At 63.8% G+C, this 56,276-nt stretch carries 54 protein-coding genes and 1 pseudogene (1 of these 55 only partly in view); 30 read left to right on the forward strand and 25 right to left on the reverse strand.

Going from position 1 to position 56,276, the window contains the following annotated elements:
• Positions 1–102: 102 nt before the first annotated feature.
• Positions 103–540: a PaaI family thioesterase gene (locus V6M87_RS06770; RefSeq protein WP_332875836.1), complete on the reverse strand. Its 438-nt coding sequence runs from the start codon at positions 538–540 to the stop codon at positions 103–105.
• Positions 541–728: 188 nt separating this feature from the next.
• On the opposite strand from V6M87_RS06770, the gene V6M87_RS06775 reads away from it, so the two are divergent.
• Positions 729–2,534, forward strand: a complete 1,806-nt coding sequence (locus tag V6M87_RS06775; RefSeq protein WP_332875837.1) for a putative bifunctional diguanylate cyclase/phosphodiesterase — start codon at positions 729–731, stop codon at positions 2,532–2,534.
• On the opposite strand, the gene V6M87_RS06780 is transcribed toward V6M87_RS06775, so the two are convergent.
• Complete coding sequence (locus V6M87_RS06780; protein WP_332875838.1) at positions 2,503–3,327, reverse strand: AraC family transcriptional regulator; 825 nt, start codon at positions 3,325–3,327, stop codon at positions 2,503–2,505. The genes V6M87_RS06775 and V6M87_RS06780 overlap by 32 nt on opposite strands.
• A gap of 69 nt (positions 3,328–3,396) precedes the next feature.
• Between V6M87_RS06780 and V6M87_RS06785 the strand changes: the two genes are divergently transcribed.
• On the forward strand, positions 3,397–3,753 hold the full coding sequence (locus V6M87_RS06785; RefSeq protein WP_332875839.1) for a cupin domain-containing protein: 357 nt from the start codon (positions 3,397–3,399) through the stop codon (positions 3,751–3,753).
• Here the strand turns inward: V6M87_RS06785 and V6M87_RS06790 are convergent.
• Positions 3,746–4,555 carry an MBL fold metallo-hydrolase gene (locus V6M87_RS06790; protein ID WP_332875840.1) on the reverse strand — a complete coding sequence of 270 codons (810 nt, stop codon included), beginning with the start codon at positions 4,553–4,555 and terminating at the stop codon, positions 3,746–3,748. The two genes, V6M87_RS06785 and V6M87_RS06790, sit on opposite strands and share 8 nt — an antisense overlap.
• 64 nt (positions 4,556–4,619) lie before the next feature.
• Here V6M87_RS06790 and V6M87_RS06795 point away from each other — a divergent pair, with 64 nt between their 5' ends.
• Positions 4,620–5,609 (forward strand): GlxA family transcriptional regulator, encoded by a 990-nt coding sequence (locus V6M87_RS06795; RefSeq protein WP_332875841.1) that lies wholly within the window; start codon positions 4,620–4,622, stop codon positions 5,607–5,609.
• On the opposite strand, the gene V6M87_RS06800 is transcribed toward V6M87_RS06795, so the two are convergent.
• The gene (locus V6M87_RS06800; RefSeq protein ID WP_332875842.1) at positions 5,590–7,554 is read right to left on the reverse strand and encodes a helicase-related protein; all 1,965 of its coding nucleotides are present in this window, start codon (positions 7,552–7,554) and stop codon (positions 5,590–5,592) included. The two genes, V6M87_RS06795 and V6M87_RS06800, sit on opposite strands and share 20 nt — an antisense overlap.
• Positions 7,555–7,649: 95 nt before the next feature.
• Between V6M87_RS06800 and V6M87_RS06805 the strand changes: the two genes are divergently transcribed.
• On the forward strand, positions 7,650–8,354 hold the full coding sequence (locus V6M87_RS06805) for an aspartate/glutamate racemase family protein (protein ID WP_332875843.1): 705 nt from the start codon (positions 7,650–7,652) through the stop codon (positions 8,352–8,354).
• A gap of 77 nt (positions 8,355–8,431) precedes the next feature.
• On the opposite strand, the gene lipA is transcribed toward V6M87_RS06805, so the two are convergent.
• From lipA to yfcF, 3 genes are read right to left on the reverse strand one after another with little or no spacing between them, the layout of a single operon-like run.
• Complete coding sequence (lipA, locus tag V6M87_RS06810) at positions 8,432–9,433, reverse strand: lipoyl synthase (protein WP_332875844.1); 1,002 nt, start codon at positions 9,431–9,433, stop codon at positions 8,432–8,434.
• Positions 9,434–9,438: 5 nt separating this feature from the next.
• A complete protein-coding gene (gene lipB / locus V6M87_RS06815) occupies positions 9,439–10,134 on the reverse strand; it encodes a lipoyl(octanoyl) transferase LipB (RefSeq protein WP_332875845.1) in 696 nt (231 codons plus the stop codon).
• Positions 10,135–10,148: 14 nt separating this feature from the next.
• Positions 10,149–10,769: a glutathione transferase gene (yfcF, locus tag V6M87_RS06820; RefSeq protein WP_332875846.1), complete on the reverse strand. Its 621-nt coding sequence runs from the start codon at positions 10,767–10,769 to the stop codon at positions 10,149–10,151.
• 121 nt (positions 10,770–10,890) lie between these two features.
• Here yfcF and gcvA point away from each other — a divergent pair, with 121 nt between their 5' ends.
• The gene (gcvA, locus tag V6M87_RS06825; RefSeq protein WP_332875847.1) at positions 10,891–11,805 is read left to right on the forward strand and encodes a transcriptional regulator GcvA; all 915 of its coding nucleotides are present in this window, start codon (positions 10,891–10,893) and stop codon (positions 11,803–11,805) included.
• Here gcvA and V6M87_RS06830 read toward each other — a convergent pair.
• The 5 genes from V6M87_RS06830 to V6M87_RS06850 all read right to left on the reverse strand — a co-directional run bounded on the left by V6M87_RS06830 (position 11,789) and on the right by V6M87_RS06850 (position 15,434).
• On the reverse strand, positions 11,789–12,055 hold the full coding sequence (locus V6M87_RS06830) for a DUF493 family protein (RefSeq protein ID WP_332875848.1): 267 nt from the start codon (positions 12,053–12,055) through the stop codon (positions 11,789–11,791). The two genes, gcvA and V6M87_RS06830, sit on opposite strands and share 17 nt — an antisense overlap.
• Positions 12,056–12,150: 95 nt before the next feature.
• On the reverse strand, positions 12,151–14,067 hold the full coding sequence (locus tag V6M87_RS06835; protein ID WP_332875849.1) for a DUF6600 domain-containing protein: 1,917 nt from the start codon (positions 14,065–14,067) through the stop codon (positions 12,151–12,153).
• 87 nt (positions 14,068–14,154) lie between these two features.
• Positions 14,155–14,790 carry a LysE family transporter gene (locus tag V6M87_RS06840; RefSeq protein ID WP_332875850.1) on the reverse strand — a complete coding sequence of 212 codons (636 nt, stop codon included), beginning with the start codon at positions 14,788–14,790 and terminating at the stop codon, positions 14,155–14,157.
• A gap of 96 nt (positions 14,791–14,886) precedes the next feature.
• Positions 14,887–15,174 carry an HU family DNA-binding protein gene (locus V6M87_RS06845; protein ID WP_332875851.1) on the reverse strand — a complete coding sequence of 96 codons (288 nt, stop codon included), beginning with the start codon at positions 15,172–15,174 and terminating at the stop codon, positions 14,887–14,889.
• Positions 15,175–15,251: 77 nt separating this feature from the next.
• A complete protein-coding gene (locus V6M87_RS06850) occupies positions 15,252–15,434 on the reverse strand; it encodes a BrnA antitoxin family protein (RefSeq protein ID WP_442920559.1) in 183 nt (60 codons plus the stop codon).
• A gap of 178 nt (positions 15,435–15,612) precedes the next feature.
• Between V6M87_RS06850 and V6M87_RS06855 the strand changes: the two genes are divergently transcribed.
• From V6M87_RS06855 to V6M87_RS06865, 3 genes are all read left to right on the forward strand, one after another.
• Positions 15,613–16,554 carry a DUF808 domain-containing protein gene (locus tag V6M87_RS06855; RefSeq protein WP_332875853.1) on the forward strand — a complete coding sequence of 314 codons (942 nt, stop codon included), beginning with the start codon at positions 15,613–15,615 and terminating at the stop codon, positions 16,552–16,554.
• Positions 16,555–16,828: 274 nt separating this feature from the next.
• Positions 16,829–19,321 carry a TonB-dependent receptor plug domain-containing protein gene (locus V6M87_RS06860; protein WP_332875854.1) on the forward strand — a complete coding sequence of 831 codons (2,493 nt, stop codon included), beginning with the start codon at positions 16,829–16,831 and terminating at the stop codon, positions 19,319–19,321.
• A gap of 130 nt (positions 19,322–19,451) precedes the next feature.
• Positions 19,452–19,712 carry a hypothetical protein gene (locus tag V6M87_RS06865; RefSeq protein ID WP_332875855.1) on the forward strand — a complete coding sequence of 87 codons (261 nt, stop codon included), beginning with the start codon at positions 19,452–19,454 and terminating at the stop codon, positions 19,710–19,712.
• 14 nt (positions 19,713–19,726) lie between these two features.
• Here V6M87_RS06865 and V6M87_RS06870 read toward each other — a convergent pair whose 3' ends face one another.
• The 3 genes from V6M87_RS06870 to V6M87_RS06880 form a co-directional block, all read right to left on the reverse strand.
• Complete coding sequence (locus V6M87_RS06870; protein WP_332875856.1) at positions 19,727–20,146, reverse strand: DUF4019 domain-containing protein; 420 nt, start codon at positions 20,144–20,146, stop codon at positions 19,727–19,729.
• A gap of 58 nt (positions 20,147–20,204) precedes the next feature.
• Entirely contained in the window at positions 20,205–20,990 is a 786-nt protein-coding gene (locus tag V6M87_RS06875) for a glutaminyl-peptide cyclotransferase (RefSeq protein ID WP_332875857.1), read from the reverse strand.
• 89 nt (positions 20,991–21,079) lie between these two features.
• Positions 21,080–21,811, reverse strand: coding sequence for a siderophore-interacting protein (locus V6M87_RS06880; RefSeq protein WP_332875858.1), 732 nt, complete (start codon positions 21,809–21,811; stop codon positions 21,080–21,082).
• A 33-nt stretch (positions 21,812–21,844) separates the two neighbouring features.
• Between V6M87_RS06880 and V6M87_RS06885 the strand changes: the two genes are divergently transcribed.
• Both V6M87_RS06885 and V6M87_RS06890 read left to right on the forward strand, forming a co-directional pair.
• Positions 21,845–22,315, forward strand: coding sequence for a MarR family winged helix-turn-helix transcriptional regulator (locus V6M87_RS06885; protein WP_332875859.1), 471 nt, complete (start codon positions 21,845–21,847; stop codon positions 22,313–22,315).
• 361 nt (positions 22,316–22,676) lie between these two features.
• The gene (locus V6M87_RS06890) at positions 22,677–24,449 is read left to right on the forward strand and encodes a sensor histidine kinase (RefSeq protein WP_332875860.1); all 1,773 of its coding nucleotides are present in this window, start codon (positions 22,677–22,679) and stop codon (positions 24,447–24,449) included.
• Between the two features lie 35 nt (positions 24,450–24,484).
• Here V6M87_RS06890 and V6M87_RS06895 read toward each other — a convergent pair whose 3' ends face one another.
• The 4 genes from V6M87_RS06895 to V6M87_RS06910 all read right to left on the reverse strand — a co-directional run bounded on the left by V6M87_RS06895 (position 24,485) and on the right by V6M87_RS06910 (position 28,609).
• Positions 24,485–25,870: a heavy metal sensor histidine kinase gene (locus V6M87_RS06895; protein ID WP_332875861.1), complete on the reverse strand. Its 1,386-nt coding sequence runs from the start codon at positions 25,868–25,870 to the stop codon at positions 24,485–24,487.
• Complete coding sequence (locus tag V6M87_RS06900) at positions 25,867–26,541, reverse strand: heavy metal response regulator transcription factor (protein ID WP_332876068.1); 675 nt, start codon at positions 26,539–26,541, stop codon at positions 25,867–25,869. The genes V6M87_RS06895 and V6M87_RS06900 overlap by 4 nt, the downstream gene beginning before the upstream one ends.
• Before the next feature lie 114 nt (positions 26,542–26,655).
• Positions 26,656–26,967, reverse strand: a complete 312-nt coding sequence (locus V6M87_RS06905; protein ID WP_332875862.1) for a CzcE family metal-binding protein — start codon at positions 26,965–26,967, stop codon at positions 26,656–26,658.
• A 298-nt stretch (positions 26,968–27,265) separates the two neighbouring features.
• Positions 27,266–28,609, reverse strand: a complete 1,344-nt coding sequence (locus V6M87_RS06910; protein WP_332875863.1) for an MFS transporter — start codon at positions 28,607–28,609, stop codon at positions 27,266–27,268.
• 333 nt (positions 28,610–28,942) lie between these two features.
• Here V6M87_RS06910 and V6M87_RS27230 point away from each other — a divergent pair.
• Positions 28,943–29,041 (forward strand): annotated as a pseudogene (locus tag V6M87_RS27230) (type II toxin-antitoxin system Phd/YefM family antitoxin); the annotation flags it as partial.
• 130 nt (positions 29,042–29,171) lie between these two features.
• Here the strand turns inward: V6M87_RS27230 and V6M87_RS06920 are convergent.
• Positions 29,172–30,656, reverse strand: a complete 1,485-nt coding sequence (locus V6M87_RS06920) for a carotenoid oxygenase family protein (protein ID WP_332875864.1) — start codon at positions 30,654–30,656, stop codon at positions 29,172–29,174.
• The gene (locus V6M87_RS06925; RefSeq protein WP_332875865.1) at positions 30,653–31,069 is read right to left on the reverse strand and encodes a DUF2141 domain-containing protein; all 417 of its coding nucleotides are present in this window, start codon (positions 31,067–31,069) and stop codon (positions 30,653–30,655) included. The genes V6M87_RS06920 and V6M87_RS06925 overlap by 4 nt, the downstream gene beginning before the upstream one ends.
• Before the next feature lie 259 nt (positions 31,070–31,328).
• On the opposite strand from V6M87_RS06925, the gene V6M87_RS06930 reads away from it, so the two are divergent.
• From V6M87_RS06930 to V6M87_RS06975, 10 genes are all read left to right on the forward strand, one after another.
• The gene (locus V6M87_RS06930; RefSeq protein WP_332875866.1) at positions 31,329–36,404 is read left to right on the forward strand and encodes an alpha-2-macroglobulin family protein; all 5,076 of its coding nucleotides are present in this window, start codon (positions 31,329–31,331) and stop codon (positions 36,402–36,404) included.
• 16 nt (positions 36,405–36,420) lie between these two features.
• Positions 36,421–38,724: a penicillin-binding protein 1C gene (gene pbpC / locus V6M87_RS06935; protein ID WP_332875867.1), complete on the forward strand. Its 2,304-nt coding sequence runs from the start codon at positions 36,421–36,423 to the stop codon at positions 38,722–38,724.
• Positions 38,725–38,848: 124 nt separating this feature from the next.
• Positions 38,849–39,490, forward strand: coding sequence for a thermostable hemolysin (locus V6M87_RS06940; RefSeq protein ID WP_332875868.1), 642 nt, complete (start codon positions 38,849–38,851; stop codon positions 39,488–39,490).
• Positions 39,441–40,907, forward strand: a complete 1,467-nt coding sequence (locus V6M87_RS06945) for an AMP-binding protein (protein ID WP_332875869.1) — start codon at positions 39,441–39,443, stop codon at positions 40,905–40,907. Before V6M87_RS06940 ends, V6M87_RS06945 begins: the two co-directional genes overlap by 50 nt.
• A complete protein-coding gene (locus V6M87_RS06950) occupies positions 40,904–41,578 on the forward strand; it encodes a TenA family transcriptional regulator (RefSeq protein ID WP_332875870.1) in 675 nt (224 codons plus the stop codon). Before V6M87_RS06945 ends, V6M87_RS06950 begins: the two co-directional genes overlap by 4 nt.
• Positions 41,575–42,357: an SDR family oxidoreductase gene (locus tag V6M87_RS06955; protein ID WP_332875871.1), complete on the forward strand. Its 783-nt coding sequence runs from the start codon at positions 41,575–41,577 to the stop codon at positions 42,355–42,357. The genes V6M87_RS06950 and V6M87_RS06955 overlap by 4 nt, the downstream gene beginning before the upstream one ends.
• Before the next feature lie 28 nt (positions 42,358–42,385).
• Entirely contained in the window at positions 42,386–43,027 is a 642-nt protein-coding gene (locus tag V6M87_RS06960) for a hypothetical protein (protein WP_332875872.1), read from the forward strand.
• A gap of 25 nt (positions 43,028–43,052) precedes the next feature.
• Positions 43,053–43,718 carry a response regulator transcription factor gene (locus V6M87_RS06965; RefSeq protein WP_332875873.1) on the forward strand — a complete coding sequence of 222 codons (666 nt, stop codon included), beginning with the start codon at positions 43,053–43,055 and terminating at the stop codon, positions 43,716–43,718.
• Positions 43,715–45,106: a sensor histidine kinase gene (locus V6M87_RS06970; RefSeq protein WP_332875874.1), complete on the forward strand. Its 1,392-nt coding sequence runs from the start codon at positions 43,715–43,717 to the stop codon at positions 45,104–45,106. The genes V6M87_RS06965 and V6M87_RS06970 overlap by 4 nt, the downstream gene beginning before the upstream one ends.
• 29 nt (positions 45,107–45,135) lie before the next feature.
• Positions 45,136–45,465: a hypothetical protein gene (locus V6M87_RS06975; RefSeq protein WP_332875875.1), complete on the forward strand. Its 330-nt coding sequence runs from the start codon at positions 45,136–45,138 to the stop codon at positions 45,463–45,465.
• Between the two features lie 402 nt (positions 45,466–45,867).
• On the opposite strand, the gene glmS is transcribed toward V6M87_RS06975, so the two are convergent.
• Positions 45,868–47,697 (reverse strand): glutamine--fructose-6-phosphate transaminase (isomerizing), encoded by a 1,830-nt coding sequence (gene glmS, locus V6M87_RS06980; protein WP_332875876.1) that lies wholly within the window; start codon positions 47,695–47,697, stop codon positions 45,868–45,870.
• Positions 47,698–47,857: 160 nt separating this feature from the next.
• Here glmS and V6M87_RS06985 point away from each other — a divergent pair, with 160 nt between their 5' ends.
• The gene (locus V6M87_RS06985; RefSeq protein WP_332875877.1) at positions 47,858–48,331 is read left to right on the forward strand and encodes an Lrp/AsnC family transcriptional regulator; all 474 of its coding nucleotides are present in this window, start codon (positions 47,858–47,860) and stop codon (positions 48,329–48,331) included.
• Here V6M87_RS06985 and glmU read toward each other — a convergent pair whose 3' ends face one another.
• Complete coding sequence (gene glmU / locus V6M87_RS06990; RefSeq protein WP_332875878.1) at positions 48,332–49,708, reverse strand: bifunctional UDP-N-acetylglucosamine diphosphorylase/glucosamine-1-phosphate N-acetyltransferase GlmU; 1,377 nt, start codon at positions 49,706–49,708, stop codon at positions 48,332–48,334.
• Between the two features lie 23 nt (positions 49,709–49,731).
• Here glmU and V6M87_RS06995 point away from each other — a divergent pair, with 23 nt between their 5' ends.
• The 6 genes from V6M87_RS06995 (at position 49,732) to V6M87_RS07020 (ending at position 53,525) form a co-directional block, all read left to right on the forward strand.
• Positions 49,732–50,628 (forward strand): DUF6279 family lipoprotein, encoded by an 897-nt coding sequence (locus V6M87_RS06995; protein WP_332875879.1) that lies wholly within the window; start codon positions 49,732–49,734, stop codon positions 50,626–50,628.
• Positions 50,629–50,691: 63 nt separating this feature from the next.
• On the forward strand, positions 50,692–51,345 hold the full coding sequence (gene rsmD, locus V6M87_RS07000; protein ID WP_332875880.1) for a 16S rRNA (guanine(966)-N(2))-methyltransferase RsmD: 654 nt from the start codon (positions 50,692–50,694) through the stop codon (positions 51,343–51,345).
• 119 nt (positions 51,346–51,464) lie between these two features.
• Positions 51,465–51,962 carry a pantetheine-phosphate adenylyltransferase gene (gene coaD, locus V6M87_RS07005; protein ID WP_332875881.1) on the forward strand — a complete coding sequence of 166 codons (498 nt, stop codon included), beginning with the start codon at positions 51,465–51,467 and terminating at the stop codon, positions 51,960–51,962.
• Positions 51,963–51,975: 13 nt separating this feature from the next.
• Positions 51,976–52,230: a YfhL family 4Fe-4S dicluster ferredoxin gene (locus tag V6M87_RS07010; RefSeq protein WP_332875882.1), complete on the forward strand. Its 255-nt coding sequence runs from the start codon at positions 51,976–51,978 to the stop codon at positions 52,228–52,230.
• A 58-nt stretch (positions 52,231–52,288) separates the two neighbouring features.
• A complete protein-coding gene (locus V6M87_RS07015; RefSeq protein WP_332875883.1) occupies positions 52,289–52,846 on the forward strand; it encodes a DUF1003 domain-containing protein in 558 nt (185 codons plus the stop codon).
• A gap of 79 nt (positions 52,847–52,925) precedes the next feature.
• On the forward strand, positions 52,926–53,525 hold the full coding sequence (locus V6M87_RS07020; RefSeq protein ID WP_332875884.1) for a chalcone isomerase family protein: 600 nt from the start codon (positions 52,926–52,928) through the stop codon (positions 53,523–53,525).
• An 18-nt stretch (positions 53,526–53,543) separates the two neighbouring features.
• On the opposite strand, the gene V6M87_RS07025 is transcribed toward V6M87_RS07020, so the two are convergent.
• Positions 53,544–53,774 (reverse strand): hypothetical protein, encoded by a 231-nt coding sequence (locus V6M87_RS07025; protein WP_332875885.1) that lies wholly within the window; start codon positions 53,772–53,774, stop codon positions 53,544–53,546.
• 152 nt (positions 53,775–53,926) lie between these two features.
• Between V6M87_RS07025 and V6M87_RS07030 the strand changes: the two genes are divergently transcribed.
• Positions 53,927–54,922: a LysR family transcriptional regulator gene (locus tag V6M87_RS07030; RefSeq protein ID WP_332875886.1), complete on the forward strand. Its 996-nt coding sequence runs from the start codon at positions 53,927–53,929 to the stop codon at positions 54,920–54,922.
• On the opposite strand, the gene V6M87_RS07035 is transcribed toward V6M87_RS07030, so the two are convergent.
• Positions 54,923–55,378 (reverse strand): Lrp/AsnC ligand binding domain-containing protein, encoded by a 456-nt coding sequence (locus V6M87_RS07035; RefSeq protein WP_332875887.1) that lies wholly within the window; start codon positions 55,376–55,378, stop codon positions 54,923–54,925.
• A 186-nt stretch (positions 55,379–55,564) separates the two neighbouring features.
• On the opposite strand from V6M87_RS07035, the gene putA reads away from it, so the two are divergent.
• Positions 55,565–56,276: the beginning of a trifunctional transcriptional regulator/proline dehydrogenase/L-glutamate gamma-semialdehyde dehydrogenase gene (putA, locus tag V6M87_RS07040; protein WP_332875888.1), read on the forward strand. It continues 2,933 nt past the right edge of the window; the window shows 712 of its 3,645 coding nt (coding positions 1–712); its start codon is at positions 55,565–55,567; its stop codon lies off the right edge, out of view.

Here is a 56,276-nt window from a genome sequence, read left to right on the forward strand (position 1 = left end):
GCATGGCAAGTGTGGGCAAGGCGAGAGGAGGACGCATGGCTAGCCATGCTACGACGAGCAACGCAGTCCACGCTTGTCAGGCGCGCCAGCAGCGACTCCGCACTACTGGGATAGGCACCTAGGATACAGAATCATCTGGGTGCAGCGAAACAGCGCAATCGTCTTGCCGCTGCCCTGATCCGTCACCACCACATCCCACACCTGCGTCGTACGTCCCATGTGCACTGGTTTACCGATCGCTTCGATCACGCCTTCGCGCGCCGTGCCGAAGTGATTCGATTTCAGTTCGATGGTGGTAAAACTGCTGGCGCCCTGCGGCAGGTTGATCATGCACGACACCCCCGCCACCGTATCGGCCAGCGAAATCACGCTGCCCGCATGCAGGAAGCCATTTGGCGCCAGTAACTCGCCTTTGACCGGCAATTGCGCCACCAGTTCGGTGCCGTCGATGCGGGTAAATTCCACGCCCAGGTAACCGGGCAGGAAGGGCGCGGCCAGCTGGTTGATTTGCGCCGGCGTGTAGGTCTTTTTCTCGTTCAAATTCGTCTCCTGGTAAATCGTCCATCATACAAGTTCGTGGCGCACGCGGTGACGGGCCGACCACAGTGGCATGTTGCGCAGGTATTTCATGCAAAGCGCGCTTCCCCGCTGGCTTTGTGTGAAAAATCACACTATGATCAATTCATAGGAATTTGATTCACTCAGACAATACTTTTGATCGAGAAGCGATGACAATTCAGCATGCCAGCAGGACTGCCCCCCTGGATGGTCCATCCGACGCCATGGCGGCGATCATCTACTCGAATATGGAAGAGCTGGTGTATCACCTGGCGGTGGAAGGGGTCGGGCGCTATCGGTTCAAGTTCGTCAATCCCGCTTTTCACCGCGCCAGCGGGCTGGCGCCCGAGCAGGTGCTGCAACAGCTGCTCGACCAGGTCGTTCCCGCTGGCGCGTTCGACCGTATCCGACGCCACTACGAGCAAGCCATCCACAGCCGCGCCACGGTGCGCTGGGAAGAGCCGACGCCGTATTTTTCCGGACTAAAAATCGGCGCCGTGTCGGTCACGCCGATCTTCGATGCACAAGGGCGCTGCACCGACCTGGTCGGCACCATGCACGATATCAGCGAACTGCGCCGCAAGCAGGATGAAGTGCAGGCGAACAACCTCGCCTTGCGCAAGCTGAGCGAACAGCTCGAGCGACGCGCCTACTACGACATGCTGACGGGCTTGCCCAACCGCGCCCTGTTCCGCGAACGGCTCGATGCCGCGCTGGCCCGCTACCGCCCTGCCAGCAGCGGCATTGCGCTCATGTTCGTCAACATCTGCCGGTTTAAGGAAATCAACGATTTGCTGGGACATCGCACCGGCGACCAGGTGCTGACGCAGGTGGCGCAGCGCCTGCAACACGCGCTGCAAGCGGGCGATACGCTGGCCCGCCTGGGTGGCGACGAGTTCGCCATCATCGTTGGCGCCGACGCCGATTTGCTGGCGCTGGAACGCCTGGCGCGCAAGCTCCAGCGCGCGCTGTCAGCGCCGTATCGCGTGGGGGCCGACCGCGTGGTGCTGTCGACCAACGCCGGCGTGGCGATCTATCCACAACAGGCGCGCGGCAGCGAAGAACTGATGCGCCACGCCGACCAGGCCCTGCGCAACGCCAAGCGCGCCGGCCTGAACCAGGTGCGCTTTTATGAACAAGCGATGCAGGCGGCCGCGCTGGCGCGCCTGGCGCTGATTGCCGATCTGCAACGCGCCGTCACCGACAACAAGCTCGAACTGTACTTCCAGCCCATCGTCGACATGCCCAGCGGGCGCATCGTCAAGGCCGAGGCGCTGGTGCGCTGGCACCGCGACCAGGTTGGCCTCATCATGCCGCTCGAATTCATTTCCATTGCCGAAGAAACCGGCATCATCCACGAACTGGGCAACTGGGTCTTTGGCAACGCCGCCGACTGGTGCCGCCGCTGGACCGGCATGCTCGGCACCGCCTTCCCGATCTGCATCAACAAGTCGCCCGTGCAGTTTCGCCAGCAGCTGCAATCGATGGACTGGATCGGCTACCTCGACCAGATTGGCTTGCCGCACGATGCGATCACGGTGGAGATCACCGAAGGCGTGCTGCTGGATCTGTCGCAAGCGGTGCTCGACAAGCTGCACCGCTTGCACGCTGGCGGCATCAAGATGTCGATCGACGATTTCGGCACCGGGTATTCCTCGATGAGTTATCTGAAACAGCTGGATATCGATTTTCTGAAGATCGACCGCTCGTTCGTGGCCGAGGTGTTGCAGGACCGGACCACGCGCATCATTGCCGAAACCATCGTCTACATGGCCCATAAGCTCGACATGCAGGTTGTGGCGGAAGGGGTGGAAACCCAGGCGCAGCACGACTGGCTACTGGCGCAAGGGTGTGATTTCGGGCAGGGCTACCATTATTCGGCGCCGGTGCCGGCGGGCGAGTTCGAGGCGATGCTGATGGCGCAGGCGGAAGGCAATCCCGCTCTCAACGCCATGCAGCCGGTGACACACCAATAGCGCCCTTGAACCTTCTGGCGAAATGGCTCTGGTCGGCGAAGCCGCACACGCTCGCCACTTCGGCCAGCGGCATCCCGCCGCGCAGCAGGATTTTGGCATGGGCGATGCGCAGCGCGTTCACATACACATGCGGCGGCGTATGAAATGCGTTGGTGAACGCCCGGGTCAGGTGCGCGCGCGACAGGCCCGCCACGTTTGCCAGCTCCGTCACGGTCAAGGCGCGCTGGAAATGCGCCTGGATGTACGCCTTTACACGCTGCAGGCTGGTCACGCCTGGGTCCCGCGGCGGCGCCAGGCGCACCTGTTCGCCGTGGCGCGCCAGCAGCGTCCCGACAAAGCCGCGCAGCAGCACCTCGGCACGCAGGGCGTCGTGCGGCGTGCCCAGCAAGGCCAGCGTCATCTGCGTGAACCCCGCCGCCAGGGCAGGATCGACCACGTGCGGCCGCGCGAAATAGGGCACGCCGGCCAGCCCGGCATCCGGATCGAGGCAACTGCGCAGGAACGCCTGGTCGAGCGACCAGGTGGCATAGCGAAAACCGTCGGCACTGCCGCGCTGGCCGTCATGGTCTTCATCGGGATTGAACAGGACGATGTCGCCCGCCCGGCTGTCGTGGCGCTGCCCCTTGCAGCGAAAGCGCTGGATGCCCTGCGCGGTCACGCCGATGGTGAAGCAGTCGTGGCTGTGCCGTTCGAAGGCGTGGTCGGTGAACGCCGCCCGCATCAAGGTGACGCCTTCTGCCAACGGCGCAAACTGCACCAGGTTGCCGGGCGATAGGGTCGATGCGTGGGCCATGCAACAATTGTACTAGACCGGCTGCGCGGCCTGGCGGCACCATGCCATTTTCCCTGACCTGGAACCGCCATGCATGCTGCCATCGACCTCGCCGCAAAACTCGCCACCTTCAAAGAAGCCTGGCAACCCCGTACCGTCAGCCTGTTCAACGGCCACGATGTGATGGTCGCCAGGCTGCGCGGGGAATATCACTGGCATGTCCACCCCGAGTCCGACGACTTTTTTCTCGTGCTCGCCGGTGCGCTGGAGATCGATCTCGAGGACGGCGCGATGGTGACCCTCGCGCCCGGCCAGTTGTACGTCGTGCCGCGTGGCGTGCGCCATCGGCCGCGTGCCATCGGGGAGGCACACATCCTGTTGATTGAACCGACCGGTACACCGAACAGCGGCGATCCGGCCACCGCGGCCCCACGCCGCGTCATCTAAGATCGACCATCTCGCCATCCTCCGGCACGACCATCCGGTACGCCAGCCCCGCCGTGAGCGCGGCCTGGCGCAGGTCCAGGCGCCGCACCGGGCAGTGGCTCAGCGCTTCCATGTGATTCGCGATCACCCGCCCGGTGGCGATCTGCGCGAACGCGATCGTCTCATGCACGCCCATGATGATGTCGCCGCCCAAATCGAAGTGTGCGCCGCCGGCCGGTACCACGCACACATCCGGCTGGTGCTGCCGCACAAACCCGCGCACCGCGTCCGTCAGGATCGTGTCGCCCGACAGGTACAAGCTCGGTTCGCCCGGCAGCGCGACAAAATAGCCAACGCCGTGTTCCATCAAGGCCCCGACCAGACCAAGGCCATGGGTGCAGGGCACCGTTTGGATCGTCCCGCCCAGGAATGGCTGTGGCGTCGCGTGACCGGCAAGGAGCGGCTGCACGTTCAGGCCGCGCTGGCGCAGGTAAGCCGCATCGTGCGGCGTGCAGATCACGCCAATCTGCCGCTCGCGCAACCAATGCTTGCCGGCGCGGTCGAGGTGATCGAAATGCCCTTTCTGGCAGTGGGTAATCAGGCAGTGCGTCACCTGTGCCAACGCCGCGGCAGCGTTGGCGGGCAGGTCGACGGTCGGGTTGCGCAACCGCTTGCGGGCAAACAGGCGCAGCGGCGGCAGTGCGTTCATCGGCGCCAGCATGGGATCGACCAGGATGTGGTACTGGCCGACATGCACAATCAGGGTGGCGTTGCGTAACTGGGTAATGCGCATGGTCGGACTCCGGTGGATGCGATGGACCATGATGGCGCCATTGCGACCATCACGAAATTGGCGATCTCGCCCTTATTCATGGCAATATCGCCAGATGAGTTCAAAACGGATCAATATCCTGGCCTACGATGGCTGCATGGGAATGGAAGTGTTCGGCCTGTGCGACACCCTGCGGCTCGCCAACCGTGTCGCGCTGGCGCTGCGCGGCGCGACGGCCGCGCCGCTGTTCGACGTGCGCGTAACGAGCCTGGCCGGCGGCATGGTGGTCGCGGCCGGCGGGCTGTCGATCGGCACTCGCAAGTACCGCGCTTCACACGACCTGCTGGTCATTCCCGGCATGGACATCGGTGACCGTGACGGCTGTACCCGGCCGCATGCGCAGTTGGCCGCCGAGGTCAAGGCGATCGCGCGCGCGTTCGCGCGCGGCGCGCCGGTGGTCGCGCTGTGCGTTGGCGCCTTCCTGCTGGCCGAAGCAGGTTTGCTGGACGGTCGCCGCGCCACCACCTCATGGATGTTCGCCGCCGACCTCGCCCGCCGCTTTCCGCTGGCGCGGGTCGATCCGGCCGCGATGCTGGTCGAAGACAGCGGCGTGACCACCACCGGCGCGTTCAGCGCCACCTTCGACCTGGCCATGCACCTGGTGCGCCAGACGGCGTCACCGAAGGAAGCACGGGCGCTGGCGCGCATGGCGCTTCTGGACCGGCGCGCCAATCAGGCGCCCTACATCGACACCAGCATGACGGCGCGACCGTCCGGGCGCTTTTCCGACAGCGTGCAAAGCTGGCTGAGCGAGCGGCTGGCAGCGCCCTACAAGCTGGCCGAACTGAGTGCAGCGTTTCACGTCAGCAGCCGCACGATGTTGCGACGGCTGCATGCGGAAACCGGACAGTCGCCGCTCGCCTACCTGCAGGGGGAACGCATCAACCTGGCCAAGCGCCTGCTCGAAGCCGGGCCGACCAGCGTGGCGCAGATTGCCGAACGGGTAGGTTACGGCGATGTCGCGACCTTTTCCACGCTGTTCAAGCGGCTTACCGGGCAGTCACCGGCGCAATATCGGCGCAGCTTCAGTAGCGGCCCCGTTTGAGGCCGCTCTTCGCCCCCGCCTGTTTTTTGCGCGCAGCCGCGTTCTGCGCCTGCAGCAGAGAGTCGACCCGCTCGGACGCGGCCCGCGCCCCTTCCTGCGCCGCCTCGATACTCGGGAAAAACGCCGGCTGCCGGTAACTGAGCCAGGCATACGCCGAATAGCGCCGGCAGGTGTCCTCCACGTCCTGCAGGCCCTGCCACAGCACCTTCTCCGGATGGTGCTCCAGCGTGCAGATCTTGCGCTTGGCCAGAGAATTGGCCCAGTGTTCCCAGGCCGCCTGCAGCGACGGCACCTTGGTCGAAATCGGCACCAGCGACAACATGAATTTTTCGGCCACCGTCAGGTCGAGCGTATCGAGCCAGATCGCGCGCTCGTTCTGCTCCTCGGTGATGCGCGGATAGAAGAAGCCGTCCGGCACATCGATATTGTGGATAAACCGTTTTAATAGTTTTACTAATGAGGTCTCGCGCGTGACGTTGGCGATACGATGCAGGTGCTCGATCGACGGCGCCACGGCGAAGCCGGAACTGTTCAAGGGCGCCGCCTTTTCGCGCAGCAGCGCGCGCATCACTTCGTGCGTGTCATCGTCGTAGCCGGCCACAAACCCTTCTTCATGGACGCCGTAGCGCCCTGCCCGTCCGGCAATCTGGCGCGCCAGCGCCGCCGAAATCTCTTCTTCCTCGTAGCCGTTGTACTTGACGGCGGTGGTCATCACGATGCGCTGGATCGGCATGTTCAGGCCCATCGCCAGCGCATCGGTCCCGACCACGATGTCGGCGCGGCCGTCGCGAAAGCGCTCGGCCTGGGCGCGTCGCACTTCGGGCGACAGGTTGCCGTAGACGGTCGCCACCGACAAGCCCAGCTCCGTGATCATGTCGCGCCACTTGAGCACTTCGCGGCGCGAAAAGCAGATCACGGCGTCGCCGCGGCGCAGGTTGCGGATTTTGCGCACGGCGGTCGTTTCCATCGCCAGCGGCGCCATCCGTTTCAGGATGTGCACCTCGAGCGGCACATCGAGGCGCGCAGCCAGCGCTTCGATGGCGCGGCGCGCTTCCGGCGCACCTACCAGATAGACGATGTTGGCCGGCGCGCCGCACACGGCGGCGGTCCAGGCCGAACCGCGGTCGCGGTCGGACAGCATCTGAATTTCGTCGATGACGGCTACCTCGACCGGCGTGCGGTGGTCCAGCATCTCCACCGTGCTGGCCGTGTGCGTGCTGTTTTCCGCCATTCTGCGCTCTTCGCCCGTCACCAGGCTCACCGCGAGCGCTTTGCCGTGCGGGCGCGCTGCCTGCAGGCGCTCGTAGTTTTCCAGCGCCAGCAGGCGCAGCGGGGCCAGGTACACGCCGCTGGGGGCGGCCATCAGGTGCTCCATCGCGCGGTGCGTCTTGCCGGAGTTGGTGGGGCCGAGCAGCGCAATGAACTTGCGCTTGATGCGGCTGGCCACCTCGAATGAGGCCGGATACTCGGCCAGGTTGATGCTTTCCTTGGTGCGCGCGGCATGGCGCTCTTCCTGCTCGCGCTCGAACGCGTGCAGCAGGCGCTGGCCGATGCGGTGGAACACATATTCGGCCGGCTCCGACGTCTCGAATTCGGCCAGTGTGGCCAGGAAGGGCTGCGGATCGAGGCCATAATCGTCGGCCTCTTCGACCAGGTTGCGCACGAATGCCGCCACTTCGCTGGTCAACTCGGCAATATCGGCCGCAGTCGCACGCTCGGCGATGAGGGCCGCGCGGGCATCGGTATCGAAGCGGCGCCATTTGCTCGGCTTGGCCAGCACACCGCGCGCCGGCACCAGGCGAAACGGCACCGCCAGTTTGCCCACCTGGACACTGCCCGTAAAACGCAGCACCACGCGCCCTTCCAGCTTGGCCAGCTCCACGCCGCTGGCGGCCAATTGCTGCACCAGTGCGGCGTCCTCATCCTGATTCAAATTTAAGTCCATGACTGTATGTTACTTTTACTGTTACTGTTTCGTTCACACCACTATAGCGTGGATGCCAGCGCTAAAACAGGACTTCAACAAAACCGGGAGTGCACATGAAAACCATCGGCCTGATCGGCGGCATGAGCTGGGAATCGACGCTGCCGTACTACCGCCAGATCAACCAGACCATCAAGGAACAACTCGGTGGCCTGCACTCGGCGAAGATCATCCTGTACAGCGTCGACTTCCACGACGTCGAACGCTTGCAGCACGCCGGCGACTGGCAGGGCGCCGGCGCATTGCTCGCTGCGGCAGCACGCACGCTGGCAGCGGCCGGCGCCGATTTCCTGGTCGTCTGTACCAACACCATGCACAAGGTCGCACCGGCAATCGAGGCGGCCGTGACCATCCCCCTGTTCCACATCGCCGATCCGACCGCGCAAGCGATCCGGGCGGCGGAGCACAAGGTGGTGGGCCTGCTCGGCACGCGTTTTACCATGGAAGACGATTTTTACCGCGACCGGCTGCGCGAACGGCATGGTGTACACATGCTGGTGCCGCCGCAGGCGGACCGCGACCTGGTGCACCGCATCATCTACGAGGAATTATGCCTCGGCACGCTCGATCCGGCGTCGCGCCAGCAATACCGCCGCATCATGGCTGATCTGGTGGAGCAAGGCGCGCAGGCGATCATCCTGGGCTGCACTGAAATCACGCTGCTGGTGGGGCCGCAGGACACCACGGTGCCCGTGTTCGACACGACCCACATCCATGCGCGCGAGGCGGCCATGCACGCGCTGGACAAGCATGGCTTTTGAGCTGCGACCACCCTGGCTGCCAAAAAAAAAGGCCCGATCGTCAGCGACCGGGCCTTTTCTTAAACACGCTGCGTGAATCAGCCGTTGACGACCATCCCCGCGCCGCTGGCCTGCTCATCGGCGTGGTACGAGCTGCGCACCATGGCGCCGACGGCGGCGTGCACAAAACCCATCTCGTAAGCGGCTTCTTCGAATTTCTTGAACTGGTCCGGGTGCACGTAACGGCGCACCGGCAAGTGAGAGTTCGACGGCGCCAGGTACTGGCCGATGGTCAGCATCTCGACGTTATAGGTGCGCATGTCGCGCATCACTTGCAGGATTTCCTCGTCGGTTTCGCCCAGGCCGACCATGATGCCGGACTTGGTGACTGCCTGCGGATACAGCGCTTTAAAATCGCGCAGCAGTTCCAGCGAGTGGGTGTAGTCGGCGCCGGGACGGGCTTCCTTGTACAGGCGCGGCACCGTTTCCAGGTTGTGGTTCAGTACGTCCGGCAAACCGTCGGCAAACAGCGCCAGCGCCTTGGCCAGGCGGCCGCGGAAGTCGGGCACCAGCACTTCAATCTTGGTGCGCGGGGACAGTTCGCGGGTTTTCTGGATGCACTCGACGAAGTGGCCGGCGCCGCCGTCGCGCAAATCGTCGCGGTCGACCGAGGTGATCACCACATACGACAGGCGCAAATCGGCCACCGTTTTGGCCAGCTTGCCCGGCTCAGTTGTATCGAGCGGGTCAGGGCGGCCGTGGCCGACGTCGCAGAACGGGCAGCGCCGGGTGCACTTGTCGCCCATGATCATGAAGGTGGCCGTGCCCTTGCCGAAGCATTCGCCGATGTTCGGGCAGCTCGCTTCTTCACACACCGTCACCAGGTTGTTGGCGCGCAGGATGTCCTTGATTTCATAGAAACGGGACGATGCCGTGGCAGCCTTCACCCGGATCCAGTCCGGCTTTTTCAGGCGCTCGATCTGGGTGATCGGCACGATCTTGATCGGGATGCGCGACGTCTTGCTGGCGCCTTTTTGCTTTTCGCTGGCGTTGTACGCTGCTGCTGGGGCAATGCCGGTGTCTTGGAGGTCGGTGGTCATTTGGCTCATGCCCGTTCGGGCTCAATGGGTTGATTCGGTTCAGGTGCAAGCTGCTGCGCAAGGGCGTGCGCCAGGGCTTGCTGGACGCCGGCCAGGTCGGCCGTGACGCCAACGCTGCGCATGTCCACCGTCTGCAGCCCTGCGTAGCCGCACGGGTTAATCATGGAAAACGGCGACAAATCCATCGCCACATTCAGCGACACCCCGTGATAGGTGCAGCCGTTGGCTTTCACTTTCAGGCCGAGCGCGGCGATTTTTGCGCCCTGGTGCGGCCCCTCGGCCATATAGATACCCGGGGCACCGGCAATCCGTTCACCTGCGAGATTATACGCCGCCAGCACATCGATGACGGCCTGCTCGATTTTGGTGACAAACTGGCGCGCATACAGCTTGCCGCCCGGTTTGTTGCGGCGCAGGTCCATCAGCACGTAGATGACGACCTGTCCGGGGCCGTGGTAGGTCACTTCGCCGCCGCGGTCGGTCTGCACCACGGGGATGGCGTTGTCACCGACAAGGATATGCGCGCGGTCGGCGCCCAGGCCCAGGGTGAACACGGGCGGGTGCTCGACGATCCACAGTTCGTCGCGGGTATCAATCGTGCGCGCTGCGGTAAATTCGCGCATGGCGGCGAAGGTGCTGTCGTAGTCGGCAAGGCCGAGGTGGCGGATCAGCCCCGGCTCGGCTCTGGTAAGGGACGTCATCTCTCCATTATAAGTCAGGCCGGCGCATGCCGCCCCAGCCACTGCCTCACCGATGGACGTTCCCACTGGCGCGCGGCGTAGGCCGCCAGCGCCGGCGGCATCGGATCACCGGCCACGACGAGCCGCTGGAGCATCAGCGCCAGGTCGACATCGGCGATCGACCAGGCATCGAACAGGCAGGGACCGCGCACCAGTTGTCCGGCCACGTGGATCAGCTTGGCGGCGGCGGCCTGGCCGCCAGGACTCAGCGGCGCACTCGGTTTACCCAGGAACAGCGTTTCCGTGTCGCGCTCCACGCGCACCGCGAGCAGGTCGGTGCGCAACCACGCCTGCACTTGCCGCGCCCGCGCGCGCGCGTGGCGGTCGTGCGGGTACAAGGCGGGGTAGGCGGGCGCGGGAAAGCACTCCTCAAGATATTCCGTGATCGCGGTCGACTCGGTCAGCACGAACTCGCCATCGGCCAGCGCCGGCACGCGCGCGGTGAGGCTGCGCGCCGCATAGTCGCCGTGTTGCTGGCCGGCGGCCAGGTCGAGCGTGTCGACGCTGAACGGCACGCCCTTTTCAGTCAAGGCGACAAAAACGGACATGGCCCAGGGACTGGTAAACAGGCTATCGACGGTCAAAACGTGCGGCATGGTGGCTCCTGTTGTGAGATTTATTCACATGTTAGCGCTTGCGCTCTGCGGGGCTAAACGCTATATTTTCGCCGTTCTTGCTAATTTTATTCACAAAGTTATCCACACCCGTGCCAAGCCGATGAGCGCCCCGCGCCGCCCCCCCAATTTTTCTGCCCTGCGCGCATTCGAGGCGGCGGCCCGGCACGAGAATTTTTCGCGCGCGGCCGACGAGCTGCACCTGACCCATGGCGCGATCAGCCACCAGGTCAGGGCGCTGGAGCGGGAATTGGGGCGGCCGCTGTTCATCCGCAACGGGCGCCAGGTGACGGTGACCAGCGACGCGCTAAAATTTTCCCAGGCGCTGGCCCGGGCGTTCGACGAGATTGCGGCCGCGGCCGACGCAATGCGGGCCACCACGGTGGCGCAGCGTCTGACCGTGACGGCCATTCCCTCGTTCGCGGCGCGCTGGCTGGCGCCGCGCCTGGGCGGATTCATCGACTTGTATCCGGAGATCGAAGTCGTCTTGCAGTCGAGCGGGCAACTGCAGGACCTGGCGCGCGAAGGGATCGACGTCGGCATCCGTTTTGGCCGCGGCAACTATCCGGGCATGCTGGTGGAGCGCTTGATGGGCGACGTTTATTATCCGGTAGCAAGTCCCCACTATCGCGATGGCGCGCTGCCGGCCACGCCCCAGGACCTTGCGCAACACGTTCTGCTGCGTTCGGTGGAGCCATGGGCGCCCTGGCTGCAGGCGGCAGGTGTCGCGCTGGCGGAGCCAACGGGTGGGGTGATGTTCGAGGATTTGTCGCTGCTGATCCGCTCAGCGGCTGACGGCAACGGGGTGGGGCTGGTGCGGCACGTGGTGGCGATGCAGGAGATCGCCGCGGGAAAACTGGTGCGCCTGTTCGATATCGAGGTAGCGTCGCCCGATGAATATTATTTCGTGGTGCCACTGGCTGCGGCCGCCAGGCCGCACGTGGTGGCGTTTCGCGCCTGGCTGCTGGGAGAAATTGGCGCGTACCAGGCGGCGCAGGATCTTACAAGACGATCTTGACCATCGGGTGGCCGGACAGCGCCTGGTACAGCGCGTCGAGCTGTTCGCGGCTGGTGGCGCGCACCGTGACCGTCAGGCCGGTGTAATTGCCCTTGGCCGAAGGACGCGTTTCGAGGCGGCCGATATGGAAGGTCGGGTCGTGTTCGAGCACCACATCGACGATGGTGGCCTCGAAATCGATGTGGTTGGCGCCCATCACCTTGATAGGGAAGTCGCTCGGGTATTCGATGAGGGAATCTTTCGGGTCCATGGCAGCTCCTGGAAAAGAACGTATTGTAGCCAAGACTGGGAGAACGGCGCGGCCGGCTAAAAAAAAGCCGGCGCTTGCGACGCCGGCTTCTTGCCTTACCGTTCCTGCTGGGTGCGGCCGTCACCGCGGCCTTCACCGCCGCGCTCGGCCCGCGCTGGCGGCGGCGCGACGGCCGCTGGTGGCGCCGCACGCTGCGGTTGCGGCTGCGCTTGTTGCGGCGGTTGCGCCTGCTGGCGTGCGTCCCGCGCCGCGCCGCGCAGCATGCCGGCCATGCCACCACCGTCATTGCGCGGGGCCTGGGCCACCGGCGCCGGCTGCGGGGCCGCTTGCTGCACTGGCTGCTGGACCGGTTGCGCCTGCGGCGGCCGCTGCTGCTGCGGCTGTTGCGGCTGCGGCTGCTGGAACTGCGGACGGCCACCACGGTCGTCATTGCGGCCATTCCGATCGTCGTTGCGGCGGTCATGGTCGCGGTTCTCGAAGCGCTGCGGCAGATTCTGGTTCTGGATCGGCATGACTGGTGTCGGCGTCAGGATCGTCACCGGCTGGCGCGGCGGCGGCAGGTTCGGCATCACCGGCGCGCGCGGCGTATTCGTGCCCGGCAGTTGTGGCGGCGGCGTGGCGATCGTCACCGGCTCGCGCGGCTGCGGATTGAACTGGTTGTTCTGCGCCGGCGGCGTGCCGCGCACCTCGATGGCCGCGCCACGCACCGCGCCGCCCAGGCCACCCTCGTCACGGCGCCGGTTGTCGCCCCTGTATTCACCCCGACCCTCGAGACGGTTGATGGCCTGCGCTGGCCGCGGCGGCTGCATTGCCGCCAGCGCGCCCGCCTCCAGCACCGCGCCGCGCACGCCGCCCTGGCGCGGCACCACCACCTGGCCGCGCTGGCCGAACTGGCCCTGCGGCAGCACCGTCAGACCGCGCCGGCGCTGGTCTTCGTCGCGCCGGCTGTCAGGACCGCGCGGCCCGAAGTTCAGGCGGCTGATATGGTCTTGCGAGGCGCGGTAACCAGGCACGTAACGCTCGCGCGGCGACAGCGGATACCAGCCCTGCGACAGTTGCGGGCGGCCCCCGTAAGCGACATTCCCGCCGACCCAGCCGACCAGCGCCGGCGCCCACACCGGGCGGCCGTCATGGCGGCCCGGCGCCCACGACCAGCGCCGGTTGACCTGCACCCAGCGGCCGTAGTGAAACGGCGCGTAACCCCACGGTGCGTTGTCGACCCAGGTCCAGCCCCACGGGTCGAGCCAGGTCCAGCGACCATCGCCGTAGGGCACCCAGCTGCTGCTCACTTGCGGCGTCCACACCGCGCCATACTCCGTGTCCTGGCTCCAGGCGCCGTAGCGGTCGAGGTCTTCATAGCCGGTCATGTCGGAGGTGACATAGCGCGCCGACGTGGAGCGGTCCTGGTACTGGTCGCGCCCGAGCGCCCAGTCGTCGAAACTGTCGCGCGAGGCGGTGCCGGTATCGATGTCGTCGCCCATGACGTCGGCGCGCTTGCCCGCGCGCAGGGGCAAGGTGCCGCCGGCGGCGTCGACCAGGCCCACGCCGTCGAACACGGTGACGCTGGTGGTGTCGCGCCGGCGCTCGGCGTCAATGCGCATGCGACCCGGCTCGCGCATGCGCAGCAGCGCCTGCGGCGTGGAGATTTCAAAACCGGCCAGCAAACTGGCGTCGACGATGCGCACGCTGGCGCTGCCGTAGTTCAGGCGCAGGACCAGTCGCTCGTCGTCGAGCTGATCGACTTCCAGCGACGAATCGGCGTCCAGGCGGATCGACGTCGAGCCGATGCGCAGCTCGGTGCGCGCGCCCTGGGCCGTGGTGATGGTGTTGTTCGAGGTGACTGGGTAGTTCAGCAGCGCCGCTTCAGACGCGGCCCCGACATCGCCGGCGATGGTGACATTACCCTGAGAAAGCGCGATGCGGCCCACGCGTGCGGGCGCCTGGGCCAGCGCCAGCGTGGACAAGGTGGCGAGGGCGAGTGCCGTCGCGGTATGGATCAAGCGCTTTTTCATGGTTGTCTCCGGCGGAAATGGTTTGATCCGATTACAGCGCAGAAGCGCAGCACGGACAATCGGCATTACAAATACTCACACTCACCCTCAGGCGCTGCTGCGCTTGACGAAAAATAGCGCCAGGCCCATCAGCGCAAGCAGGGCGCCAAAAAAGCGGTTCTGCTTTTTGACCGCGCGCGGATCGCGAAAGTAGCGCTGCATCGACGAGGCCAGGAAGGCGTAGCCGTGCATCACGGTCAGATCGATCGCCACCATCGTCACGCCGAGAATGGCCAGCTGCGGCAGCACCGGCAACTGCTTCGAAATGAAACTGGGCAGCACCACCGCCATGAACAGGATGCCTTTCGGGTTCGACGCATTCGTCAAAAACCCGGTCAGCACGCGCTGGCGGAAGGTCGGGTGCGGCGGCAGGTCGGTACGTGCCACATCGGCCGTGTGCACGGGCGCGCGCCACTGCGCCACGCCCAGGTAAATCAGGTACAGCGCGCCGACCGTCTTGACGATCATGAACAGCAGTTCCGACGCCAGCACCAGCGAGCCGACACCCGCGCCGGCGACAATGAGCACCAGCACCAGGCCCAGTTGCAGGCCCAGCACGGTCGCGCTGGCTTTTTTGAACCCATACGCCAGGCCGTGCGACATCGACAGCACAGCGCCGGAACCGGGAGAGATTGCGATGATGATCGCGGACAGGACGAACGACAGCCAGGTGGTAAGGAGCATGCAGGAGCGGCAGAAAAGGGAAGGGCTGGTGCGGCCGTTGTACGGCGACCCAGGACAGCTGCCATCATACCGGCAGGCTGCACCGGGCTTGCGAACTTACTTTTTCTTCTTTGGATTGACGGCGGCCTTCAAGGTCGCGCCGGCCGAGAAGCGTGGCGTTTTAGAGGCGCCGATTTTGATCACTTCGCCGGTGGACGGGTTGCGGCCCTTGCGCGCGGCGCGCTTGGTGATCGAAAACGTGCCGAAGCCGGTAATGCCGACCGTGTCGCCCTTTTTCAGGCGCTCGGTAATGATCTCGATGATGGTGTTCACCGCCTTGTTCGCGGCGACACCCGACATCTCGGTGCGTTTCGCAAATTCGGCAATCAGTTCGCCTTTTTTCATATTTCCTCCAAGATAGATGAGTGGAAAGATTAGCATAGATCATTCTGCATCCACGCATCACCCGGAAGGAAGCGCGCTTACTCGGCGTGCAGCGGCAGCGGCACCTGCTGGCGCAGCACGGCGTTGATCAGCGTCTGGTAACCCATGCCGCTCTGGCGCGACAGGGCGCGGAACTGTTCCAGGATAGCGTCGTCGAGGTAGATGGTGATGCGGGTTTTGCGCTTGACGGCGCGGCGGGCGGGGGCGGGATTGGCTTGCATGGCGGGCTCCGGAGTTAGGTGACTGAAATATACGGCCCACATCCGCGCACGGCGACCGGCACGCGACAAACGGCATAAATGGCGGCATGAACGGCGAATTCGTGGTTTGACGGGTGCGCTGACGTAAGCCCGGCGCAGGTTAAGATGATGTTACTTTGAATACATAGGAGCATGACCCATGGCTGCAGGAAGCTTGCTGACACTACTCGACGACATCGCCAGCATCCTCGACGATGTCGCGGTGATGGGAAAAGTGGCGGCCAAAAAAACCGCCGGTGTGCTGGGCGACGACCTGGCACTGAACGCGCAACAGGTTTCGGGCGTCAACGCCGACCGCGAGTTGCCGGTGGTGTGGGCAGTGGCCAAGGGCTCACTGAAGAACAAGGCGATCCTGGTGCCGGCCGCGCTGGCCATCGGCGCCTTTGCGCCGTGGGCCGTGACGCCGCTGCTGATGCTGGGCGGCGCCTATCTGTGTTTCGAGGGCTTCGAAAAGCTGGCCCACAAATACCTGCACAAGCCGGAACAGGTGGCCGAACAGCGCGCCGCACTGACCAAGGCCGTCAGCGACCCGGCGGTCGACATCGTGGCCCAGGAAAAGGACAAGATCAAAGGCGCGATCACCACCGATTTCATTCTGTCGGCCGAAATCATCGTGATTGCGCTGGGCACTGTGGCCGATGCGCCCTTCGTCCAGCAAGTGACGGTCGTGGCCGGGATTGCCCTCATCATGACGGTGGGCGTGTATGGCCTGGTGGCCGGCATCGTGAAACTCGACGACGCCGGCCTGTACCTGAGCCAGCGCAGCGGCGCCGTCACGCAGGCCATCGGACGCATGCTGCTCACCGGCGCACCGCTGCTGATGAAAACCCTGTCCGTGGTCGGCACCGCCGCCATGTTCATGGTGGGTGGCAGCATCATCGGGCACGGCATTCCGGCGCTGCACCATTTTAGTGAAAACGCCGCACTGGCGGCTGGCACAATCGGTTCCATCGGTCCGGTACTTGCGGTGATCACGCCGACATTGATCGATGCTGTAATCGGCGTGATCAGCGGCGCCATCGTGCTGCTGGGTGTCACTTTGGTGAAGAAAATTTTGCCAACCAAGAAAATGGCGCATTAAAAGGCTTCGTAGGGCACTTCGGCAACATAAAATGCTTGTCGACGGTTTAGCGCGCATCACGCGCCACCGTCGAAAATTTGCCGCAGGGCGTGCCTGATTGCTTGTTTTCGTGTCATCTACACGACACATTTCATCAAAATTGTCGTAATTACACGGCTGTCCCGCTGCTCTGCGTTGACATTCATTTCTACGCGTCCCAGTATCAATTGCACCCCATCGCTATGGCAGCCCCAGCGCCGATAGGTCACCCATTGATTCCACTGGAGAGCATCGCATGTCGTCACGTTTCATCCCCCGCAAACACGTTCTCGCACTGTCCATCGCTTCCCTGTTCGCCAGCGGCGCCTACGCGCAAACCACCACGGTCGAGACCGAGCCGACTGCGGCATCGACCGTCGTCGTCACCGGTACCCGGGTATCGAACCGCACCGTTCTGGACACCGCCTCGCCAGTGGACGTGATTTCGGCCGACACGCTGAAAAATTCCGGCACCACCGAAATCAACCAGGCCCTGTCGGTGGCGCTGCCATCGCTGAACTTCCCGCGCCCGGGCCTGGCCGACGGTACCGATACTGTACGGCCGGCCACGCTGCGCGGCATGGCGCCGGACCAGACCCTGGTGCTGGTGAACTCGAAGCGCCGCCACAGTTCGTCGCTGGTCAACCTGAACACCACCATCGGCCGCGGTTCGTCCGCCGTCGACCTGAACACGATTCCGACCTCGATCGTGAAAAACATCGAAGTGCTGCGTGACGGCGCTGCCGCCCAGTACGGCTCGGACGCCATCTCCGGCGTGGTCAACCTGCGCCTGCGCACCGACCGCAGCGGCGGCGAAGCGACCGTCAACTACGGCGCCCGTATCACCGAATACAACCTGCTCAACGCGGCCGCACCGGCCGGCGGCACCTGGACCGCGCCAGCTTCGCGCAAGCGCACCGACGGCCAGAGCGCCAACGTCAGCGTCTGGAAAGGTCTGGCCTGGGGCGACACCGGGTTTGTCACCATTGCCGCCGAATACAAGGACCAGGCCCACACCGAACGCAGCGGCTACGACATGCGCCAGCAATATGCCAGGGTCGGCACCGCCTACGATCCACGCGAGCTGACCGTCAACCGCTTCTCGGCCTGGTACGGCGAGCCGGAAATGCAGCAGACCACGCTGTTCCTCAATGCCGGCAACGACCTTGGCAACGGCGTCAAAATCTATGGCTGGTCCAGCTACCAGAAACGCGAAGCGCGCTCGGGCGGTTTTTATCGCATCGCGCAGGATGTCCGGAACATCACGTCGATTTACCCGGACGGCTTCCTGCCGATCATTGCGCCCAGCGTCGACGACTACAGCGCCACCGGCGGCGTGACCTGGACGCTGGGCGCCTGGGACATGGATGCGTCGCTCGGCTACGGCAAGAACAAGATGCAGTTCCAGATCGAAAACACGCTGAACCGTTCGATCGGCCCGACCAGCGCCACCTCGTTCGACGCCGGCGGCTTCTCGTATGCCCAGACCGTACTGAACCTGACCGGTGTACGCAAGGTGGACGTGGCCGGCCTGGCCTCGCCGCTGAACGTCGCCGTCGGCACCGAACTGCGCAACGAAGCCTATACGCTGTTTGCCGGCGAGCCCGATTCGTACCGCTACGGCGGCGTGGTCGTCAACGGCACCCCGGCCGCGCCGGGTGCCCAGGTGTTCCCGGGCTTCCGCCCCGCCAATGCGGTCGACACGAGCCGTTCGTCGTTCGCCGCGTTCACCGACTTCGAAGCGAATCTGACGCCTGAATTGCTGGCCTCGATCGCCGTGCGCGGCGAGCACTACACCGACTTCGGCAACAGCCTGGCCGGCAAGTTCGCCGGCCGCTATGATTTCAACAAGCAGTTCGCCCTGCGCGGTTCGGTGCAGAACGGCTTCCGCGCGCCGTCGCCGCAGCAGCAGAACTTCACGTCCACGTCCACCAACTTCATCGATGGCGTGCCGTATGAAATCACCACCTTCAAACCGACCGATCCGGTCGCGGTCGCTTTGGGCGCGCAACCGCTGAAAGCCGAAAAATCGGTCAACCTCTCGCTCGGCGGCGTGCTGCGCATGAATTCGGCCAGCCTGACGGTCGACGCTTACCAGATCAAGGTAAAAGACCGCATCGTGCTGTCAGAGAACCTGACTTCGACCGCCGTGCGCAACTTCATCACCTCGCAAGGTTTTATTGGCGTCGGTGGCGGCCGCTTCTTCATCAATGGCGTGGAAACGAAAACCAAGGGCGTCGACGTGGTGTTCAACGTGCCGTACAACGCCGGCAATGTCGGCAAGTTCGACTTCACGGTGGCCGCCAACGTCACCAAGACCGAAGTAACCAAGGTTCCGACCACGACCCAGCTGGCGGCCTTGAGCCCGGCGCCGGTGCTGTTCGACCGCCTCAACGTGCTGACCCTCGAAAAAGGCCAGCCGAAGAACAAGCTCAATGCCAGCGCCACCTGGACGCAAGGCCCGATCGGCGCCACCTTGCGTGCCACCCGCTACGGCGAGGTCCTGTCGCCCGGTACCACGGCAGCGCTGGACTTCGTGATGCATCCACGCACCACGGTCGACCTGGAAGGCCGCTATGCGCTGACCAAACAACTGTCGCTGGCAATGGGCGCGGAAAACCTGTTCGACCAGTACCCGGAAACGTTGACGCCGGCGCTGAACACGACCGGTAATTCGTCCTTCTCGAACTACGCACCGTTCGGCCGCGCCGGCCGCTACGTGTACGCCCGCGCCACCTACGCTTTTTAAATCAAAGCGCGCTGACGCGAACCCATCTGGCCTTGATCGGCCTGATGGGTTTTTTTACGCCGGAATGAATACAACGCCGAAATGGCATCGCCGGTAGAATGCCGGTCACCATACTAACGAAAGAAATTTGATGAAAAAGACCGGACTGGCCAAGGGCGAAGCCAAAAAATTGATGGGTGGCCTGAAGAACGAGAACGCCACGTTCGGCGCCAGCGCAAGCGCCCCCGTGGACCGCAAGGAACAACGCAAGCGCGACCAGGCGCTGGGCCTGGTGCCATTCGCAGTCAAACTGAACGGCGACCTGGTAGCGCAATTGCATGCGCAAGCGAAGGAGCGCGATGGTGACATGAACGCACTGGTCGCGGAACTGCTGACGAAAGCGCTGGCTTAATTACCGCAAGATCGTCAGCGCACGAAGTAGCCTGACACCTTCCAGCTGCCATCCTTGTCGCGCATCGGCGTGACGGTTTCCACGCTGCCGGCCCGGTTGGCAAACGTGGTGTCGTACTGGATCACCACATATTCGCCCTCCGGCACATTCGGCATGGTGCGCGTAAACTGCGCGCTTTTGAGCGTGCGGCTGGTGACGGAACCGAGCGGCGCGTGTACTTGTTGCATCGCTTGCAGCCAGTTTTCCTGTGATACGACAGCACGGAATGCGCCGGCGCTGCTGGTCCAGGTAGCGGGGTACTGGCCGGCGTCGAGCTGGGCCAGCCACGCGCTGGCTGCGGCCTTGGCGTCGGTAACGCGCTGGTCTTCCTGGGCGTAGGCGCTGGTGGCCAGCAGCATCGATGCAACGACGGCGATGGGGGAAAACAGGTTCAAGATCGGCTCCGCTATGCGTAGACAAGAAACCTATTCTACCGCTGCCTGATACGCAACATTATCTATTTTGTAACTGCACCAGCTCGATTTCGAACATCTTCGGCCACAGCTTACCCGTGACGAATAAACGCTTGGTTTTGGCGTCATAAGCAATGCCGTTGAGTACCGCATCCGGCGACGTGGTGCCGCGTTTTTCCAGCGGCAGCAGACCGGCCAGGTTGATCCAGCCGACCACCTTACCGCTGGCCGGGTCGATGCGCGCGATGACGTCGGTGCCCCAGACGTTGGCGAACAACTCCCCCTCCACCATTTCGAGTTCGTTCAGCTCGGCTACCGGCTTGCCGTCGGCCGTGACCTGGATGCGGCGCTGTTCCTTCAGTGTTTTGGGATCGAGGATATGGATCGTGGGCGAGCCGTCGCTCATGTAGACCGACTGGGCATCGCTGGCCAGTCCCCAACCCTCGCTGTCGTAGCTGAACTTGCGCTTGAGCGTGAACGTTTTGGCGTCGAACACGAAACCATACCTGGCGGTCCAGGTCAGGCTGACGATCTCGTCACCGACCAGCGTGGCACCTTCGCCAAAAATATCTTTCGGCAGGTCTTTCTGCTGCAGCACCTTGCCGGTGTTGAGCTCGACCTTGCGCAACCAGGATTTGCCGTTCAACCCGGTGCTCTCGAACAGATAGCCATCCTTGAAAAACAGGCCTTGCGTAAAAGCTTGCGGGTCGTGCGGATAGGTGTGCTTGACCATGAAACCGTAGACCGGGATGGCGGCATGGGCGGAACAGCAGGCGAAGAAGGTCGAGACGGCGGCCAGGGCAAAAAAGCGGCGGGCGAGAGGCATCAAAATAGTGTCCGTTGAAAACAGCGATGGGCAATCATGCCGCAGATTGCCGAACGCTGCCAGCGCAGCCGCTCAGCGCTGATCCCCGCTCATCCCAGATCTTCATGAAAATCGGCCGCGCCCTGCTTCCAGTAGGCCGAAATGCGCATCGCTTCTTTCGGCAATCCCTTCTCGGCGACCAGCACATCGCGCACCCGGCGCATCATGGCCGCTTCACCACCACCCCAGGCATAGCCCTCGCCGGCAGGCACAGTGAGCGCTCGAACCGACGCCACCAGCGCGTCGGCGTGGTCGGCCCAATGCACCTCAAGCCGGGCCTGCGTGGCCGGCAGGATGCGGTCGCTGGCGCCAACCTGGACGACGACAATGGCGCGCGTGCCGGCCGGCAGTTCTTCCAGGCGGCGCCGGATGGCCGGCAGGCCGGTGGCGTCGGCCACCAGCAAATGCCAGTCGAAGTCTGGCGGCACGATCATCGATCCCTTGGGGCCGCCGATGGTCGCGCACTGTCCTGGCGCAGCCTGGCGCGCCCAGTCGGAAGCGGCGCCTTCGCCGTGGAGAGCGAATTCGATCGTCAGCTGGCGCGATTGCGCATCGTAACGGCGCGGCGTATAGTCGCGCCGCAGCGGTTCGCCGGCAGCGTCGTCGAGTATGAACTTGACGTGGTCGTCGAAGCCGAGCGAGACGAAGTCCGCCAGCTCCGCACCGCCAAAGGTAATGCTGACGAAGTGATCGCCAACCGGCGTAACGCTGTCGACCACCAGCTCGCGCAGACGTAGTTCGTGACGCACGCGTTGCACGAGTTTGCGTTGTGGCTGTTCCATGTTGCACCTTATTAGTTGATAATGTCACCTATTATGAAAAAACAAGTTGATAAAGTCAACCAAAATCCTGGCGAATCGGGCGCTGACGTGTTCGAGGCGATCCACGCCATCATGCATTTGTTCCGCGCGCGCCAGATGCGCGTCGGCCAGGCCGGGGCGCTGCCGCTGACGCATATGGAAAACAAGGTGCTGGGCTATTTTGGACGGCATCCCGGCGCCACCCAGCGTGACCTGGCGGCCCATTCCGGCCGCGACAAGGCACAGCTGGCGCGCCTGATCGGTGGCCTGCGCGACAAAGGTTTGCTGGATGCGGTGACGGCGCCCGAAGATCGCAGGAGCACGCACTTGCGCCTGAGCGAGGCCGGCAGCGCGGTTCATGCGGAATTGCGCCAGGACGGTGCGCGCCTGGCAGCGGCGGCGTTGACGGGTATCGACGAGACCGAACGGGCGCAATTGCTGGCCTTGCTGGCGCGCGTGCATGACAACCTCGCCACAGGGGATTAACGGCGACAGTCCCGGTTAGAGCACCAGAATGACCGGCGCCCGCCGGTCCGGCTACGACCAACTCTCCGTCTCATCCGAACCGGCTTGCATGGCAGCTGTCGTCGCGCGGTCGCGACAATTGCAACACTTCTGTCGCGCGCTGCGTGATTTTTTGCGAAATTTACGTAGCAACAGCGATTTCACTGTCAGTATCTACGTGGAATTCGGCAACAATTGTCTTTTATTGCAATTCCAGTAACGGTTTTCCGTCACAGGGGATACGAAATCGTCTCCGAGCGACTGCATGCGTGTGACTTTCTGTGGCATAGTCAGAAATTGCAATACTGAAATATCAACTCCTATCGACAGGGCCGGAATGGGTGTGCGAGACAACTGGCCCCGCTGGCCGCGCAATTTCAGCTTGATGCTCGGCCTGGTGGCGCTGACGGTGTTCGCCTGTGCCGCGCTGTTCGAAGTCAACAGCAACACCAGCCCGCGTGACTATGCCGAGGGCGTACCGGGAAATTATGTGGTGCTGCGCAGCGCGCGCTGGCTCGACCTGGGCACCGAGTCGGCCGATGCACCCTCGCTCAGCCCCCTGCCCGCCGCCGTGATGGAGGCACGCGGCGTGAGCGTGGTGCTGCCGCACCATCTGCCCAAAGACCAGGCCCGCGCCAGCATCAGCTGGTACAGCATGTCACTGTCATTGCCTGCGGTGGTGCCCGGCACGCCGGCGGCGGGTGTCTGCGTGCCACGCTGGTCGTCCAGTGCATCGGTCTGGCTCGATGGCAAGCAACTGGTGGCCAGCGCCGCCGGCGTACACGGTATGCATGACTGGAGCCGGCCGCAATACATCGGCTTGCCACCCGAACTGGCGCTTGGCACGCACCGGCTCGACCTGCGCCTGCGCGCCATGCCGGCGCTCGCGCCCGGCCTGTCCGAAATCTGGTTCGGCGACGGTCCGCTGGTCCGGCGTGCCTGCGCCGCGCTGAGCGAAACGCGCGAACAGCGCATTCTGGGCTCGGGCTTCCTGATTGCGGTGATGGGCCTGGCGGGGCTGGCCGTGGCGCTGCTGCTGCGCGACGTCAGCGCCGCCTGCTTTGCCGCGATGGCGCTGCTGTGGGTGACCCAGCTGGCCGTTGCGCGCGGCGTCGGCGCCAGCTTGCCGGAACAAACCTGGACACTGCTCTTTTTCGCCACCCGCACCGCCTTCGCCGTCCCGATGCTCATGTTCTGCCTGCGTTTCAGCAAGAGCGCGCGCCCGCGCCTGGAGCGACTCATGCTGTTGGCATATGGCACGGCAATCGCCGTCCTGCTGCTGCTGCCGGCGCAATACTGGTCGCGCTGGCTGACCAGCGTCGCCGTGTTCCTGCTGCTGAGTATGCCGTACTTTCTCATGCTGCTGGTACGCCATGCCTTGCGCCGGCCCTCGCTCTCGGCGGCGCTGCTGGTGGTGGCCATCGGCGTCATCTTGGTATCGAGCGTGCTGGACTTGCTGCGCTGGATGGGCATCGTCCCATTCAGCAATGCCTCGCTCTCGATCATGACCATGCCGCTGCTGTCGCTGGCATTCGGCGCCTTGCTGGTCGAGCGGCTGGTCGCGCTGACCCGCAGGGAAATGAATGCCGCCAAGGTGCTACGCATGACGGTGGCGCAGCAGGCCGCACAGATCGCCGCCAGCGTTGCTGCATCGAAGGCGCAGGAAGTGCGCGACCCGCTGAGCCATGCCGGCCGGTCCGACGACGACCCCGTTTCGACCCTGCTCGAATCGCTGCGCGGCAGCATTGCCCCGGTGCTGGCGGCGCAGGGTATCACGCTCGACTGGCAAGCCAGCGCGCTGCCGGCCGATTTCCTGCCGGGCGACGCGGCCCGCCTGCACCTGCTGCGCCTGCTACAGGAAACGTTCACGAATATCGTCAAGCATGCGCACGCCAGCGCAGTGCGTTTTCGCGCGCACGTCGACGCCGAGGCAATCTGGATCGATGTGGTCGACGACGGCTGCGGCATCCCCGCCGCGCCGCTCACCCGCAGCGGGCTGGGACTGGTCAGCATGCGCCAGCGCGCGGAACAGCTGGGTGCAACGCTGGACATTGCCGGCTGCGCGCCGGGAACGCGGGTCGGACTGCGTTTCGCGCGTCGCTTCGACGACATGTGACCGAACGCGCACGTCGAAGCGCAGCGCGGTTGTCGTTACATCCGAAAATGCAAGCTAAAACGGTTGATACCGTCTGAAGATGCGGCCTGCGCGCTGCCGTCGTGCAGCGCCATGATGGTGCGCACGATGGCCAGCCCCAGCCCGCTCGACTGCGACGAATCGCGCCGGGCTGCATCGGCCCGATAAAAGCGGTCGAACAGGCGCGCCAGCTGGTGTGGCGCGATGGGCGGGCCGGCATTTTCCACGGCCAGGGTCACACCGTCAGCGTCCGCCCGGCTCGACAACACGATGGTCGATGGCGCGTCGGCGTAGTGCACGGCATTGGCCAGCAGGTTGGCCATTGCGCGGCGCAGCAGCATCGGATCGGCCCATACCTGGCCGGCGCATGCAATCTCGATGCGCAGACCGCGCTCCTCGGCCAACCCCTCAAAATAGTCGGCCACGCGGGCAAATTCGGCAGCGATATCGAGCCGGGCCGGTTCGATCATCGTGTCAGCGTGGTCGGCGCGGGCCAGAAACAGCATGTTGGCGGTCATGCGCGAGAGCCGCTGCAGCTCTTCCTGGTTCGATACCAGGAGCGCGTGATAATAATCGGCGCTGCGTGCCTGGCCGAGCGCGACTTCGGTCTGGCCGAGCAGGGTGCCAATGGGCGTGCGCAGGTCGTGCGCCATATCCTCGGTGACCTGGCTGAGCCTGGAAAAGCCGCCGGCCAGCCGTTCCAGCATGGCGTTCAACGCTGCGACCAGCGGCGCCAGTTCGCGTGGTGCGCGCGCGGCATCGAGGCGGGCGCCGAGGTTGTCGATGCCGATGCTGGCGGCGTGCGCGGCCAGCGCCCCCAGTGGCCGCATGCCGCGCCGCACCAGGATAAACGCCACTGCCGCGGCCAGCACGCTGCCGCCCAGCGCCATCCAGACGACCTGCTGGCGGTAATTGTCGAGAATGCGGGTGCGCTCGCCCATCAGGCGCCCGGCCGTGATGCGCAACTCACGCCCCGCCTGGCCCGTGCGCAGGTTCGCCGCCAGCGCGGAAAAGGGCGTGCCGTGCGCATCGATCGAGCGCTGGACCGCCGTCAGGCTGACGGCTACGTCGGATGCCACCGGCACCAGGTCCGGCACCGCAATGCCGCCCGGGTTGATGTCGATGAGCGGCTGCTCGCCGGGGAAGCGCAGCACCAGCAGCACTTCCCGGTTGGCCATCATGTTTTCAAACAGGCGCGGCCTGTCGTGCAGCAGCTGCAGCGTGTTCTGGTCCTGCAGCAGCGCGCGGATCTGTTTGACCCGCGTCACCAGTGCGGCATCGTCGCGCAGCGTCAACTGGGTTTCCAGGCCGCGGTACAGCATCATGCCGGCCACGCCCAGCACCGTCATGCACAGCAGCGCGAACAGGCACGCCAGGCGCGTGGTCAGCGACGACGGCTTCAATCTTCTACCTCGCAGCGGTAGCCGACCCCGCGCACCGTGTGGATCAGGCGCGCGCCCGGAAAGGGGTCGTCGATCTTCTGGCGCAGGCGGCGCACGGCCACGTCGACGACATTCGTGTCGCTGTCGAAATTCATGTCCCACACCATCGACGCGATCAGGGACCGCGACAGCACTTCGCCCTGGTGCGTGACGAAATACTGCAGCAGCGTGAATTCCTTGTTGGTCAGCGTGATGCGGGTGGTTGCGCGTGTCACGCGCCGTTTCAGGACGTCGATGCGCAGGTCGCCCAGCGCCAGGTTCTGGTCCGCGCGCACCGGCCCGCGCCGCAGCAGCGTGCGCAGGCGCGCCAGCAGTTCGGCAAATGAGAATGGTTTGACCAGGTAATCGTCGGCGCCCAGATCCAGGCCCTTGAGCCGGTCTTCCAGCTCGCCACGCGCGGTGAGGAACAGCACCGGCACATCGTCGTGCGCGCGCAGCTGTTGCAGCACCTGCCAGCCATCCAGGCCCGGCATCATGACGTCGAGCACGATGGCGTCGTACGACCGTTCCAGCGCCAGGTGCAGGCCGTCGGTGCCATTCCTGGCCACGTCGACGACATAGCCCGATTCGGCCAGCCCTTGCTGGAGGTAGTCGGCCGCCTTGGACTCGTCTTCGACAACCAGAATGCGCATCATGCTCTCCACGGACGATTTCAATGCCACCTTACACTATTTACTGTGCAGGACTGTCGTGGCAAGGGCGTCTCCGGCCACCGTTGCGGTAACGAATCCGGCCGTGGCAGCGGTCTAGTTGAGCGGTCCCGGTTCAACATAAACCCGCACCATTTGCCCAGTGGCGGCGGCCGGCATAATCTTCGCCAGGTCGAACGTGACACCGATGCCGTCGAAGTACCAATTGATGCTGCCGTTGCCGCTGCGAATGGTGACGGTCTCGCCGTGAATGACATTCAGGTAGCGCGTTTGGCTGTCGATGACGATTGTGCGCTGCGTGAACTGCGCGCCGGCGGGGCTGCCGTACTGGTCGGCGGCAGTGAGCGCGAACGCGCCGTCGCTGGCGAGCAGGCCGGCCAGTAGAAGCGGGGCGAAGGTGGTTTGCATGGTGGATTCCTCGGAAGTGAAGCGTTGGCTTCTGCCATCTGGAAGAAGCACTTCCACTCTAGCGAGCGGCTTGGTACGCCAGGATGACGGCCAGATGACAAAGCTGTCAGAAACGCAGCAGGCCCCGGGCGCAGTGGTGCTGGCAGCGGCGCCCGCAACTCGCGCCGCGCCGGCGAGGGTCCCGAAATTTTAATAAAATAGTATTAATAATATATATTATATGTATTAAATATATGATTTATTTGGTTTATTAATATGAATTAATAGTGAATCCTGCAATAAAATTTCTTGATGCTGTTCATGCGCGCGCGACGCTGGCTCCATGCGCTGGCGCTGGCATCGCCTTGCCCTTCAGTTCTGGCGGATCGCGCAGCGGAATCATCAGCGCCGCACTGAGTGCATACAGGCCGGCGAAGATCCAGATGATGCCAGCCAGGCCCAGGCTAGCGCTAAAGATGGCAACGATGGCCGGACCCACCCAGGTCGACGCGCCGGCGCCCAGGCTCAGTACCGACACGGCGGCGGCGCGGTTCTTCGGCACCAGCAACGGCATCAGCGCCGACAGGGGCACGAAGCCGCCCAGCGTCATGCCGTACAGCGCACCCATCGCGCAGGCCACCGCAAAATCGCCAGGGAACAGCTGCGGTACGTAGAAGAACAGCGGCGTCGAGATGGCGCTGCCGACGGCGCCCATCCAGATGACGGTATTGCGCAGGCCCAGGCGGTTGGCCAGGCGGCTCGAGATCAGGTTGCCGGCGATATTGCTGACAAAGATGACGGTCACCAGGCGCAGCCACTGCTCCAGTGTAAAACCGACGACGTCCATGAAAAAACCGGGCAGGATCACAAAAAAGCCGAACATCGACGCCGTGTTAATCGTGCGCACCACGGCGCCCAGGGAGGTTTTCGGTTCGGTCCACAAAATGGCAATGCTGCCGATGAGCGAGGTCAGCGGCTTTTCGCCAACCGGCGCCAGGCGCGTCGAACCGGCCGCATCGTGCACGCACAGCAGCGCCAGCAGGGCACCCACGATGACCAGCACTAGCGACAACCAGAAGGTGGCCAGCGCGCCGATCAGCGGTACCGTCACACTGGCAACCAGCGCGCCGAGCGTCGGCAGGCCGGCCGCATACGCGACCCAGAACCAGCCCATCGCGACACCCAGTTTGCGCGCCGGCGTGGCGGCCACGATCCAGACCAGGAAACCGTAAGCAAACAAGGGGTAACCGAAGCCGCGCAGCGCATAGCCGACGATCATCATCGGATAACTCAACTGGCCCACGCCCAGGCTCAGGAACAGGATTTCGAATACCACCCAGATGGCGGCGCCGAGCCACATCACGCGGCGCGGCCCCCAGATATTTGACAGCGCGCCAGCGCACCAGGAGCCGATCGCCACCGTCACGCCGTACACCGTAAACAGCACGGCAATATCACTTGCGGCGATGTTGTTCTGGCCGAGATAGGGCGCCAGATAACCGAGTTCGACGCCGTCGCCGATCATGAAAATCAGGAGGCCGACGAAGCCCCAGAACAGGGGGCGCGGAATGCCGAGGCGGGCGCAGAGATGGTCCAGCGCAGAGGGCGCGGAAGGGGAAAGACGTGGTGACGCCAGGGGCGTGCTCAAGTTTTGGGATGTCACATTACACCTGCAAAAAAATCGTCGCGTTCGTGAACGCGGAGTTGGCGACCCCAACAGGGGTCAGAAGAACACGCAGGGTGCGTGCCGAGTGCAGCTCCGGTGGGAGGAGCCTGAGGCGAGGAGGCCTTGCGATGCCGCGGGAAACGGCAAGCGAACGCTCAGGATGAGGCAGTTCGCAGGCAGATCAGGATGCGATCTTTCTAAATGGTATCACAATCATGGAATTATATATTTGTGCAAATGTATTTTGCCGGCCTTTGCTTCAATCAATTAACCAAGGCTGCCATGAACATTTTGACTTTTAGCGAGGCACGCGCCAGTTTGAAAACGGTGATGGACGATGTCTGCACCGATCACAGCCCCATAGTGATCACGCGGCAAAGCGGCGAAGCCGTCGTCATGCTGTCGCTGGCGGATTTCAACAGCATCGAAGAAACGCTGTACCTGCTCGGCTCGCCGAAAAACGCCAGCCGCCTGATGGCATCGCTCGCGCCGTCGATACCGGTGGAGTTGACGTGGTGGCCTGCCGCTTCCACTATTCGGACTGACTTGTACGATACCGTCACGCCGCCAGGAAGTTGCCGTGAAAGCAAAGCGGCGCCGCATACGGCAGGCGTGCCTGCGCGACCAGCCCGTGCGCCAGGTGCGCGCCGTCGAAGGCGGCCAGCACGGTCTGTTGCGTGCGCAGGTCACAGGCGACACCCACCAGCCACTGGCCGCGCCCGGATGCTTTACGCACCGGGATGTGCTCCTCCACCATCCAGTCCGGGCCATAGTCGAAGCGGTCGACCTGTCCGTTCTCCACGTCGATGCTGGCGACACCAGTCATGCCGAATTCCGTGGTGCTGGTGCGGGTGGTGACAAACAATTGACGGTAGCGGCGCGCGACATCGGCGGCGGCAACGCGCGGAAACTCGGTCCCGCGCAGCAGCACGTCGGTGCGGGCGGCGTCCTTGATCAAATCGAGTGTGACCAGTGTCGTGTCGGTGCTGGTCTCGTACGACAGCGCGCCGCGCATGGCGCCACCGAGCGCGCGCAGGGGACTGTCGTCCGGCGCGATGCAAGCGTCGAAGCGCACCGTGTCGCCGTCATCCCAGCCATTACCCAGGTGAAACACCATTCCTGCAGGCATCTCCACGATGCGGCGCAGCGTGAAATCGGCCCGGTCGATCACCAGCGCGCGCATCGGCCGGCTGCCGTTCCAGACATGGGTTTCCAGATAGGGCGCGTGCGGCGCAGGGTGCATGTCGAAGGGCGGCACCAGGAACACCAGGAAGCGCGCCGTGACGACGAAATCGTGCACCATCGGCAGCTGGGGCACGTCGAGCATGCCGAATTTGCCCAGGCTGCCGTCGGCTTCGATGCGCCACAATACCAGCTTGTTCGCCCCGGGAATCACGCCGAAATTCCACATGCGGCCGTCTGGCGTACTCTTCGGATGCGCGGAAAACGGCACGGCCGCGAGATCGTCGCGCCAGGCCTTGATCCCCCGGGTGGCCAGGCTGGCAGGGTCGAGCTCGGTTGCCGAGCCGGCTTCCCACAACGCGTACAGCTTGCCCGCATGGACCACGGCATTGGTGTTGGCGGTATTGACCGTGTCGTTGTTGCCCACCGGGCGGCGGCGGATGTCGGTGCCGAATGCCGGATACAAAAACTGGCCGGCGGCCGACTCTTCCACATATTTGTTGGTGCGCACAAAACCCGCCGCGTGGCGTACCCGGCCCGCCTCGATGCGCCACGCATGCACCATGCCGTCGCCATCGAACCAGTGCTGATAGCGCTCGGCGCCGCGGTCGAAGCGGGCCGGGCCGTTGCGATAAAACGTGCCGCGCAGTTCCGCAGGCCAGCGACCGGACATGCTGGCCGTGCCGCTCAGGCTGTCATCGGCGCAGGTGCGCAGTGCCGCCAAACGGGGGTGAGACGGCAGTTGCGCCAGCCAGGCGTCACGGGTCGCGTCGGCGCGCGCCCAGCCCGGTAATGCCAGCAGTGCGCCAGCCGCCGCCAGGTCGCGCAGCACCGCGCGCCGTTGTGAGGAATGCGCGCTCATCGCAGGTTCACCGTGACCGTATTGCCTGCCGCAGCCAGGTGCGTGAGCGACTGCTGGAAGGTCGGCGGCCCGAAGCTGCCGGCCGCATCGTTGCTGAAGCCGTACGGCTCGATCGGCATGCCGACCGGGTTGCGGTCCAGCTTGCCGTTGCCGTTCTCATCCTGGAACAGGCTCAGCGCATAGTCGCCGGGCAGCATGCTGGCAAGGGTCAGTTGCACCTTGCCGGGTTGCGCATCCACCGTCGCCGTGCGCATGGGCAGGGTCAGAAAGTCCTCGCTGCGCTGAAACACGGCGACCAGTACCTTGCCTTTGGCGCTCTTCAGGCCGGCGACCTCGACGGTCAGATCGGCGGCCTGCGCGAGGCTGGCACTGGCCAGCACGGCAACGATTCCACATCGAAAAAAGGACTGCATGGTGGTTCCTCCCTGAAGTGCATCGCGAAGGTGCGATGTCCTATCTTGCTGCACGCCGCGTGCGTCCATCGAGGTTTCGGACGAAGCGTCTTGGAGCGGGCGCGAAGTGCAGCAGCGCAGCGCGAAATGTTGCGCCCATGTGAAATGGGTGGAGAAGGCGTCAGATTGCCACCACACCCTAATAACTTCTGCAATATTTCCAATTTAAAACATACCGGCTCGGTTACATTGAAGCAATCTGTCCCCCAACGGAACCGCCATGTCCCCCTTTGCCAAAAAAGCTGTCATTGCCCTGACCATCGTCACCCTCGCCGTCGCCGGTGCTGCAACCTGGAAGATGAAGAAGACGCGCGATGAACGCGCCCCCACCGGCGCGGCCATCCTGCCCGCCGCCAGCAGCGTGTTTGCCATCAGCAGTTGCACCAGCAAACTGCACGACGACCGGCCGGCCCTGGCGCTGATGTTCACCGACAGCGTCGATGCCAGCCAGGCGCTCGACAAACTGATCGTCGTGCGCGACCAGGGCATCCCGGATGACAAGGACCCGGTCAAGGCGGCGCCGGCCGAGAAACCCGTGGCCGGCGGCTGGATCGTGGGTAGCAATCCGCGCCAGCTGCTGTTTCCGTTCGTGAAACCCGGGCATGCGTACAGCATCAATGTGGGCGCCGCGCTGGCGGCGGCGTCGGGCGGGCGCACGCTGCCGCAGGCGCATACCTGCGAGGTGAAAAGCGATGCGATGACGCCGTCGTATTTTTTTGCCAGCAAGGGCACCGTGCTGCCGGCCGGACTGAATGGCGGCCTCCCGGTTGTCACCATTAATATTCCGGAAGTGGACGTGGAGTTCCTGCGCGTCGCACCCGAGAAGCTGCCGGCCTTCGTCGATTTCGTCACCGGCAAGCGCCGCAACACCGATAGCGATGACAACGACGAGGGCGAGGACTACTATGATGGCAGCCGCAACAAGCTCAAAGGGCAGACCTATCCGTACCAGCTGAACGCCCTGAAGAACATGAGCACCAGCGTCTACGCCAACCGCTTCCTCACCAGCGCCGTCGCCGACAGCCGCAAAACCAGCTTCCTGCCGGTGGAAAAGATCGCCGAACTGAAAGAGCCGGGCATCTACGTGGCCGTCATGCGCCGCCCCGGCCATTTCGACGAGCAATACCAGGTGACGTATTTCTATGTCAGCGACATCGGCCTGCACGCGCGCCGCCAGGCCAAATTTACCGACGTTTTCACCACCAGCCTGGGCAGCGGCAAGGCGCTCGGCGGCATCGACATCGACGTGGTCGGCGCGGCCGGCAAGGTGCTCATGAAGGGTAAGACCGACAGCGACGGACACGCCGCGCTGACCGGCCTGCCCGACGCCGCGCGCTTGCTGCTGGCCTGGCGCGGCAAAGAGACGTCGATCATCGCGCTGCAGGAGCCGGGCCTGGACCTGGCCGAATTCGACATCGGCGGCCACCTGCCGCGCGACGTGAAACTGTTCGCCTGGTCCGGGCGAGACCTGTACCGCCCTGGCGAAAAGTTCACCTTGTCGGTGCTTGTGCGCGGTCCTGACGGCCAGCCCTTGCCGCCCATGCCGGTCAAGGCCGAACTGAAAAAGCCGAGCGGCGACGTGGTCAGTTCCAGCGTCTGGCAACCGGATGCGAAGCGGCCTGGCTACCTGCAGCAAACCATCAGCCTGCCGCTCGACGCGGACACCGGCCGCTGGAGCATGGAATTGCGCGCCGACCCAAGTGCCAAACGAGCCGACGCCATCGTCAGCTTCCAGGTCGAGGAATTCCTCCCCGAACGGATGAAGCTCACGCTCACCACCGACGACAAGCCGCTGGCCAAAGACGACGCCTTCTCCATCGCCGTCCAGGGCGACTACCTGTACGGTGCGCCGGCAGCCGGCAACCGCCTGCTCGGCAGTGCGTCACAGGAGCGCGCCCGCAATCCGTTACCGAAAGCGTGGCCGGGCTTTATCTTCGGCGACTACGCCGACGACAGCACTGCCAAAAAGCGCGCCGAGCTGCCAGAGACCGCGCTCGACGAGGCCGGCAAGGCCAGCATCGATGTCCCGTTCGACACCATGGCGACGTCGCCCATGCGCGTGCGCGCGGCCCTGAGCCTGCTCGAATCGGGTGGCCGCCCGGTGGTGCGCTCGATCGAGCGGATCTGGTGGCCGGCGGCGGCCATGATCGCGGTGCGGCCCGCCTTCGAGCGCGACGTGGCGCGCGAAGGCAGCATGGCCGAATTTGAACTCATACGCGTGACGCCGGCCGGTGTCTTCGCGCCCCTCAAGCAGGCCCAATTCTCGCTGGTGCGCGAGGACCGCGAATACTACTGGCGCTACGACGCCGAGCGCGGCTGGCATTCGGGCTACTCGGAAGATGCGGAAATTGTGCAGTCGGGCGCGGTCGAACTGAAGGCACGCACGAAATTGACGCTGCCGGTCGCCTACGGTACCTACCGCCTCGAGATCACCGACCCGGACACCAAGATCATCACGCGCTACCGTTTTTATGCGGGCTGGAATGCGCAGGATGCGGAAAGCGTGGGCAACCGGCCCGACCGCGTGCGCCTGCAGCTTGAAGGCGCGCCCGCCACGGCCGGCGGCGAGGTGACCCTGAAAATCAATCCGCCGCACGACGGCGAAGCGCTGGTCCTGGTCGAAGCGGACAAGGTGTTATGGAGCAAGCGCGTGAGCGTGTCGACCGGCGGCACCAGCGTGACCATCCCGATCGACAAGACCTGGAACCGTTCCGACATGTATATCTCGACGGTGGTGTTCCGCCCCGGCAGCCAGGGCGACCGCGTCACGCCTGCGCGCGCGGTGGGCATGGCCTGGCTGCCGATGGCAAGGCAAACGCGTCAACTAAAAGTCAGCGTGACGGCGCCGGCGCAGGTGGAGCCGGAAAAACGCACGGTCGCGAAGATCAAGGTCGACAACGCGGGCGGCAAAAAAGTGATGGTGACCTTGTCCGCGGTCGACGTGGGTATCCTGAACATCACCAGTTTCGCCACGCCCGATCCTTTCGATTTCTTCTTCGGCAAACACCGCTTCGGGCCGGAACTGACTGATATCTACGGCAAGCTGATCGAACGGATGGACGGCACCGTGGGTACGCTGAAATGGGGCGGCGACGCCGGCAAGCGCGACACAAAAAGCATGCCGAAAAAGGTGAAACTGGTCGACCTGTTCTCCGGCCCCGTGCAGCTCGACGCCAAGGGCGAAGCCAACATCGCCCTCGACATTCCCGATTTCAATGGCAACCTGCGCCTGATGGTGGTGGCCGCCAGCGACGACGCCTACGGCAAGGCCGACCGCGAAATGCTGGTTTCGGCGCCCATCGTGGCGGAAATTGCGATGCCGCGCTTTATCGGGCCGGGCGACAGCGCCGCCGTGGCGCTGGACGTGACGAATATGATGAAGACGGAACAGGAAGTGTCGATCAAGCTGGGCACCGACAAGCTGTTGAAACTGCCGGACGGCGCGCGCACACTAAAACTGGCGCCGCGTCAGCGCAGCATTCTGCGTTTCAATGTCGAAGCGACTGAACCATACGGTTTATCCCGTATCACGCTCGACGTGCGCACGGGCGGCGCGAAACCGGTGGTGATCCACCGCGAATTTGCGCTCCAGGTCCAGCCGCCGGTGCCGCGCGAGCGCGATGCGCGCCGCATCCGCATCGAACCGGGCGCCAGCGCCACGCTCGACGCGAAAATGGTCGAGCGCTTCCACCTTGGTTCGGCGACGCTGAACGTCACGCTGTCGAACAAGCCACCACTGAATGTGCGCAGCATCGTCAAAGGGTTGCTCGACTATCCGTACGGCTGCCTCGAGCAAACCACCAGTGCGGCCTACCCGCACGTGTTCATCGACGAGGCAGGCGCACGGGCCGTGGGCCTGGAGCCGCGCACGCGCGAGCAGCGCGCCCGCTTCATCGAAGGCGCAATCAGCCGCATCGCCGGCATGCAGGGTTCAGCCGGCGGTTTCAGATTGTGGCGCGGCGACGATGGCGCCTACGAAAACTGGCTCACGCCCTACGTCACCAGCTTCCTGCTCGACGCGCGCGAGGCCGGTTTCAACGTGCCGGAAGAGATGACCAAGCGGGCGCAGACCTGGATGGTCGAGCGCCTCAACGACGCGCCGAACCAGTTCCCGGCGCTGCCCGCGCTGCCGACGGCAAATGCGGCCGGCCTGGTCGACTGGCGCGATTTCTTCGCCAGCTACGACGCGGCGCGCAAAGGCCACCAGCATTTCGCCGAGCTGTCCCACATCGGCTACATGCTGGCGCGCGAACAAAAGGCGTCGCTGGCGTCGCTGCGCCTGCTGCACGACAAATACCGCAACCGCGCACGCTCGCCGCTGCCGTTGGTGCAGCTGGGCGTTGCGCTGGCGCTGATGGGCGACGCCAAGCGCAGCGCTGAGGCGATCGACGAAGCGATGAAAAAGCCGTATGGCTTGCGCAGCGACTGGGAGTGGGAATATCTGGGCGACTACGGCAGCGGCGTGCGCGACCAGGCCATGGCGTATGCGCTGCTGGTGCGCCACAAGATCGAGCATCCGCGCCGCGAAACCATGCTGCTGGACCTGGCCGATCGGCTCTCCAAGCCGCGTTATTACTATTCGACCCAGGAACGCATCGCCCTGTTCCTGGCCGCGCGTGCCGCCGGCGGCAGTGCCAGCGAGCCGTGGAAGGCGGTCCTGAACGTCGGCAAGGATGCGAAGTTGATGGAGTCGAAAAACAACGAGGTGCGCGTGCTCGATCCGGCGCTGGCCGCGCAAGGCATCAAGGTCGACAACACCGGGACGCAGCCGCTATGGATTGAGATTGAGGCCAGCGGCTTCCCGCTCAAGGCGCCGGTGGCCAACCTGGAAAAAATCGCGCTCGAACGCCAGTGGTTCAACAAGGACGGCACGCCGTGGAAAGCCGGCCCGTTGAAAGTGGGCGACATGATCCTGGTGCGCGTGAAAGCGACATCGAAGGAGCCGATCGAAAACGGCATGGTGGTCGACCATATTCCGGCCGGACTGGAAGTGGAAAACCTCAACCTGTCGAAAGGGCCGGAAGCGAAGGAGTTCAAGGTCGAGGGCGTGAACCTGGAAGAGGCGATGAACGACGCGCGCATCAAGCACAAGGAATACCGCGACGACCGTTTCGTCGTCGCCGCCAGCCTGGACAAGCAGCCGTTGGTACTGTTCTACATGCTGCGCGTGGTCACGCCGGGTAAATTCCAGGTACCAGCCACGTTTGCCGAAGACATGTACCGCCCCGAGCTGCGCGCGTATGGGGTGGCGCCGGCACCCGTGACGGTGGTGGATCCGCGTAGTGCCAGTAAATAGCAAAGTAGCAGGCTGGGTGCGGCGTCACCCCTGGCGCGCGTCACTGGCACTGGTGCTGTCGGGCGTGCTGCTGCTGGACCAGCTGTTCCCGCCGCCGATCCCGCGTGATGGTCCCGGCCTGATGGTGGTGGCGCGCGACGGCTCGCCGCTGCGCGCCTGGCCGGACTCGGACGGCGTGTGGCGCTTCCCCACCACCACCGGGAAGGTGTCGGCGCGCTACCTGGACGCGTTACTGACCTACGAAGACCGCTGGTTTTACTGGCACCCAGGGATCAACCCGATCGCCATGTTGCGCGCAGCCTGGCAGTGGAGCGTGAACGGGCGCATCGTGTCGGGCGGCTCGACGCTGACCATGCAGGTGGCGCGCGCGATCGAGCCGGTCCCGCGCAGCCTGCGCGGCAAGCTGCGCCAGGTGGCGCGCGCGCTGCAGCTCGAAGCGCGCCTGTCGAAACGCGAGATTTTGACGCTGTATTTGAACCACGCGCCGATGGGCGGCATTGTCGAAGGCGTGGAAATGGCCAGCCGCAGCTATCTGGGCAAAAGCGCCGGGCAGCTGTCGGCGGCGGAAGCGGCGTTGCTGGTGGTGCTGCCGCAGGCGCCTTCGCGGCTGCGCCCGGACCGCCATCCGGCACTGGCGCAAAACGCGCGCGATAAAGTCCTGCGCCGCATGGCGCAATTGGGCCACTGGCGCCAGGCCGAGGTCGACGACGCGCTGATCGAACAGGTGGGCGCCAACCCGCCGCGCCTGGCCTGGCTGGCGCCGCTGGCGGCCGAGCGCCTGCACCAGGCGCGTGGAAACGGCGCCACCGTCGTGCGCTCGACGCTGGATCGCGACATGCAGGTGACGCTCGAACGCATGCTGAGCGACCGCGTGGCGCAATTGCCGCGCTTCGTGTCGATGGCGGCGCTGGTCATGGACAGCAAAAGCATGGAGATCCTGGCGTATGCCGGCTCCGCCGACTTCCAGGATGCGCGCCGCTTCAGCCATGTGGACATGGTGCGCGGGATCCGTTCGCCTGGGTCGACATTGAAACCGTTTCTGTATGCGATGGCGCTCGACGACGGCATCGTCCACTCCGAAAGCCTGCTGGCCGATACGCCACAGTCGTTCGGCGGCTACGATCCCGGGAATTTCCAGGCCAGTTTTTCGGGACCGGTGAGCGTTTCGGAAGCGCTGCAACGCTCCTTGAACGTGCCGGCCGTCGACCTGCTCGAACGCATCGGGCCGGCCCGTTTTGCAGCGCGCCTGTCCAGCGCCGGCCTGCGCCTGCGTTTGCCGAAAGACGCCAGCCCCAATCTCTCCATCATCCTGGGTGGCGCGGGCACGAGTCTGGAAGAACTGGTGGGTGCGTACCGCTCGCTGGCCGCCGGCGGCATGGCCGGCACGCCGCGCATCACGCCCGATGCGCCGGTACGGGAAGCACGCATGATGAGCGCCGGTGCCGCGTTCATCATCCGCAGCATCCTTGAAGGCGGCGGCCATCCGGATCAGCCGTTCGTCGAGAGCGACACCAGCGGTGTGCGCCTGGCCTGGAAGACCGGCACCAGCTACGGTTTTCGCGATGCGTGGGCGCTGGGCGTGGCCGGGCCGTACACCATGGGCGTGTGGATCGGCCGGCCCGATGGCACGCCCAACCCCGGCTTCTTTGGCGCCAACATCGCCGCGCCGCTGCTGCAGCAAATTGCGCTGGCCATGCCGCGCGCTGCGGCGGCGCCGCGCGGCCGGCCGGCGGAGGTGACCAGCGCGACCATCTGCTGGCCGCTGGGCAGCGCTGCCAACATCACGGCGCCGGCGCACTGCCACGCCAGCCGCAGCGCGTGGATCCTGAATGGCACGATTCCCCCCACCTTGCCGGACCGCCTGCGCGCGCGCAGCCTGCTGGAGACGGCGTGGTTCGATCCGGTCAGCGGCTTGCGCACCACGCCCGCGTGCAATCCGGCAGCGCAGGCACGCGAGGTGGCGCGCTGGCCGTCGCTGCTGGAAGCCTGGCTGCCGGCCGCCCAGCGCCAGCAGCGCGGCCTGACATCCTGGTCGCCCGACTGCCAGCAAGGCGGCAGCGTGGGCAGCATCAAACTGATGGGTCTGAAAAACGGCAGCCGCCTGAAAGCGGCACCGGGACAGGGACAGATCGTGGTGACGCTGGACGCGGTGGGCGGCAGCGGCACGCATTACTGGCTGCTCGACGGGCAGCAGACCGCAAACGGCAGCCGCACCGCGAGCCAGGCGTTTTCACTCACGGCAGCCGGACCGCATACCATTTCGGTGGTCGACGGGGCGGGTCACTATGACAGCGTGGTGTTCGAGGTGGACCGGCTGTGAATCCGGCTGTGGCGCCGCGACGGCGTAAAACCGTCGCTGCGGCAATCGTATCTCCAAGGCGTTTAATCTGCTGTTAATGCTGGCTGGATAGGCTCGGTTCATTGCCTTCACCACTGCAGAGAATATGTCCCAGCAGCTCGCCCTTCCCGAATCGACCGCACGCCCCGCGCGCGCCTGCGCCGGGCAACTTGAACACTTCCGTGCGGGTGATCCGGGCCGGGCCGGCATCGAGGATTTCATCGCACACGCCTTCCTGGCGACCTATGGCGCGAAGATCAGCCATTTCTGCGACGTCCTGATCGGCTGCCGCGGCGACGACGGCGCCTGGTCGGCCGCGCTCGGCTATTCGCTGGCGCAGGCCGGCCCGCTGTTTCTCGAACATTACCTGGACACGCCGCTCGAAGTGGCGATCGGCCAGCATCTGGCGCAGCCGGTCACGCGTACGCAGATCGTCGAAGTGGGCAACCTGGCGGCCCGGCACCCCGGCGCCGCGCGCGAACTGATCGTCCTTACCACGCACCTGCTGCACGGCATGGGCCTGCAGCAGGTCGCATTCACGGCCACGGCCAGCCTGCTCAATTCGTTTGGACGGCTGAGTCTACGGCCGCAAGCCCTTGCCCCCGCCGACCCCGCGCGCCTGCCTGGCGCCGGGCGCCAGTGGGGTTCTTATTACGACACCCAGCCACACGTCATGTTTGGCGATATCCGATATGGACATGAAAAACTTGCTCGACTCTTTGCCCGACAATCCCGTACTGCTCAGTAACGGGCAGCGCACGCTCGACCGCGCCGCCCTGGCGCAGCGGGTCGCTTGCGTGGTCGCCGCCCTGCAGGCGCGCCAGGCGCCCCGGGCCGCCGTCGCCATCCTGGCCGACAACGATCCGGAGTGGCTGGTGGTCGACCTGGCCACCCAGGCGCTGGGCGTGGCGCTGGTGCCGCTGCCGCTCTTCTTCACGCCGGAACAATGGCGCCACGTGCTGCACGCGAGCGGCGCCCAGGCCCTCTTTTGCGCCGATCCGGGCCTGGCTGCGCTATTCGGCTTTCGCACGTCGATCGCCTGCGGTGGCCTGCTCGGCCTGTATGCCGGCGCACAGGCAGCGGCGCCGGCGCCACTCGAGGACGTCCAGAAGATCACCTTCACTTCCGGCACGACGGCCACCCCAAAAGGCGTCTGCCTGAGCACGGCGCAACAATGGGACCTGGCGCGCGCGCTGCACGGCGCTCTCGGGCCGCTACGCCTGGAACGCCATTTGTGCCTGTTGCCATTCGCCGTCCTGCTGGAAAACATCGCCGGTCCTTATACGGCGCTGCTGTCGGGCGCGACCACGTTTTGCCCGCCGCTGAGCGAAACCGGCCTGTCCGGCGCCAGTGGTTTCGACCCGCAGGTATGCATGGACGCCATCGCCCGCTACGCGCCCCACAGCATCATCCTGGTGCCGCAAATGCTGCAGGCGCTGGTGGCCGCGGCCGCACCGAACGATGCGCGTCTGCGCAGCCTGCGCTTTGTCGCCGTCGGCGGGGGCAAGACGGCGCCCGCGCTGCTGGCGGCGGCACGGGAGCGCGGCCTGCCGGTGTACGAAGGCTACGGCCTGTCCGAATGCGCCTCGGTGGTGGCGCTGAACCTGCCCGGCGCCGAGCGCGCCGGCAGCGTCGGGCGCCCGCTAGCCAATCGCGCCGTGCGCATCGCGCCGGACGGCGAGATCCTGGTCGGCGCCACCGTGGTGCGCTACCTGGGCCAGGAGCCGTCGGACGACAGCGTGCTGGCCACCGGCGACCTGGGCCACCTCGATCCCGACGGTTTCCTGTACGTCGACGGGCGCAAGAAAGACGTGCTGATCACCGGCTTCGGCCGCAATGTGTCGCCCGAATGGCCGGAATCGGCGCTCACCGGCACCGGCGTGATAGCCCAGGCCATGGTGGTCGGCGAAGCGCAGGCGCATCTGGCCGCCCTGATCGTCCCGGCCCGCGCCGGCCTCGACGAAGCCACGCTGGCCGCGGCGGTGGCGCGCGCGAATGCGACCTTGCCCGACTACGCCCGCATAGCGCGCTGGGTGGCGGTGGCGCCGTTCACCCCGGCCAATGGCCTGGCCACCGCCAATGGCCGGCCGCGGCGCGCACTGATCCAGACCCACTTCGCGTCCCACATCGCGGCCCTTTTCGACCCACAGGAATCCCTCCCATGACTTTTTTCAAGCAGCTGCAACACGCCACCGAAGCCGAGCGCCAGGACTTGTTTGCCATTCCCATCATCCAGGACGCGCTACAGGGCCAGGTCGTCACGGCACAGTACATCGCCTTCCTCACCCAGGCCTATCACCACGTCAAGCACACCGTGCCCCTGCTGATGGGATGCGGCAGCCGGCTGGACAGCCGCCATGAATGGCTGCGCGAGGCGGTGGCCGAATACATCGGCGAAGAAGTCGGGCACCAGGAATGGATCCTGTCCGATATCGCGGCGTGCGGCGGCGACCCCGCGCTGGTGCGCGACGGGCAGGCGCACGCCAGCACCGAACTGATGGTGGCGTATGCCTACCACCAGGTCGACCGCGCCAACCCGGTCGGTTTTTTCGGCATGGTGCATGTGCTCGAAGGCACCAGCACCGCGCTGGCGACCCATGCGGCCGACACCATGCGCAGCGCACTGGCGCTGCCGCCCGCGGCATTTAGCTACCTCAGTTCGCATGGCAGTCTCGACCTGGAACACGTGGCGTTTTTCGAGCGCCTGGTGAACCGCCTCGACGACGTGCGCGACCAGCAGTCCGTGATCCACGTCGCGCGCACCATGTATGGCCTGTACGGCAACGTGTTTCGCAGCCTGCCGCAAGGCGAGCAGTTATTCCGGGCGGCGTCGTGACGGCCCGCTACCGTGCCGTCCTGACCGGCGCCGCCGGCGGCATCGGCACCGCCATTGCGCGCCGCCTGGTGGCCCAGTCCGACCTGTTGATCATTGTGGGACGCGACCGGGAGCGGCTGGTCGGGCTGGCGCGTGAGCTGGCCGGCACGCCGGTCCAGACGATCTGCGGCGACCTGTGTGATCCGCGCACCGTGCTGGCCGTTACCGCGGCGGCGCGCGACAGCGGCGTCAACCTGCTCGTCAACAATGCCGGCGTGAGTGCATTTCACGCGTTCGAGACGCAGGATCCGATGGCGATCCGCCAGCTGATCGACACCAACCTGGTGGCGCCGATGCTGCTCACGCGCGCCTTGCTGCCGCAGCTGGGACTGGCCCCGGCCGCGCAGGTGATCAACATCGGCTCCGTGTTCGGTTCGCTGGGTTTTCCCGGCTTTGCAGCCTACGGCGCCGCGAAGGCGGGCCTGGCCGGCTTTTCGCAGTCGCTGCGGCGCGAATTGGCCGACACGACCATCGCCGTGCGCCATTTTTCGCCGCGCGCCACGCGCACCGCCATCAACAGCGCCGCGGTCGACGCGCTGAACCGCGAACTGGGCACGACCGAGGATACCCCCGAAGCCGTGGCCGAGGCGTTCATGCGCTTCCTGGCAGGCACGGCGGCGCAACACACCGTCGGCACCAAAGAGCGCTTTTTCGTACTGCTTAACAAGCTGTTGCCGGGCCTGCCCGAGAATGCCCTGCGCAAGCAGCTGGTGCAGATCCGCAAGCACCTGCCGCACTGATTCCATCCCATTCATCAAGGAGACAAACATGACACCATTCATTCGCCGCCTGGCGGCAACGCTGGCACTGGCCTGTGGCGCGGCAATGGCCGCACCCACCGACGACGTGGCGCGTCTGCAGCAAAGCTGGGCGCAGATCAAATACCAGGTCCCCGTCACCAGCCAGGAAGCCCAGTTCGAACGGCTGCGCGGCGACGCCGAGCAGGTCGCGCAGCGCAACCAGGCCAGCGCAGAAGTGCTGATCTGGTACGCGATCATCGAATCGACTTATGCCGGCGCCAAGGGCGGCATGGGGGCACTGAAGTATGTCAAGAACGCCAAGACCAGTCTCGAGCGCGCCATCGCGACCGATCCGGAAGCCCTGTCGGGCGCGGGCTATACCAGCCTCGGTTCCTTGTACTACCAGGTGCCGGGCTGGCCGATCGGCTTTGGCGACGACGCCAAAGCCCAGGAAAACCTCAAAAAGGGGCTGGCGCTCAACCCGGACGGCATCGACGCAAACTTCTTCTACGGCGACTACCTGCTGCGCAAGGGCGACGCCGTCAACGCCGAGCGCTACCTGCGACGCGCGGCGCAGGCGGCGCCCCGCGCGGGCCGCAAGGTGGCCGACGATGGCCGGCGCGGCGAAATCGCCCAGCTGCTCGAAAAAATCGGCGCCGGGAAGAAGTGATAAGCTGCGTGGGGAGGTACGCCACGTGAGGTTATTGCTGATCGAAGACGATGGATTGCTGGCCAGCGGCCTGCAGGTCGCGCTGCGGCGCGCCCATTACACGGTCGAACATGTGGCCGATGGCCCGGCGGCGATCGCGGCGCTGCGCGACAACGCATTCGACCTGGCCGTGCTCGACCTGGGCCTGCCCCTGCTGGACGGCACCGCCGTGCTGCAGGCGGTGCGCGCCAGCGGCAACGCCTTGCCGATCCTGATTTTATCGGCGCGCGACGCCATGCGCGACCGCGTCCAGGGCCTCGATCTAGGCGCCGACGACTACCTGGTCAAACCGTTCGAGCTCGACGAGCTGCTGGCGCGCCTGCGCGTGATTTCTCGCCGCCGCAACGGCCGCGCCGTAAACCGGATCGCGCTCGGCACGCTGGTACTCGACCTGGACAGCCAGAACGCCGCCATCGGCGACGTGCCGGTGGAACTCAAGCGGCTCGAATTCATGCTGCTCAAACTGCTGGCCGAAAGCCCCCGGCGCGTGTTCAACCGCGCCCAGCTCGAGGAGTCGCTGTACGGCTGGGGCGAGGGCGCCGAGAGCAATACCATCGACGTCCATGTGCACCACCTGCGCAAGAAACTGGGCGCCGACGTGGTCAAGACCATCCGCGGCGTGGGCTACCGCCTCGGCGACATCGCCGCATGAGCGAGACGACCTATTCGGGCCGCCGACGCCTGGTGGCCGCCACGCTGGTGTGCATGGTGCTGATCTTTACGGGCATCGGCGTGGCCTCGAACATGGTGGCACGCCACGAATCGGCAGAGCTGTTCAGCGCGCGCCTGGCCACCTCCGCGCGCGTGCTCGAGGCGCTGATGGCGCAAGCGCTGGCCAGCGCCACGCTGACGCATCCGCTCGTGGTCACCCTGCCGCGCGAACTGGAAACGGCCAGTGGCGACGAGGCCGAAACCTTTGGCCACCGCTATGAAACGAAGGTGGCGTTCCAGGTCTGGCGCAACGATGGGGTTCTGCTGGCCCACTCGGCCTCGGCCCCGGTGGTGGCGCTGGCGCCGCTGCAACCGGGCTTCAGCCAGCACCGGGTCGGCGCCACGTTGTGGCAGGTGTTTGCTTTGAGATCAGGTTCGATCTGGGTGCTCACCGCCGAGAAGGACGAGGTGCGCGATGAGCTGGCCCGATATATTGGCATGTCGATCCTGGTGCCGCTGATCGTCGGCAGCTTGCTGCTGCTGGGCGCCGTCAATGTCATCCTGCTGCGCGGCCTGCGCCCGATCGAGGAACTGGCCAAGCGCATCGCCGCGCGCAAGCCCGATTCGCTGGCGCCCATCGCGCTGCCCGCCACGCCGTTCGAGCTGGTGCCCATCATTCGCGAATTGAACCACCTGCTGGGCCGGATCAAGGCCGCCTTCGAGCGCGAGCAGCGCTTCATCAACGCTGCCGCCCACGAAATTCGGACCCCGATCGCCGCGCTCCAGCTGCATCTGGAAAACGCGCTGCGCTCGCAGACCGAGGCAGAACGCACCAGCGCTTTGACGTCGGCGCTGGACGGCGCCCGCCGCACCAGCAAATTGGCCGAGCAATTGCTGGCGCTGGGCCGCATCAGCGCGCGCAGTGACGACTATCATATGGAGCGCCTGTCGCTCAACGACATCTGCTGCGACGTGATCGGTACCAGCGAGCCGCTGCTGGCGCAGCGCGGGCAGAGCATCGGCCTGGATGCTGAACAGGCTTGCTACGTGTGGGGCGAGCCGTCACAGTTGCGGCGGCTGGTGCAAAACCTGATCGACAACGCTTCGGTGCATGGTGCGGTGGGCGGTGACATCCAGGTGGAGCTGGCGCGCCAGGACGGCGACGTGGTGCTGAGCGTGGCCAACGACGGGATCCCGATTCCCGAACAGGAACGAAATAAACTATTTATACCGTATTACCGACCCGCCGGTGCTGCGCCGGGCGGGCACGGGCTGGGCCTGGCGATCGTCAAGGAAATCGCCGACCAGCATGGCGCCAGCGTGGTGCTCGATACCAGGGAGGATGGGCAGGGCACCGTGGTGCTATTACGGCTGGCGGCGCTGGCGTGATGTGACGATATGGAAAATTGAGGGGAGAAATGTTGAACCTGTTTGACGTGTCCGTCCTGTTATTTTGCCTCGCTTCCGGCGTATGGGCCGCTGAGGTGCCAGGATTTGTACACGAACTCACCAACTTCACCAAGGCCGGGACGAGTGGCGCGCAAGACGTGAGGATGCGCATAACGGTTGCCAGCAAAGTGGCGCAGATCGAACCTTCTGTCCGGGTGGGCGATCTGCTTTTGTGTGCATCCAAAAAATGCTATCGAGCTCGCACGTCAGGCTACGTGAACATCGCCAATACCGCCAAGGGCAGAGCGAATGTCGTCGCAGACGTTTCAATCCCGATCGGCACGATCACGGATATCTAATTGACGGTGCCGGCCGGCGCCTTGGATCGACCGCAAATATTTAACATCGGTATCTCGAAGGTAGGAGAGATGTTCCCGAAAATCGACATTTTCCCGTACATGCATTTAAAGAAGGCTGCCATGCTCGAGGTCCGCACTGTACGTAATACCAGCGTCGCACTTGAATCGATTGTGCCGATCATGTTGGCAGAGCACAACAGCGAAGCGCTCACCTCGGGCGCACCGACGAGGCTGCCATCGGTCAGAATCGCGTTTTACCGAACAGCAGTGATCGAGGCTTCTGTCCTGGAGAAATCGCTACTTGGGGCCACCAGCGGCGCACCTGCTTCTTCATCCGCAGCTTCCCCCTCAAGTCATGGTCTGAAGGCCGGTGCTACCCCAATCAGTTTTGCAAAAACGGGCTTACTCGACCGTGACCGACTTGGCCAGGTTGCGTGGCTTGTCAACGTCGGTGCCGCGCGCCAGCGCCGTGTGATACGCCAGCAATTGCAGCGCCGCCACGTGCAAAATCGGTGACAGCAAACCGTAATGTTCCGGCAAGCGGATCACGTGCACCCCGTCGCCGGAAGTGATGCGCGAGTCGACGTCGGCAAACACGTACAGCTGGCCGCCGCGGGCGCGTACTTCCTGCATGTTCGACTTCAGTTTTTCCAGCAGCGCATCGTTCGGGGCAATGGTGACCACTGGCATTTCTTCGGTGACCAGCGCCAGCGGGCCGTGTTTCAGTTCGCCGGCCGGATACGCTTCGGCGTGGATGTACGAAATCTCTTTCAGTTTCAGAGCGCCTTCCAGGGCGATCGGGTAGTGCAGGCCGCGGCCCAGGAACAGGGCGTTTTCCTTGCGCGCGAAATCTTCGGCCCAGGCGATGATCTGCGGCTCCAGCGCCAGCACGGCGGACAACGCAACCGGCAAGTGGCGCATCTGCTTCAAATACGTCGCTTCGTCGGCGTCCGACAGGCGCCCGTTCACTTGCGCCAGCGTCAGGGTCAGCAGGAACAGCGCGCACAGCTGGGTGGTGAACGCCTTGGTGGAGGCCACGCCGACTTCAACGCCGGCGCGGGTGATGTAGGCCAGTTCGCATTCGCGCACCATGGCGCTGGTGGAGACGTTGCAGATTGTCAGCGTGTGCTGCATGCCCAGGCTGCGCGCGTGTTTCAAGGCGGCCAGCGTGTCGGCCGTTTCGCCGCTCTGGGAAATCGTCACGACCAGGGTGTCCGGGTGCGGGACGCTGTCGCGGTAACGGTATTCGCTGGCGATTTCGACCGACACCGGCACTTTTGCCACCGACTCGATCCAGTATTTGGCGGTGAGGCCGGCGTAATAGCTGGTACCGCAGGCCAGGATCAGCACGCGGTCGATTTTTTTGAACACTTTATAGGCGCTGTCGCCGAATAGTTCCGGCGTGATGCCGGCCACGCCCTCGAGCGTGTCGCCGATGACGCGCGGCTGCTCGAAAATTTCTTTCTGCATGTAGTGGCGGTACGGGCCCAGTTCGGCGGCACCGGTGTGGGCATGCACGGTTTTCACTTCACGCGTAACCGGGCGGCCGTTGCTGTCGACGATCCAGTATCTTGCCAGTTGCAGGTCGACGACGTCGCCTTCTTCCAGGTAGATGATCTGGTCGGTGGTACCGGCCAGCGCCATGGCGTCCGACGCCACAAAATTCTCGCCGTTGCCCACGCCGACGATCAATGGCGAACCCTGGCGGGCGGCCACGACACGATGCGGCTCTTCACGGCTGAACACGGCAATGGCGTAGGCGCCGTGCAGGCGCTTGACGGCCAGCTGGACGGTGTCGAACAGGTCGCCGGTGTACATATGGTCGACCAGGTGGGCGATGACTTCGGTGTCGGTCTGGCTCTGGAACACGTAACCAAGTGCGGTCAGTTCGGCGCGCAGTTCGTCGTGGTTTTCAATAATGCCGTTGTGGACCAGCGCGATGCGGGCATTCTCTTCAGAAGGAGAAAAATGCGGGTGGGCGTTGTGCGACACCGGGGCGCCGTGGGTGGCCCAGCGCGTGTGCGCGATGCCAGTAAACCCTTCCATATGGGCAATTCTCATTTGCTCTTCGAGGTCGGTCACGCGCGAGGTGCTGCGCGAACGGGCCAGCTTGCCGTTCACGTGCAGTGCGATGCCGCAGGAATCGTAACCGCGGTATTCAAGACGCTTCAGGCCCTCGATCAGGATGGGGGTAATGTTGCGTTGCGCTACTGCTCCGACGATACCGCACATGGAAAACCTCGCTCAAGTTAAATTGCAATAGACGTATCCTAGAGCAAACATATTGAAATAAGCTTTCTCATTGTGATGGTTTTTGATAGATAATTTCATGGACCATTAGGCATGAAATATAATTTCAATTATCAGAACAAAACAACGATATATTTCAAAGATGAGTGCTCCAGAACATGATTTGGACGATTTAGATCGTCGCATTCTCAACACCTTGCAGGTTGATGCGTCGCATAACAACACCGAACTGGCGGTACTGGTCCATGTGTCGGCGCCGACTTGCCTGCGTCGGGTCAAGCACCTCACGGAAACAGGGGTCATCGCGCGCCAAGTCGTGATCGTTGCGCCAGAGAAAATTGGCGCGCGCCTGACTGCCATCGTCGAAATTTCGCTGGATGTGCAGGCGGTCGAGCGGATGGATGCGTTCGAGTTGCTGGTCGCCGGGGAGGCGGCGGTGATGCAGTGCTACCGGGTGGCGCCGGGGCCGGATTTCGTGCTGGTGGTGCAGATCGCCGACATGCCAGCGTACAACGCACTGGCACACCGGCTCTTCACGTCGCACGCCAATGTGCGCAACGTGAAGGCGTATTTTTCGACGTTCCGAAGCAAATTCGAGACCCGTATCGCAGTGTGATTACTTTTTGACCTTCACCGGCCGCGTCCAGTTTTCAATGGTGATCTGCTTCGCACGCGAAATGGTCAGCTTGCCGGCCGGCGCATCTTTCGACAACGTGGTGCCGGCGCCAAGCGTCGCGCCCTTGCCCACCGTGACCGGGGCGATCAGCTGGCTGTCGCTGCCAATAAAGGCATCGTCCTCGATGACGGTGCGGAACTTGTTGGCGCCATCGTAATTGCAGGTAATGGTGCCGGCGCCAATATTGACGCGTGAACCGATGGTGGCGTCGCCGACATAGGCCAGGTGATTCGCCTTGCTGTGCGCGGCCACCTGGCTGTTCTTGATTTCAACGAAATTGCCGATGTGGACATCTTCGGCCAAGGTCGTGCCCGGGCGCAGGCGCGCGTACGGACCGATCTGCGAGGCGGCACCCACGACCGCGTCTTCAATATGGCAAAACGGTTTGATCAGGGCGCCGGCGCCGATGCGCGCGTTGATCAGGACGCTGTGCGGCCCCAGCGTAACGCCATCGGCCAGTTCCACGCGGCCTTCAAAGACGCAGCCGACGTCAATCGTGACATCGCGCCCGCAAATAAGTTCTCCACGCACATCGATGCGCGCAGGATCCATCAAGGTCACACCTTGCTCCAGCAAGCGCTGGGCAATGTTCAGCTGGTGGCGACGCTCCAGTTCCGCCAGTTGCACCTTGCTGTTCACGCCGGCCACTTCCCATTCGGCCGACGGGTGCGCCGAGACGACTTGCACGCCGTCGGCCACGGCCTTGGCGACGATATCGGTCAGATAATATTCGCCTTGGGCATTGTTGTTCGACAGCGAAGCGAGCCACTTTTTCAGGTGGACGGTCGGCACCACCAGGATGCCGCTGTTAATTTCATGAATGGCTTTTTCGGCGGCGCTGGCATCTTTCTCTTCGACGATGCGCACAATTTTGCCGCCTTCGCGCACGATGCGGCCCAGCCCGAAGGGATTGCTTTGCTCGACCGTCAGAATGCCCAGCTTGTCGCTACCGGCAGCGTCGACCAGGGCGCGCAGCGACGCGACGGTCGTCAGCGGCACGTCGCCGTACAGGATCAATGTCGGCTGTGCGTCGTCCAGTTGCGGCAGCGCCTGCATAACGGCATGGCCCGTGCCCAGCTGCGGCTCTTGCAGGGCGGTGGCGATCGGCGCCTGTCCTTCTGCCGCCAGGCCAGCCACCATGGCTGGCACCGCTGCGCCGCCGTGTCCATAAATAACGCATAATTTGGAAGGTACAAGGCTGCGCGCAGCGTCTATCACGTGCTGCAACAACGGTTTGCCAGCCAGCGGGTGCAGGACTTTCGGCAGCGCCGATTGCATCCGTTTTCCCATGCCTGCGGCGAGGATCACAACATTCATAAGCCGTATAGAAAGAATTAAAGATGAAAAATTCTAACACGCCCCACACCTTTATCCAGCGCCTCTCGATGCTCTGTCTGATCGCCATGATGACGGTCATTTCCGGTTGCAGCAGCGTGAAATTTACTTATGATCATGGCGACACCTTGCTCTACTGGTGGTTGAACGCCTACGTCGACCTCGATGGCGACCAGTCCGCCTGGGTCAAAAAAGACATCGACAAGCTGTTTCAATGGCACCGCAATACCCAACTGAAGCAATACAGCGCCCTGATGAGCAAGGCCCAGCACCAGCTGGCCGGGGACATGACACAAGCCGATTTATTGGGCAACTACAAGGACATCAAAACCTACACGGAACAGCTGGCCATGCGCGCGGTGCCGGATCTGACGGATCTGGCGCGCTCGGTGAAACCGGACCAGATCGCCCAGATGGAAAAAAAGTTCAACAAGAGCAATGAAGACTTCCGCAAAAAGTTCCTGAGAGGCGACCTGGAAAAGCGCCAGAGCGTGCGCTTCGATAAATCGCTGGAGCAGCTCGACCTGTGGTTCGGCAGTTTCAGCCGCGACCAGAAGGCGGTCATGCGCAAGGCCTCGGACGCCCGTCCGATGGACAGCGAAATTTTCCTGGCCGAACGCATTCGCCGCCAACAGAAAATCGTCGCCATGCTGCGCAAGGTGCAAGCGGAAAAATTGAGCAAGGAAGCGACCCAGAAGGAAGTCACGGTATTGATGCGCGACGTGCTGGACCGTTTCGAGTCCCCCGAGCGCAAGGCCTTCTTCGACACCTATGTCGACGCCACCTCGAAATACATTCTGACGGCCATTAAAATCGCCACGCCGGAACAGAAAGCCCATGCCCAGAAACGCATGCAAGGCTGGATCGACGATTTCAACAAACTCGCCGCCGAAGTCAAGTAAGCCATTGCAGTGAACGGGAAGGGCGGCGAAATAGGGCAAATCCACCATGTTATGATGCCGCCCATGAAAGCCAAGCCCGCCAAACCACCTAAAGTCCCCGTCCACCGCCCGCCGCCGCCGCAACGCGTGCGCATCATCGGCGGCGCCTGGAAGCGCACCCAGCTGCCTGTGCTGGATGCCTTGGGCCTGCGCCCGACCCCGGACCGCGTTCGTGAAACCGTGTTCAACTGGATCAACCACCAGATCGAGCGCGACTGGGACCAGGTCGATTGCCTCGACCTGTTCGCCGGCAGCGGCGCGCTCGGCTTCGAAGCGGCCAGCCGCGGCGCGCGCCTGGTGACGATGGTCGACAGCCACACCCCGGTGGCGCGCCAGCTCGACGTGGTGCGCGAAAAATTGAACGCCGTGAATGTCACCGTGCTACGTGCCGATGCCCTGGCCACCGCCCAGAACATGGTGCTGCGCGGCCAGAAGGTCGATCTGATTTTTCTCGATCCACCGTACCAGAACAATCTGCTCAGCCAGTCCTTGCCGCTGTGCGTAAAACTGCTCAATGTCGACGGCCTGGTGTACGCTGAAGCGGGTGCGCCATTGCCGTTTGCACCGGATGATGCGCAGGAGACGCCGGACTGGCTGCTCCCTTGGGAAGCAATTCGGGCAGACAAAGCCGGCACCGTGTCTTATTATTTACTTAAGTTGCGCGCACCGGCTGCCTGACACGCAACATTTGGAAAAATTCGCACAAGAATCGGGCGTGTCCTCCCCACACTGGGGAGCGGATACGAATTCAGGCATAATGCGCGTTCTATTTAGGTGCATCAACACGAGGAGTCGTAATGGTCGTAGCCGTATATCCAGGAACGTTTGATCCGCTTACGCGTGGTCACGAGGATCTGGTGCGCCGCGCATCCGGCCTGTTCGAGACACTGGTCGTCGGCGTGGCCGACAGCAAGAACAAGAAACCTTTTTTCTCGCTGGAAGAGCGCCTCGAAATCGCCAACGAAGTGCTGGGGCACTATCCGAATGTCCGCGTCGAGAGCTTTTCCGGCCTGCTGAAGGATTTTGTGCGCAAGCACGATGCGCGCGTGATCGTGCGCGGCCTGCGCGCCGTCTCCGACTTCGAATACGAATTTCAAATGGCGGGCATGAACCGCTATCTGTTGCCAGATGTCGAAACGCTGTTCCTGACGCCATCGGATCAGTACCAGTTTATTTCGGGCACCATCGTGCGCGAAATCGCCATGCTTGGTGGCGACGTCTCGAAATTCGTGTTTCCATCGGTGGATCGCTGGCTGCAAAGCAAGATCGCCACGCTGGTGCCGCCTTCCGCCTGAATAAAACAACGCCATGGCTTTACTGATCACCGACGACTGCATCAATTGTGATGTCTGCGAACCCGAATGCCCCAATGAAGCCATTTCGATGGGGCTCGAGTACTACCAGATCGATCCGAATAAATGCACCGAGTGCGTCGGCCACTTCGATGAACCGCAGTGCCAGCAAGTGTGCCCGGTCGCCTGTATCCCGTTCGATCCGGCCTGGCGCGAAACGCCGGAACAATTGCTGGCCAAATACACCATCCTGACCGCCGCAAAAGTCTAGGCGCGCACGCCTGCGCCAGCGGGCGAATCGATGTAATCAGCATGCTATGCTTGACTGCATGTCAACAACACCCGCCAACCAGAAAACGCCGCAAGACGACCTGCCGCCGTCCGTCAGCGAAAACATCGACACGATTACCGCGTTCTACCAGCGCCATGAAGAGCATATGTCTGTGCCGCAGACGATCATCGAGAAGATGAGCGTGATCCTCGGCAGCCCGGGCTATGTCGCGGCCAGCGTCATCTTCATGATCGGCTGGATCGTCGCCAACCTGGTGGCGCTCGAACTGGGTTATGAAGAGGTGGACGAACCACCGTTCTTCTGGCTGCAGGGCATCATCGCCGTCAACGCCTTCATCATTTCCACCACCGTGCTGATCCGCCAGAACCGTATGCAGAAGCTGGCCCAGCACCATGCGCGCCTCGATTTGCAGGTCAATCTGCTAACCGAAGAAAAGACCAGCAAGATTATCGCCATGCTCGACGCGCTGCGGCGCGACATGCCCGGCATGCCGTCCGCGACCGACCAGGAAGCAAGCGACATGGCGCAGCCGACCGATGCCCAGGCCGTGCTGGCAGTGATCGAAAACGAGGCGGAAGCGCCCGAGAAGGATTAGCCCAACCATGCCTTTTTGAAATTCTTTTATGTGCGACCAGAAATAGCAGGATAATCGTGCTTCCCATCTAGGAGACACCATGATCGCACACAAAAAAATCGGCTTGCGCAGCCTCTTGACTACCACTTTATTGACGGCTGCCATTGCGTTGCCGGCAGCCGCCGCTGTCGACGTCAACGGCTACAAATTCGACGATACCAGCAGCGTGGCGGGCAAAGAGCTCAAGCTCAACGGCGCGGGCATGCGCACCAAGGTCATCATCAAAGTGTATGCAGCGGGTCTGTACCTGACCGATAAAAAAACCACGATGGCGGACATCGTCACGCTGGAGGGTCCGCGCCGCATGAAGTTGATCATGGCACGCGACCTCAGCTCGGACAGTTTCGGCGATGCCTTCATGGAAGGTTTGAAGGAAAACACCAGTGTGGCCGAGCGCAACACTCTGGCACCGCAGGTCGCCAAATTCGGTCAGATGTTCGCCTCGGTACCGGGCCTGAAAAAAGGCGACGTGATGCAGATCGACTGGATCCCGGGCGTGGGTACCCAATGCGAACTGAACGGTAAAAAAGTGGGAGAGACGGTGCCGGATGTGGCGTTTTATAACGCCCTGCTGCGTATCTGGCTGGGTGAGCACCCGGCCGACCGCTCGCTCAAGCCGGCCTTGCTGGGAACCAAATAAGGAAATACGGCGGCGGCGTTACAGCGCCGCCGTGTCCTGCTGCTGACGCCGCGCAAGCCGTTGCGCGCGCGTCTTGCGCGGGCGCACCGTCAACACCAGTGCACGGCCGATGCCAGTCAGCAGGGGACGGAAAAACACGATCAAGCCACCGAGCGCTGCCACATTGAACACGCTGCGCGCCACGTCCGCGAGGGGCGCGGCGGCAATATAAGTGTTGGCAACGTGATACAGGTTGGCGGTAAGCGACACGGTGTTTCCAAAGGTAAATGTTAGCAGGGCAAACTATAGTGCAACGCAACATATACATCCAATTCCGTTTTCTGATAGCCCTTATCATCGTTGTGAATGAATTGCGGTACACTTGACGCATCCATCACTCCTCGCCACTGGCCTTCTTATCCATGAGCTTCCTGACGCTGGACCTGAACCTGCTGCGCGTGTTCGACGCAGTCATGACCGAACAAAACCTCACCCGCGCCGCCGGTCACCTGGCGATGACCCAGCCAGCTGTCTCGAATGCCATTAAACGCCTGCGCGAAAGCCTGGGAGACGAACTCCTGATTCGCACCGCCTATGGTGTGAAACCGACGCCGCGCGCCGAAGCCTTGTGGCCGGCCGTGCGCCAGTCGCTGGCGGCCCTGGAAGCGGCGGTCATGCCGGAAACGTTCGACGTTTCAAAAGCCCAGGCCACATTCCGTATGGCCATGGCCGACGCGATGGCAGCTTACTGGCTGCCGTCCCTGATGCGCGCCATCGAAAGTGAAGCACCTGGCGTGAATATCCGCATGGTGCCCTTGACCACGCGTGAGCCGCGCCCGATGCTGTTGCGCGGGGATATCGACCTGGCCGTCGGCTTTTTCCCTGGCGTGGCCGCGCAATTGTCGAGCGACACCAGCTCCCCGATCCGCCACGAGCGCCTGTATTCGGGCCAGTATGTGTGCGTGATGCGCAAGGAGCACCCGCTCGCCAAGGTCAAGCTAAACCTCGACAATTACTGCAAAGCGAACCATTTATTGGTCAGTTTTTCGGGTCGTGCGCATGGTCTGGTCGATGAAGCGCTGGCGCAAATCGGCCGCGAACGACGCATCTTGTTGACCGTGAATCAATTTTTCACGGCAGGGCGCGTGGTGGCCAATTCAGATTTGATCACCGTGCTGCCAAAACACTTGATCGCCTCGACCGGCATGGCCGATTTGCTGGTGTGGCGCGAATTGCCGATTACCTTGCCGGCGGTCCACCTGGACATGCTGTGGCATGAGCGCGATGGCCGCAGCCCGGCCCACCGTTGGTTGCGCGGCAATCTCGAGCAGACCTCATCGGCGGCTTTGCCGGGGATTACCCGGCAGGCGACCGAGGCAACCTCGCTGTACGACAGCCCGGGGCCGGTACCAAGGTAATCACTTGATTGGCAGCTTGGTCGTATTTTTGACTTCTTCCATCACCGCATAGGTGTGCGTCTCGCGCACCCCTTTCTGCAGCAATGTTTTGCCTAAAAATTCGCGATACGCCGCCATATCCTTGACGCGCGCCTTGACCAGATAGTCGAAACCGCCCGCCACCATGTGGCATTCGAGCACTTCCGGGATCGTCTGCACGCTTTGTTTAAAGGCGTCGAACACTTCCGGCGTGGTGCGGTCCAGCACCACTTCGATGAATACTAGCAAGGACACATCGAGTAGTTGGGGATTCAGTTGCGCTGTGTAGCCCATGATATAGCCGGATTCGTGCAACTTGCGCACACGCTCCAGGCAGGCGGCCGGCGACAGATTCACCCGTGCCGCCAGTTCGACATTGCTGATGCGCCCGTCACTTTGCAACTCAGCAAGTATCTTCTTGCTTATCTTGTCCAGCATGCCATTCGCTCCTAGGGGTCGATTAATATTATTTGGTGAAATTGTCTCATCAAAAACTATGTATGGCTAGCCTTCTGCATTACCAGAATAAATCCAGAAGATTTCCTACTACAATCAAATCATCTTTTTCCGCCACGCCAGCCGTCCGGATCCCTTTTTTTCCACATTTTTTGATTAGAGTTCCCCATGCACATAGACGCCAATCCGGCCACCGTTTTTGTCCCGTTCGACGCTCTTCAGGCCGAAGTCAATGCCGCGCCCACGCCCTTGCGCGCAGCGATCACGGCAGCTTACCGGCGCGGTGAGAGTGAGGCGGTCGGCTGGTTGCTGGCACAAGGCAACACGTCGACGCCGGATGCGCAGGCGCTGGCCCACACCCTGGTCGCGGCGGTGCGCGAAAAACGCACCCGTTCGTCCGGTGTCGATGCGCTGATGCATGAATTTTCCCTCTCGTCCGACGAAGGCGTGGCGCTGATGTGCCTGGCCGAAGCGCTGTTGCGGATTCCCGACAGTGCCACGGCCGACCGCCTGATCGCCGACAAAATCAGCAAAGGCGACTGGCGCAAACACATCGGCGAATCGCCGTCCCTGTTCGTCAACGCCGCCACCTGGGGTCTCTTGATTACCGGGAAACTGGTGTCGACCAGCAGCGAAAACGGCCTCGGCGCCGCCATGACGCGTTTGATCGGCAAGGGCGGCGAGCCGCTGATCCGCAAAGGCGTCGACCTGGCCATGCGCATGCTGGGCAACCAGTTCGTCACCGGCCAGACCATCGCTGAAGCGTTGAAAAACAGCCGCGAAAACGAAACGCGCGGCTACCGTTACTCTTACGACATGCTGGGCGAAGCGGCGCTCACGGAAGCCGATGCCAAAAGTTACTACGCCTCCTATGAACAAG

This window comes from Massilia sp. S19_KUP03_FR1 (assembly GCF_036688685.1).
In the GTDB taxonomy this organism is placed as follows: Bacteria; Pseudomonadota; Gammaproteobacteria; order Burkholderiales; family Burkholderiaceae_D; genus JALYUM01.

Excerpts from the sequence above, each read along its gene's own strand:
- V6M87_RS06860 (WP_332875854.1), top strand. The coding sequence starts at position 16,829 with ATGTCGTCACGTTTCATCCCCCGCAAACACGTTCTCGCACTGTCCATC.
- V6M87_RS06845 (WP_332875851.1), bottom strand. The coding sequence starts at position 15,174 with ATGAAAAAAGGCGAACTGATTGCCGAATTTGCGAAACGCACCGAGATG.
- gcvA (WP_332875847.1), top strand. The coding sequence starts at position 10,891 with ATGAGCGCCCCGCGCCGCCCCCCCAATTTTTCTGCCCTGCGCGCATTC.
- V6M87_RS07015 (WP_332875883.1), top strand. The coding sequence starts at position 52,289 with ATGTCAACAACACCCGCCAACCAGAAAACGCCGCAAGACGACCTGCCG.
- glmU (WP_332875878.1), bottom strand. The coding sequence starts at position 49,708 with ATGAATGTTGTGATCCTCGCCGCAGGCATGGGAAAACGGATGCAATCG.
- lipA (WP_332875844.1), bottom strand. The coding sequence starts at position 9,433 with ATGACCACCGACCTCCAAGACACCGGCATTGCCCCAGCAGCAGCGTAC.
- V6M87_RS06970 (WP_332875874.1), top strand. The coding sequence starts at position 43,715 with ATGAGCGAGACGACCTATTCGGGCCGCCGACGCCTGGTGGCCGCCACG.
- V6M87_RS06925 (WP_332875865.1), bottom strand. The coding sequence starts at position 31,069 with ATGCAGTCCTTTTTTCGATGTGGAATCGTTGCCGTGCTGGCCAGTGCC.
- V6M87_RS06950 (WP_332875870.1), top strand. The coding sequence starts at position 40,904 with ATGACTTTTTTCAAGCAGCTGCAACACGCCACCGAAGCCGAGCGCCAG.
- V6M87_RS06885 (WP_332875859.1), top strand. The coding sequence starts at position 21,845 with ATGAAAAAACAAGTTGATAAAGTCAACCAAAATCCTGGCGAATCGGGC.
- V6M87_RS06900 (WP_332876068.1), bottom strand. The coding sequence starts at position 26,541 with ATGCGCATTCTGGTTGTCGAAGACGAGTCCAAGGCGGCCGACTACCTC.
- coaD (WP_332875881.1), top strand. The coding sequence starts at position 51,465 with ATGGTCGTAGCCGTATATCCAGGAACGTTTGATCCGCTTACGCGTGGT.
- V6M87_RS06805 (WP_332875843.1), top strand. The coding sequence starts at position 7,650 with ATGAAAACCATCGGCCTGATCGGCGGCATGAGCTGGGAATCGACGCTG.
- V6M87_RS06775 (WP_332875837.1), top strand. The coding sequence starts at position 729 with ATGACAATTCAGCATGCCAGCAGGACTGCCCCCCTGGATGGTCCATCC.
- lipB (WP_332875845.1), bottom strand. The coding sequence starts at position 10,134 with ATGACGTCCCTTACCAGAGCCGAGCCGGGGCTGATCCGCCACCTCGGC.
- V6M87_RS07035 (WP_332875887.1), bottom strand. The coding sequence starts at position 55,378 with ATGCTGGACAAGATAAGCAAGAAGATACTTGCTGAGTTGCAAAGTGAC.
- V6M87_RS06795 (WP_332875841.1), top strand. The coding sequence starts at position 4,620 with ATGAGTTCAAAACGGATCAATATCCTGGCCTACGATGGCTGCATGGGA.
- V6M87_RS06850 (WP_442920559.1), bottom strand. The coding sequence starts at position 15,434 with ATGCAAGCCAATCCCGCCCCCGCCCGCCGCGCCGTCAAGCGCAAAACC.
- V6M87_RS06905 (WP_332875862.1), bottom strand. The coding sequence starts at position 26,967 with ATGCAAACCACCTTCGCCCCGCTTCTACTGGCCGGCCTGCTCGCCAGC.
- glmS (WP_332875876.1), bottom strand. The coding sequence starts at position 47,697 with ATGTGCGGTATCGTCGGAGCAGTAGCGCAACGCAACATTACCCCCATC.
- V6M87_RS06995 (WP_332875879.1), top strand. The coding sequence starts at position 49,732 with ATGAAAAATTCTAACACGCCCCACACCTTTATCCAGCGCCTCTCGATG.
- V6M87_RS07030 (WP_332875886.1), top strand. The coding sequence starts at position 53,927 with ATGAGCTTCCTGACGCTGGACCTGAACCTGCTGCGCGTGTTCGACGCA.
- V6M87_RS06840 (WP_332875850.1), bottom strand. The coding sequence starts at position 14,790 with ATGCTCCTTACCACCTGGCTGTCGTTCGTCCTGTCCGCGATCATCATC.
- V6M87_RS06940 (WP_332875868.1), top strand. The coding sequence starts at position 38,849 with ATGTCCCAGCAGCTCGCCCTTCCCGAATCGACCGCACGCCCCGCGCGC.
- V6M87_RS06875 (WP_332875857.1), bottom strand. The coding sequence starts at position 20,990 with ATGCCTCTCGCCCGCCGCTTTTTTGCCCTGGCCGCCGTCTCGACCTTC.
- V6M87_RS06855 (WP_332875853.1), top strand. The coding sequence starts at position 15,613 with ATGGCTGCAGGAAGCTTGCTGACACTACTCGACGACATCGCCAGCATC.
- V6M87_RS06930 (WP_332875866.1), top strand. The coding sequence starts at position 31,329 with ATGTCCCCCTTTGCCAAAAAAGCTGTCATTGCCCTGACCATCGTCACC.
- V6M87_RS07020 (WP_332875884.1), top strand. The coding sequence starts at position 52,926 with ATGATCGCACACAAAAAAATCGGCTTGCGCAGCCTCTTGACTACCACT.
- V6M87_RS06920 (WP_332875864.1), bottom strand. The coding sequence starts at position 30,656 with ATGAGCGCGCATTCCTCACAACGGCGCGCGGTGCTGCGCGACCTGGCG.
- V6M87_RS06835 (WP_332875849.1), bottom strand. The coding sequence starts at position 14,067 with ATGAAAAAGCGCTTGATCCATACCGCGACGGCACTCGCCCTCGCCACC.
- V6M87_RS06785 (WP_332875839.1), top strand. The coding sequence starts at position 3,397 with ATGCATGCTGCCATCGACCTCGCCGCAAAACTCGCCACCTTCAAAGAA.
- V6M87_RS06945 (WP_332875869.1), top strand. The coding sequence starts at position 39,441 with ATGAAAAACTTGCTCGACTCTTTGCCCGACAATCCCGTACTGCTCAGT.
- V6M87_RS06790 (WP_332875840.1), bottom strand. The coding sequence starts at position 4,555 with ATGGTCCATCGCATCCACCGGAGTCCGACCATGCGCATTACCCAGTTA.
- V6M87_RS06800 (WP_332875842.1), bottom strand. The coding sequence starts at position 7,554 with ATGGACTTAAATTTGAATCAGGATGAGGACGCCGCACTGGTGCAGCAA.
- yfcF (WP_332875846.1), bottom strand. The coding sequence starts at position 10,769 with ATGCCGCACGTTTTGACCGTCGATAGCCTGTTTACCAGTCCCTGGGCC.
- V6M87_RS06830 (WP_332875848.1), bottom strand. The coding sequence starts at position 12,055 with ATGGACCCGAAAGATTCCCTCATCGAATACCCGAGCGACTTCCCTATC.
- V6M87_RS06880 (WP_332875858.1), bottom strand. The coding sequence starts at position 21,811 with ATGGAACAGCCACAACGCAAACTCGTGCAACGCGTGCGTCACGAACTA.
- V6M87_RS06960 (WP_332875872.1), top strand. The coding sequence starts at position 42,386 with ATGACACCATTCATTCGCCGCCTGGCGGCAACGCTGGCACTGGCCTGT.
- V6M87_RS06975 (WP_332875875.1), top strand. The coding sequence starts at position 45,136 with ATGTTGAACCTGTTTGACGTGTCCGTCCTGTTATTTTGCCTCGCTTCC.
- V6M87_RS06780 (WP_332875838.1), bottom strand. The coding sequence starts at position 3,327 with ATGGCCCACGCATCGACCCTATCGCCCGGCAACCTGGTGCAGTTTGCG.
- V6M87_RS07010 (WP_332875882.1), top strand. The coding sequence starts at position 51,976 with ATGGCTTTACTGATCACCGACGACTGCATCAATTGTGATGTCTGCGAA.
- V6M87_RS06865 (WP_332875855.1), top strand. The coding sequence starts at position 19,452 with ATGAAAAAGACCGGACTGGCCAAGGGCGAAGCCAAAAAATTGATGGGT.
- V6M87_RS06985 (WP_332875877.1), top strand. The coding sequence starts at position 47,858 with ATGAGTGCTCCAGAACATGATTTGGACGATTTAGATCGTCGCATTCTC.
- rsmD (WP_332875880.1), top strand. The coding sequence starts at position 50,692 with ATGAAAGCCAAGCCCGCCAAACCACCTAAAGTCCCCGTCCACCGCCCG.